Here is a 57,671-nt window from a genome sequence, read left to right as displayed (position 1 = left end):
TAATGCACAAATCGCATGGTTTGGCAATGTGCCGATTCGAAAAAAGGTTCATTTTCACGTAGAATACTGCTGTCGGTGAATCACGCTGACAATTTTTACGAATTTTTCAGGCAAAGTTGAATATGTATTGATATTCCTTTGACTGAGGTGCAACCAGCACCACTACTTTCAAAGTTTATTTAAGTAACCGGTTCGCTGAAATTAGGCCAAAAGCCTGATGATCAGAAACTCAATCCAAAGCAAGGGGCTATATATGGCTGGTGGAAAGTCAACAATCATTTACACACTGACCGACGAGGCGCCATTATTGGCGACTTACTCTCTACTGCCGATCATTGAGACCTTTACTAAGCCGGCGGGCGTTGAGATTGTTAAGACAGACATCTCTGTAGCCGCACGCGTACTTGCAGAATTCGCAGACTATCTAAGCGATGAGCAGAAAGTTTCAGATAACCTGGCAGAATTAGGTCGTCTTACTCAGGACCCAGATACTAATATCATTAAACTCCCTAATATTAGTGCGTCTGTTGCTCAGTTGACGTCATGCATTAAAGAACTTCAGTCTAAGGGCTATGCACTGCCTGATTATCCGGAAAACCCGACTACTGAAGAAGAAAAAGCAATTAAAGCGCGTTATAGCAAGTGCCTAGGTTCAGCAGTGAACCCAGTACTTCGTGAAGGTAACTCTGACCGTCGTGCGCCGACAGCAGTGAAAAACTACGCGAAAAAACACCCACATTCTATGGGTGAATGGAAACCTTGGTCACAAACTCACGTTTCTCACATGCAAGAAGGCGACTTCTACCATGGCGAAAAGTCTATGACTTTAGACCGTGCACGTAATGTGAAAATGGAACTGATCACCAAGTCTGGTGAAACTATCGTTCTTAAGCCAAAAGTTGCGCTTCAAGACGGCGAAATCATCGACTCAATGTTCATGAGCAAAAAAGCCCTTTGCGACTTCTATGAAAAAGAATTAGAAGATTGTAAAGAAGCTGGCATCCTGTTCTCTTTACACGTTAAAGCGACCATGATGAAAGTATCACACCCGATCGTATTCGGTCACTGTGTGCGTATTTACTACAAAGATGCGTTTGAGAAACACGGTAAATTATTCGACGAGCTCGGCATTAACGTAAACAACGGTATGGCTGGTCTTTACGAAAAAATCGAATCTTTACCGACTTCTTTACGTGAAGAAATCATTGAAGATCTTCATGCATGTCAAGAACACCGTCCAGCACTTGCGATGGTTGATTCTGCAAAAGGTATTACCAACTTCCATTCTCCAAACGACGTGATTGTAGATGCTTCTATGCCTGCAATGATCCGTACTGGCGGTAAAATGTGGGGTGCTGACGGTAAACCTTACGACTGTAAAGCAGTTATGCCTGAATCTACATTCGCACGTATTTATCAGGAAATGATCAACTTCTGTAAATGGAATGGTAACTTCGACCCACGTACTATGGGTACAGTTCCTAACGTTGGTCTGATGGCTCAAAAAGCTGAAGAATACGGTTCTCACGACAAGACTTTCGAAATTCCAGAAGCGGGTGTTGCGAACATCACTGACCTTGAAACTGGTGAAGTGTTGATGTCTCAAAACGTGGAAGAAGGTGATATCTGGCGTATGTGCCAGGTGAAAGACGCACCGATCCGCGACTGGGTGAAACTGGCTGTAACTCGTGCACGTAACTCTGGCATGCCAGCAATCTTCTGGCTTGACCCGTACCGTCCACACGAAAACGAACTGATCAAAAAAGTTCAAACTTACCTGAAAGATCACGATACTGAAGGCTTGGACATCCAAATCATGTCTCAGGTACGTGCGATGCGTTATACACTTGAACGTGTTGCTCGTGGCCTAGATACCATTTCAGTAACAGGTAACATCCTGCGTGACTACCTGACTGACCTGTTCCCAATCATGGAGCTTGGTACTTCTGCGAAAATGCTGTCTATCGTGCCTCTAATGGCAGGTGGCGGTATGTACGAAACTGGTGCTGGTGGTTCTGCGCCTAAACACGTACAACAATTGGTAGAAGAAAACCACTTACGTTGGGATTCTCTAGGTGAGTTCTTGGCATTGGCTGTTTCTCTGGAAGAAATGGGCATTAAAGAAAACAATGCACGTGCGAAACTGCTCGCGAAAACACTGGATGCTGCGACTGGTAAATTGCTTGACAATGACAAGTCTCCATCACGTCGTACTGGCGAGCTAGACAACCGTGGCAGCCACTTCTACCTGGCTAAATTCTGGGCTGAAGAACTTGTAGCGCAAGACGAAGATGCAGAATTGAAAGCGAAATTTGCACCGATCGCTCAGTCTCTTGCTGAAAATGAAGAGAAGATCGTAAGCGAATTGAATGCAGTTCAAGGCCAATCTGTAGATATCGGTGGTTACTATGCGGTTGATCCTGCAAAAGTAAATGCTGTAATGCGTCCAAGTGCTACATTGAACCAAATCATTGAGTCACTAAACGCTTAATCAGGCTGTATTAGCTTTAAAGCTCGTAAAGTTAATAAAACCGGTGCTTAGGCGCCGGTTTTTTATTGTTTTTAGATATACATTTAAATAATAAATGAAGGAAATAGGATACGAGTTAAGTTTCTGATCTATCATCATTTGATTAAATGATCGAGATGATTAAAAAATAATTCTGAACTTGTTATATTGATTTAAAGTATAAGCGCTATATTAAAAAAAGGTTTTATTGAACTGGGTAGGGTAGAGCCATGAGTAATCAGATATTCATACAGCAGACTTTCGATGGTCCGGTGGATATTGTTGGCGATATTCATGGTGAGATCGACGCGCTACAACAATTATTAAAAGTATTGGGCTACGATCTGCAAGGTCGTCATTCTGAACAGCGTAAACTGATTTTTGTCGGGGATCTGTGTGATCGTGGACCAGACAGTATCGCTGTCATCAGACAGGTTAAAACCTTAATAGAAAATGGCAATGCGCAATGCATTCTGGGTAATCATGAAATCAACTTGTTAACCGATACGCTACGGGAAGGCAATGGCTGGTTTTTTGGTTCACCGCATCAGGATGATCTCAAAACTTTTGATTCAGTTCAGGCTTCAATTCAGGATCGTGCATGGATTCTAGAATTTCTAAACAGCCTGCCTTTGGCTCTAGATGCACCCCATTTAAGAATTGTGCATGCTTGCTGGGATACGCAGGCAATTCAACAATTGAAATCTGTTCCTTTTAATTCAATCAGACAGGCTTATGATTATTTTGTCCTGAAAAATGAGCTTGAGTTACAGACTTTAGGCTTTGATGAATATATCCAGAGTGAACAGCAGCAATATCAGGGACAATTCAAGGATCCAGCAGCCAGTATTCCCTTATTAAAATATATCGCTGAAAAAGAGTTACGCGACCAGATGCAAAATCCGATTCGTACCTTAAGCTCAGGCGCAGAAAAAATTGCACAACGTCCAGTCTATGCAGGGGGGCGCTGGCGTATGATTGATCGTTTGCCATGGTGGGAGCGTTATACAGATAGGATACCTGTGGTGATTGGCCATTATTGGAGAAACTTTAAAACCACCGAAGAAAAATCCGGTCTGTTTAAGCATATTGATGCCCTGCAATGGTTTGGTCAGCAGCAGAATGTATTTTGTGTCGACTATTCAGTGGGCAGGCGTTATCGCGATCGTCAGCAACAGGCTGAGTTTGCCCATCATCTCGGGGCTTTAAGATGGCCTGAAAATCTGGTGATTTTTGAAGATGGCCAGCAGTATTTCACTCAAAAAATGACGTAAAAAAAGCAGCCACGAAGACTGCTTTTTTAATGAAATTAGCGGATTATTCCACTTCTACAATTTCAAAATCGTGAGTAATTTCGACCCCACCGTCAGATAGCATTTTACTGGCAGAACAGTATTTCTCAGCAGAAAGCTCTACCGCTTTAGCGACTTGTTTCTCTTTGATGCCCTTACCGCTGACCACAAAGTGTAGATGGATTTTGGTAAATACCGCAGGAATTGTATCGGCACGTTCTGCTTTTAATTCACAGCGTACATCAGTAATCTCCTGACGTGCTTTCTTTAAAATTGTCACAATGTCAAAAGAAGCACAACCGCCCAGACCGGTTAAAATCAGTTCCATTGGGCGAGGACCACGGTTTTCACCGCCATATTCAGGTGAACCATCCATGATGATACTGTGACCACTTTGAGTTTTTGCTTCAAAAGCAACATTCTCTAGCCAATGAACACTCGTTTGCATTGCAACTACCTAAAAAAAGCTATAAATTTACGAAGTAACTGTACACTAACATAAATTGGGTTGATAAGGAATTTCAATCCCACTGTGTGACAAGTTCACATTAGGTCTTGTGCGATCTATAAATTATCCATATTCGGAACTGTAAGCATGACTTCAAACTTTTCACAATTAAGCACAGACGCACTTTCGCCAGGGCAACTACCTGAATCAGTGAAGGCGTTATTAAAACGTGCATATATCAATCGCTATCCAAAACGTACCACGATCGTGGATGCAGGATCAGAATCTAAATCGCTGTATTTAATTCTGAAGGGGTCTGTATCTATCATTCTTCGTGAAGATGATGAACGTGAGATTGTGGTAGCTTATTTAAATGCGGGAGACTTCTTTGGGGAAATGGGTCTTTTCGAAGCAAATCCACAGCGTACTGCAGAAGTGCGTACTCGTGATGTCTGTGAAATTGCTGAAATTACCTATGAAAACTTTCATGAAATTAGCAAACAATATCCAGATCTAAGCTATGCAGTTTTTGCTCAGCTGGTTCGCCGTCTGAAAAATACCACACGTAAAGTGACTGACCTGGCATTTATTGATGTATCTGGTCGTATCGCACGTTGTCTGATTGACCTGTCATCTCAGCCAGAAGCGATGATCTTGCCAAATGGTCGTCAGATCCGTATTACCCGTCAGGAAATTGGCCGTATTGTTGGGTGTTCACGTGAAATGGTCGGTCGTGTTCTAAAAACTCTAGAAGAACAGGGCATGATTGAAACCGATGGTAAGGCGATTCTGATTTTTGATGCATCGCTGGAAGAACCTGAAGCAGTGGGTGCTGGCGAGTTCGAAGACGAATAAGCCAAAAGCACGATAAAAAGCAAATCTTCGGGTTTGCTTTTTTTATTCCTGTTTAAAAATTTCAGCCTGATTCAGAACATAACAAATTGGCACAAGCTTGTTAGAAAAGATGATTTAAGTCCGTCTTATAATTCCGATAGGCTATAGCACACTTGCTCTTGATAAATAACAGATAAACTTAAAGGATATTTTTATGCAATTCAGACCATTGGCGGATACTGGGATTTTATTGCCAGAAATCTGTTTGGGCACCATGACTTTTGGTGAGCAAAATACTCAGGAAGAGGCTTTTCAGCAATTAGACTATGCTTTGGATCAAGGTTTATATTTCTGGGATACCGCAGAAATGTATCCGGTGCCACCCAAGCCGGAAACCCAAGGTGCAACTGAACGCATCATTGGTAACTGGATTGCTTCACGGGGTGGTCGTGACAAACTGTTTTTAGCTTCGAAAATTGCGGGTCCGTCACAAGGTGGGAGCCATATCCGTGATGGTCAGACCCGGTTTGTGGCAGATGAGATTGCATCAGCAATTGATAATTCATTGTCACGTTTGCAAACTGATTATATCGACCTGTACCAATTGCACTGGCCTCAGCGCGCAACCAATTTCTTTGGCAAGCTGGGTTATGGCAATGCAGAAGCTGCAGATGATCGTGCTGTCACGAATCTGGAAGAAACCCTGACTGCTTTGCATGACGAAATTAAGAAAGGTCGTATCCGTTATATTGGCCTGTCCAATGAAACCCCTTGGGGTACCATGAAGTTCCTGCATCTGGCAGAGAAACTGGGACTATCTAAATTTGTTAGCGTGCAAAATCCGTATAGCTTGCTGAATCGGACTTATGAAATTGGTATGTCGGAAATTGCCAAATACGAAGGTGTAGGTTTGCTGGCTTATTCTCCACTGGCATTCGGTTATCTGACTGGTAAATTCCGCAATGGTGCACGTCCAGCCAATGCACGTGTGACTTTATTTTCACGTTTTAGCCGTTATAGCAATCCGGAAAGCGAGTGGGCCGTCGAGCAGTATGCACAACTGGCTGAGCAGCATGGCCTGACCTTAACCCAGTTGTCGCTGGCTTTCATTAAACAGCAGTTCTTCGTGACCAGTACTATTATTGGTGCGACCAACTTGGATCAGCTCAAGGAAAACATTCAGGCGTTTGACGTGAATCTGTCTGAAGAAGTCTTGCAGGGTATTGAAGCCATACACCGTCAGCAACCCAATCCGGCACCATAATTGTTCAAGTGTTCTCTTTAAATGCCCTTCAAGTGAGGGCATTTTTGTTTCAATAAAGGATCAAATTTAATGATAAACAACATAGCGAGAAAAGGATAAAGGCAGCATAATCAAAACAAGATTCATCAATAGGATTTAATAAAAATGAATAATGAAACGGATATTTCTAAATCCCAAGTATTAGCCAAAGCTATATTCAACTTAGCTGAACAGTTGCAATTGCAAGAATCCGAGCTTGCATTAGTTCTGGATCTATCTGAAGCAGAATTATCGTCAATCATAAATCAAAAAGAATTAGAACCAGATACTACCGCAGGCAAAAGAGCGATAACTTTAATCAATATCTATCAAGCGTTATTTGGTCTGAATGGTGGAGACTTGGGTTGGATGCGCCAGTTTATCAATTCACCTAACAAGCTTTTGGATCAGCAAATACCAAGATCCTTGATGCAAACAGAACATGGTTTGAGTGCAGTATTGCGATTACTAGGACGCTTGCAACCGCACTAAAGGTCTTTCTCTATTTTCTACCCATCCGAAAAATAGCAGAGTAAATTAAATCAGATATTCATTATTGATCTTCACTTTAAAAATTCTACTTTCGCTCACTTGAAATATTTTCATTGAATACCAATATTAATACTGATAACTCTGTCTTTTATTTAATTAAATTTTTGAAAAATATATAAAAAATTATTTGAAATTTTATTTCCAGCACCCATATATCCATCAAGTAGAAAATTTGTTGTGAGGAATAACAAGAATGCGTTTTGAGAAATTTACCAATCGCTTACAGCAAACCCTTTCCGATGCGCAATCTCTGGCAATGAGCAAGGATCATGCTGCCATTGAAGGGATTCACATCTTGTCCACCTTGATGGAAGAAGCATCGAATGTGAGCTTGCTGCAACAGGCAGGAGCGAACCTGCGTGACCTGCAAAGCAAAGTACAAACTGCGCTGAACAATGTAGCTACGCTCGGTAATCCCTCTGCCGATATCAATATCAGTCAGGAAGCAGCCAAAGCCCTGCATCTGGCGGACAGTTATGCACAAAAAGCAGGAGATGAGTTCCTGTCCACTGACTGGGTATTACTGGCACTTGCAGAAACGGGTGCCACCAAAACCTTATTAAATAGTGTTGGCGTAAAAACTGAAACTTTACGACAGGTCATTAATCAAATTCGAGGCGATGAAAAAGTCATGAGCAATAATCATGAAGATCAACGGGACTCACTGAATAAATATACGATTGATTTAACTGAACGTGCCATGGCTGGCAAACTGGACCCGGTGATTGGTCGTGATGATGAAATCCGTCGTACAATTCAGGTGCTGTCACGCCGTACCAAAAACAACCCGGTACTGATCGGTGAGCCAGGTGTCGGTAAAACTGCGATTGTCGAAGGTCTGGCACAGCGTATTGTTAACGGTGAAGTTCCTGAAGGCTTGAAAGGCAAACGTGTATTGTCTCTAGACTTAGGTTCTCTGTTGGCAGGGGCTAAATACCGTGGTGAGTTCGAAGAACGTCTGAAAGCCGTTCTGAAAGATCTGGCTAAACATGAAGGCGAAATCATCCTGTTCATTGACGAGCTGCATACATTGGTCGGTGCCGGTAAAGGCGATGGCGCCATGGATGCGGGTAACATGCTGAAACCTGCATTAGCGCGCGGTGAACTACGCTGTGTCGGTGCAACAACTTTGGATGAATATCGTCAGTACATTGAAAAAGATGCAGCTTTAGAGCGTCGTTTCCAGAAAGTGCTGGTGGATGAACCAAGCGTGGAAGATACCATTGCGATTCTGCGTGGTCTGAAAGATCGTTACGCGACTCACCATGGTGTGCAGATTCTGGATTCTGCAATCATTGCTGCGGCGAAAATGTCACACCGTTACATCACAGATCGTCAATTGCCGGATAAAGCCATTGACCTGATTGATGAAGCAGCATCTCGTATCAAAATGGAGCTGGATTCTAAACCTGAAGCACTGGATAAACTCGAACGTCGTCTGATTCAGCTGAAGATGCAGCTTGAAGCGGTGAAAAAAGATGCAGACTCTGGTGCACAAGGCGAAGTGAAACATCTGGAAGAGCAGATTGCCACTGTAGAGAAAGAGTACAGCGAACTGGAAGAAATCTGGCGTGCCGATAAAGCGCTGGTAGCAGGCAACAAAGATATTCAGGTGAAACTGGATCAGGCTCGCATTGCGCTGGAAAAAGCCCAGCGTGAAGGTGATCTGGCTGAAGCAGCACGTTATCAATACGGTGTGATTCCTGAACTGCAAAAACAGTTGGAACGTATTGAAGCGGCTGAAGAAAGTGAAGCACCAAAACTGCTACGTGACAAAGTCACTGACAATGAGATCGCTGAAGTAGTCAGTGCTGCGACCGGTATTCCTGTAGCGAAAATGCTGCAAGGTGAGCGTGACAAACTGCTGCATATGGAAGACTTCCTGCATAACCGTGTTGTTGGTCAGGAAGAAGCCGTAGTAGCTGTATCTAATGCTGTACGTCGTTCACGTGCCGGCTTGTCAGATCCAAACCGTCCAAGTGGTTCATTCCTGTTCTTGGGCCCAACAGGTGTAGGTAAAACAGAATTGACCAAAGCCTTGGCGAACTTCCTGTTCGACAGTGACGATGCCATGATCCGAATCGACATGTCCGAATTTATGGAAAAACATTCGGTGAGCCGCTTGGTCGGTGCACCTCCGGGCTATGTCGGTTATGAAGAAGGTGGTGTGCTGACTGAAGCGGTGCGCCGTAAACCATATAGCGTGGTGTTATTCGATGAGGTCGAAAAAGCGCATCCGGATGTATTTAACATTCTGCTGCAAGTGCTGGACGATGGTCGTCTGACTGACTCGCAAGGCCGTGTGGTGGACTTTAAAAATACCGTGATTGTGATGACTTCGAACCTGGGTTCACAGGATGTTCGTGAACTGGGCGATAAAGCAACTCGTGAAGAAGTCCGTACAGTGGTGATGAATGCGGTATCGGAACATTTCCGTCCAGAGTTTATCAACCGTATTGATGAGCTAGTGGTGTTCCATGCACTGGAAAAAGACCAGATCCGTGGTATTGCCGATATTCAGTTGAACCGCTTGCGTCAACGTCTGGCAGAACGCGATATGCGTCTGTCTGTGGATGACAGTGCTTTCGATCAGTTAATCGAAGCTGGTTTCGATCCGTTGTATGGTGCGCGTCCATTAAAACGTGCGATCCAGCAACGTATTGAAAATGGTTTGGCACAAAGCATCCTGGCAGGTGAGTTTGGCCCTGGTGATACCATCGTCGTTCGTGGTGAAAGTGGCGAGCTGGTCTTTGAAAAAATGAAACTCAGCTAATAGAAGTTCTCCTCGCAACAAAAAAACCCAGCCTAGGCTGGGTTTTTCTTTATCTTATATTCACACCTTACATTTTTGGATGAGTAATTTTCCAGGCACGGTGAATTTTCTGGTTACGCTTGAAGTCTGGACCAATGGTTTCATGCGTGATTTCTTCCACGTCATATAAACCTTCAATCATTTCATCCATTTCGAAACCACGGTAGTTGTTCGAGAAATACAACGTACCGTCAGTGGTTAAACGGTTCATGGCACGTTTCAATAAAGAGACGTGGTCACGCTGAACGTCGAAAGTCCCGTAGAATTTTTTCGAGTTAGAGAATGTCGGTGGATCGATAAAGATCAGGTCATATTGTTCATGACCTTCTTTCAGCCATTCAAAACAGTCAGATGCAAAGAATTGATGTTGTTGATCGGCATGGTCTACAGTCAGGCCGTTCAGAACAAAGTTCTCTTTTGACCAGTTCAAATAAGTATTAGATAAATCGACACTGGTGGTACTCGCTGCACCACCTAAAGCTGCATGTAAGCTCGCCGTAGAAGTATAACTGTACAGATTCAGAAAGTGTTTACCTTTGGCTTCTTTGGCAATACGCAGACGCATCTGACGGTGATCCAGGAATAGACCGGTATCCAGATAATCGGTCAGGTTGACCAGAATCTTGGCTTGGCCTTCCTGGACGATAAAACGTTTAGACGCTGTACTTTGTTTGGTGTACTGGTTCTTACCTTCCTGACGGGCACGAGTTTTAATAAAGATGGCATCACGGCCTAGACCAGTCACAGCACGAATCGCTTGCAATGCCAGGTTAAAACGCTTTTTGGCTTTTTCTGGATCAATTTTCTTCGGAGGCGCATATTCCTGCACATGCAGACGTTCGCCATACAGGTCGACTGCTACGTTAAAGTCTGGTAAGTCGGCATCATACAAACGCAGGCAGTGAATATTTTCTTTTACCGCCCATTTTTTCAGGGTTTGCATATTCTTGGTCAGGCGGTTAGCAAATTCCATCGCACCTTCGATCGGCTCGAATTGTTGCGGCTGCCAGCTTTCCAGGAAAGGACGTGTGACTGCTGCCGGTTTTACTGTACCAAAACGGATATAGATTGGCAGTTTACCGTTCATCAAACGCAGAATTTGCGGGTCATTGAACGCCAAGACATCGGCCTGTTCCACCTGAGCAGCAATGACTGCCGCTTTCTGATTCGGGAAATTCTTTTGTAGCAGATTAGACAAACCCAGATACAAGGCACGGTTAGATGCCTTATCGCCCAGACGCTCACCATATGGTGGATTCGTCACAAAGAAGACTTTCTTGCCTTCAGCCTGGAAATCTGGCCAGTCATTTAAAGTACGCTCTTCGATCTTGATCTGATCAAGGGCTGATTCAAAACCTGCAGCAATAATGTTCTGTTTAGTGGCTTTCACCGCTTCCCAGTCGGCATCAAAGGCATAGAATTTGGGTAATGGGTTTTCTAGCGCAGCTTTATGACGTTCAGCTGCTTCAGCTTTAATACCCATCCATAATTCATGGTCATGACCATTCCAGCCATTAAATCCGAAACGACGCACCAGACCCGGGGCACGATCAGTCAGAATCATCAGTGATTCAATAATAAATGTCCCTGAACCACACATTGGATCAACCACAATATCCGGGTTGATATCTTTCAGGCCACCTTTTTGCAGGATCGCAGCCGCCAGATTTTCCTTGATTGGTGCTTCAGTCATAAAGCGGCGATAGCCACGTTTATGCAGGGAATCACCGGATAAGTCTAAACAATAAGTATGTTCTTTTTTACCGGCCAGAATGTACATGGTGATTTCTGGCTGTTTGGTATCAATACTTGGACGCTTGCCCACAGCTTCCATAAAGGAATCGACGACGCCATCTTTGGCACGAAGGGTCGCAAACTGGGTATTAACCTTAATATCACGTTCAACGTGCAGACGAATTGCGAAGGTGCTTTGTGGTGCAAAAATCAGTGACCAGTCGAAGCTCATCGCACCTTCATAAAGCTCTTCTGCAACATCACGCGCATCGTGGGAGAATTCGATTTCATGCGTGTGAATTGGCATCAGGACACGAGAAGCCAGACGAGACCACATACAGATGCGGTAAGCATTTTCAAGCGTGCCTTTGAAGGTCAGACGACCTGGGAAACGTTCAATATCCTGAACACCTAAACCTTTGATTTCTTCTTCTAATAAGGTTTCCAGACCATCGGCACAGGTGACCCAATAATTGCTTAAACGTGAAGAGGTATTCATAAAATAGAGAGACCGGAAAAGAATAAATAAAAAACTGCGCTCAGTTTAGCGTATTTTGCCTGTTAAAGCTTTGGAAATTTTTTAAATTCGAGCATATACAGCCTAGTTTTACTCATCATAAAAAGCGCTAAATGTTGACTTAAAAAGCAAACTGAAAATTTACGAGATATGTAGAACTAAACAGTGACAGTAAGGCAAATTTATTGAGTAAATCTTTTTATTTTACAGATGGGTATGTGATGATTATTAAACTAATTCGCAATCTAGATCTTCAATTGCAGCCATGTTGTATGTGTGATTTAAAAAATAAATAATCGGGTTATTGATGTGATGGATCTGATGCCGGATCGTTTATATGCACCATATGGCATCAACATTACTCTAAAAGTAAAAGCTAAAATTTGGTCACTCATGTCAAGTGATCGAGACTAAGAATTGATTAGCCAGACGAGGAGTGAATCTAAAACAAAAAAGACACTGATCTACGATTCCTCGAGGTAGAACAATTTTCATTCATATCAATTTATAACTCACATAACTTATTTATTAATTTTGGTACGTTTATTGCTCTATCTAATATCAATGAAGCTGTAATGCTGAGGGGAATCATTACAGCTTCATCTTTATTCTTAATTATTATTTCGGAGGGGCTTAGATGTTGGATCTTCAATTACGCAGGAATGAGGCATTTTCAATCGCTACCTTGATTTATGCACGTTTAAGACGAGTAACTGGGCGAGTAATTGATGCCATGTATCTTGCAGAAAATATCCACTATGCAAAGCATGTGATTGGGCTGGCAGAGCAGACTGAAGATCCTGAGCTTTTACATCTGGTCAACCGCTTAAAAACCACTCTGGATTTATTGTCATTTTCAGAACTGCAGGCTGAAGAACAGGCGGAAAAGGAACTGATTTCTGTGGAACCAAGCGAAGAAGATATCTATCGCGCTCAGGTTTCACATCATTATATTGGCGCATTGCGCTAATTGGGGGATTGGGTGTGGATGCTCCAGACTGAAGCACTCATGTTTAAATGAAAAACAAGCATATAGATAAACAGGTTAAATTATCTTATTGAAAAAATACATGGGAATTTAAATTTCCATTCTTATTACCGAGATGGTTTTTGTACAACCGAGCTCTTTATCAACTATAAAGATTCGCTAATCTCTGTATAATACGTTGACTTAACGTATAAGGAATCTCTCATGCACTTGGCGGCATTGCATACACCGAGCCAGATTCAACTCAACAAAGCAGGTAATCTTAAACATTTCCTGACCATCGAAGGTCTTTCTAAAGAAACTCTTACAAAAATACTGGACACTGCGTTGTCCTTTTTTAATGACCAAAATCAGCTGATCACCAATAATTTGCTCGAAGGCAAAACGGTGATGAACCTATTTTTTGAAAATTCTACCCGAACGCGTACTACATTTGAGGCAGCGGCCAAACGTCTGTCTGCCAACGTGCTGAATATCGATATTGCCCGTTCAAGTACCTCTAAAGGTGAAACTTTACGTGATACCTTGTGGAATCTTGAAGCCATGGCGGCAGATATCTTCGTAGTACGTCATTCATCTTCAGGTGCAGCACACTTTATTGCCAAAGATGTTTGTCCGAATGTCGCTATTATTAATGCAGGGGATGGTCGTCATGCCCATCCAACTCAAGCGATGCTGGATATGCTGACCATTCGCCGCGAGACCAATAAAAAATTCGAAGATATGTCGATTGCGATTATTGGCGATATCAAGCATTCGCGTGTAGCACGTTCAGATGTGGCGGCACTGCAAACCTTAGGCTGTAAAGATATTCGCGTGATTGCACCGAATACGTTATTGCCATACGGTTTTGATGACTACAGTGAAGATGTACGCCTGTTCAATAATATGGAAGAGGGCATCAAAGACTGTGATGTGATCATTACCTTGCGTATTCAAAACGAGCGTATTGATTCGCCAGCGCTGTCTTCTCAGGCTGAATTCTATAAAATGTATGGCCTGAATAAAGAACGTCTCGCCCTGGCCAAGCCGGATTGTATCGTGATGCATCCAGGACCAATGAACCGCGGTGTGGAAATTGATTCCAGCATTGCAGACGGTCCACAATCCGTGATTCTGAAACAGGTCACTAACGGGATTGCTGTACGTATGGCGGTACTGGCACTGGCGATGCAGGGGCAGTTACAGGAACAGGGTTTGATTGAAGCGATTGCGGTATAAGGAATAAGTCATGACTATTGTAAAAATTGAAAATGTCCGTGTTCTTGACCCAATCCAAAACACTGATTCAGTCGAAACGGTTTATCTGGAAAATGGTAAACGTGTTGCAGAGACTGCTAACGTCTCTGAAACCATTGATGGACAGGGCAAATGGCTGATGCCAACCATGGTGGACCTGTGTGCACGTTTAAGAGAACCGGGCCAGCAGCAACACGGAACTTTAAAGTCTGAAGGTAAGGCTGCACGTGAAAACGGGATTCTGCATGTCTTTACCCCGCCAGATTCCAAACCGATTGTGCAGGATAATGGTGCGCTGATTCATGGTCTGGTTGAAAAAGCCATGCTGGATGGTGGCATTTATTTGCAAGTGATCGGTGCGCAAACTCAAGGTTTGCAAGGTCAGCAACCAGCCAATATGGCAGGTTTAAAAAAGGGTGGTTGTACTGCGGTTTCTAATGCCAGCGCGCCGTTTGCCAATGATGATGTGGTATTGCGTACACTTGAATATGCAGCGGGCTTGGACCTGACTGTAGTGTTCTATGCAGAAGAGCCGCAAATTGCCAAAGATGGTTGTGTGCATGAAGGCTTTATTGCTTCACGCCAAGGCTTGCCAATGATTCCATCGCTAGCGGAAACTGTGGCCATTGCCAAATACCTGCTCATGATTGAAGCAACTAAAGTACGTGCTCATTTTGGCTTGTTATCTTGTGGTGCATCAGTAGAACTGATTCGTATTGCTAAAGAAAAAGGCTTGCCAGTAACTTGTGATGTCGCTATGCACCAATTGCATCTGACTGACCATCTGATTGATGGCTTTAACTCTCTTGCACACGTGCGTCCACCATTACGTTCTGAATCTGACAAAGAATTACTGCGTCAGGGCGTAAAATCTGGTGTGATTGATGCGATCTGTACCCATCATGAACCCCTGAGCAGCTCTGCCAAAATGGCACCCTTTGCGGAAACACAGCCTGGCTTTACCGCGTTTGATACCTACGTACCGTTCGGTATCCAACTAGTGAATGAAGGCTTCTTTACGCCGTTGGAATGGGTGGAGAAAGTCACAGTTGCTCCTGCGAAAGTCGCCAGTATGTTTGAGCGTTGGAAAGCGGAAGCAGGCTGGGTACTGGTTGATCCAGAACAGGAGTGGACATTAAGCAAAGAAACGATCGTTTCTCAAGGTAAAAATACACCACTGCTCAATCAAAAAGTGAAAGGTAAAGTGCTGCAAACTTTTATTGCAGCATAACACTTACATTTCGCGTTTACAAAAAGTCAGCTTCGGCTGACTTTTTTATATCTTAATTAAAATACTAGAAAAGTTAGCCTTACATAAACAGTGAAACTTTATGATATCAGTACAATTATTAACATTCCAAAGAGGGTGGGTCGCTACACTGATTAAATATTAAACATTATAAATCAGAATAATGGTGATCTTGATGAATACAGATTTAATTGAACGTTTAAAGAGTGATGTGACCGCCATTGTGCTGCAAGGTGAAACAGAACATCTATTTGCCAAGGATCAGGCCTTAGCCCAATTCTATCCTGTATTGTTAAGTATTCTTCGTGCAAGACCGGCCTGGATTGAAAGTCTGGGTCAGCAACTTAATCCCAAGATTGATGAATTATTTAATAATAATCCGACCCTAAAACAACAATTCCTGGCTCAGTTAGATTCAACTGCACCTCAAGATGAAATTGAACAGACCCTGAACCGGGCAATTGTTCCAACCATGAACTTCTTGCAAGCAGAAGCGGGTGCACCCACTGCTGAAGCAGTAGGCCATTTGTTAGATACCCATGCAGACTCGATTCAACGGGCATTACCAGTCTGGGCTGGCCCCATACTGGCATCTCTAGGCGTATCTCCGCTGGCGGGACAAAATCTGAACCGCGCACCGGGTCTGGCTTCCGAACCGGAAGCAGAACCAGTACTGACTGAAGAGAAAAAGGCAGTGGTGTTCTGGCCTTTTATTCTCCTCGTGATTATTGCTGCGATTATCTTATTCTTCTTCCGTGGATGCCTGCGTGATGATGATCCGGATGAATTACGAAATGCTCAGGCGGTAAGCGAAGCTGCTGCAACAAACCCTGCAATTCTCAAAATCAGCACCGGTAGTCAGGGTGAAATCGTCAACTGTCAGGTACATATGAATGATCCGAAATATATGCAAATTCTGCAAAATGAAATTAAGCAGATCTTTAATTACAGTATTGGCTGTGGTGCAGTAGCCAATGAAAATTACCACTCAGAATTTATTGATCAGGATACAATTCCATCCGTATTGAAATTACTGCAAGGCATGTCAAATGTGACTTTGACTTGGGCAGGTAATCAGGTATCTGTGCAGGCAGCGAACAGTGCAGATGCACAGCGTTTGGCAGGTCAAATTCGTGGCTTAGCTAAAAATGTAGAAGTCGTGACCCAAAAACCAGTGGATATGGATGAGGCGATCAATACAGCCAATACCGAGGCTAAAAAAGCTTTAGACGAACTTCAGATGGAGAATATTGAGGCATTGGATGTTGCAACTGCCTTAAACCTGCAACTTATTCATTTTGCGACAGGTTCTACAGAAATTCCTGAAGTGAATAAAAGCTTGCTGGATCAGACCGCAGCTTTATTGCAATATGCCAAAGATGTACGTCTAACCGTAATAGGCCATACTGATACGGAAGGCAGCAGCACTCAAAATCAGGAGCTATCTTTAAAACGTGCTCAAGCCATTGTGAATTATCTGGTACAGAAAGGGGTGAATCCGGCACAATTACAACCTGTAGGTATGGCGGCGAATCAGCCTGCTCAACCGAATGCAACCTCGAACGGTCAGTATCAAAATCGTCGTGTAACTTTTGAAGTTATGAGTACCGAAGATGGTCGTGTACATACTGTAGATAATGAAGGCGTAGTTGAAAAGAAAGCCAGCTAAATAATTCTTTCATCATAAAAAAGGACGAATGATTCGTCCTTTTTTATTTGTTATGAATTAAGAGAAGACAGGTGGGGTATAAGTCAGGGTTCTTCCTAGGAACCAGAGCAAGAATAGTACCAATGGAAGATGAAAGACCAGTTGGGTCACTGTAAAACCAATCACATCTTTGGCTTTTAATTTTAAGATACCCAGCATAGGGAGCATAAAGAAAGGATTGATCAGATTGGGCAAGGCTTCGGCCGCATTGTAAATCTGGACAGACCAGCCCAGATGCACTTTCAGGTCATGTGCAGCCTGCATCACATAAGGCGCTTCAATAATCCATTTTCCTCCACCAGAAGGAATGAAGAAGCCTAGAATCGCTGAATAAATTCCCATCACCACTGCAAAGGTTTCCTGCGAGGCAATCGAAACGAAGAACTCGGCGATATAGTGCGATAGGGACAGGTCAGCAGAATTCAGGGCATTGGTCATCATAAAGGCGATGCTGCCATAAAGCGGAAACTGGATCAGCACCCCTGAAATGGCCGGCACAGCTTTGGACACAGCATTGAGAAAATTACGTGGTGTACCATGTAAAGCTACACCCAAAATCAGAAAGATAAAGTTATAGGTGTTTAAGCTGGAGATTGCCAGAATAGGATTACTTTTGGAAAACTCGTTAAACATCCAGACCAGACCCAGAACCACAATCAGAATACTTAAGATTGGCGAGTTTTCAAGCCAGTCACCCGGCCGTTTATGGGTCACGGTTTCAGTCTTTTCTTCTTCAATCTGGATCGGGAAGTGATCAATAGTTTTAATATGATTGCCTTTGGGCGCAGACCAGTAGGCAATGGCAATCGAAGCAATAATCAAGACTGCTGTCATGATCATGGATTGCGGCAGGAAAATCGTTTCAGTAAATGGAATCACACCAGTCAGATTATAAAGTGGTTCTGGTAGACTGGATTTGTTGGCTTGTAATTGCGCTGCTGAAGAGCTGATACCCAGTGCCCAGGTTGCGCCCATCCCGATAATCGCTGCTGCGGCAGCCGCACGGTAATCCATATTCAGTTCTTTACGCTGCGCTAGCGCAATCACCAGAAGTGCGGTTAGAACTGTACTCATCGCCCAGTTAATCAGGGAAATCAGTAGACTAACAGTGGCGACGAGAACGATGGCTCCACGTCCAGAATGAGGAATGCGCGCCATTTTCTGAATCAGTAATTGCATCGGTTTGGAAACTGAAACTACATAACCGACCACGATCAACATGCACATCTGTAAGGTAAAGGGAATCAGACTCCAGAATCCGTCACCAAATGAAATCGCGACATCTTGTGCCGGCGCACCAATGCCAATCGCGGCAATCGCAACGATGATGACACCGAGTAGGGCAAAGATATAAGAGTCCGGAAACCATTTTTCAGACCAGTCGCTGACGCGCATGGCAAAGCGCTGCAAGATATTTTGTTGAGTTTGCATGATTAAAATCCATTTATTCTGCATTTGTTATTAAGAAGCGGCTTTCTTCAGCCAAAAAGAAACCCTTAAAATTTTTCATTTTAAGGGCTGGGAAAAATCAGGCTGCTTTACGGAGTAAAGGTACGCCGGTGACTTTCTGAATTTCATCAAAACTGACATCGGGTGCCAGTTCTACAAGTTGAATACCTTCAGGTGTGACATCCAATACACCTAAGTCAGTAATAATCCGGTTCACTACGGCCTGGCCAGTAAGCGGAAGACTACATTGTGAGACAATTTTAGGCGTACCATCTTTAGCGCAGTGTTCCATCAGCACCACAACTTTTTGCACACCTGCGACCAGATCCATGGCACCACCCATGCCTTTGACTTTCTTGCCTGGAATCATCCAGTTGGCTAGATCACCATTTTCTGAGACTTCCATAGCCCCCAGAATGGCGATATTGACATGACCGCCACGGATCATGGCAAAGGAGTCAGCACTGGAAAAGAAAGAAGCACCTTTGCGGGCAGTTACCGTCTGTTTGCCAGCATTGATCAGGTCTGCATCCACAGTATCGGCCGTTGGAAATTCTCCAATACCCAACAGACCATTCTCAGACTGTAGCCAGACATTAATATTCTCTGGAATATAGTTAGCGACTAAGGTTGGCAGGCCAATACCCAGATTCACATAGAAACCGTCTTCAAGTTCCTGTGCGGCGCGCTGCGCCATTTCATTACGTGTCCAAGCCATGATCAAGCCTCCGCCTTTAAAGTCATCTGTTCAATCCGTTTTTCTGGTTGGGTATTCAGTACAATCCGGTTCACATAAATACCGGGAAGATGAATTTCATCTGGATCAAGGGCACCGATCTCGACAATTTCTTCAACTTCAGCAATGGTCACTTTGCCAGCCATGGCACAGACCGGATTGAAGTTCTGGGCAGTTTTACGGAAAATCAGGTTACCGGCTTTATCGGCCTTATAAGCTTTCACCAAAGCCACATCCGCAGTTAAGGATTCTTCCAGAATATAAGACTTGCCATTGAATTCGCGGACATCTTTACCTTCAGCAATGACGGTTCCAACACCGGTCGCGGTATAGAAAGCGGGAATACCTGCACCACCGGCACGTAATTTTTCTGCCAACGTGCCTTGTGGAGTCAGTTCAACTTCGAGTTCGCCGCTTAAGTATTGGCGTTCAAATTCCTTATTCTCGCCCACATACGAAGAGATCATCTTTTTAATCTGTTTGGTTTCCAGCAATAGCCCCAAGCCAAAGCCATCCACACCGGCATTATTAGAAATACAGGTCAGATTTTTGGCACCAGTTTCCTTTAAAGCTACAATGAGGGCTTCTGGAATACCACAGAGTCCAAAACCGCCTACCGCCAGAGTATGTCCATCCTGGACCACGCCGTCTAAAGCGGCTTTTGCACTGTCATACACTTTATTTGACATTTTTACCTCGATTTATTCTTCTCTTGCAGATCTCTTTCATCTAAAGATCTGCTGATTTCTATCCATGAGGACTTATAGAGTGTCCGGCTATTTTAAGTTTTTAAGCACAGGCTTTTTGCCAATAGGCATTGGCATAATTGGATGGATTATTGCGTTGTAATACCTCGCTGATATTACGGCTGGCCTGCATCAAAGCATCCAGTTGAATACCGGTTTCAAAGCCCATCTTGGAGAGCAGGTAATACAGGTCTTCAGTTGAAACATTGCCGGAAGCACCTTTGGCATAAGGACAGCCACCGAGACCGGCAATAGAGGAGTCAAATACCCGAATCCCTTGCAGCAATGACTGGTAAATATTAGCGATGGCCATACCATAGGTATTATGAAAATGACCGGCTAGCACTTTACTATCAAGTTCTGAAAGACAAGCATCCCAGACGTTCTTCAAGCGATCTGGAGTTGCCGTACCAATGGTTTCACCTAATGACACTTCATAGCAGCCCATATCCAGCAAGCGCTGCGTGACTTTCACGACCTGCTTCGGATCAATTGCACCTTCATAAGGGCAGTCCACCATACAAGAGACATAGCCACGCACCTTGACATCATTTGCTTTGGCAGCTGCCATCACATCTGCAAACTTCTCAAAGCTTTCATCAATCGAGCAGTTGATATTCTTGTGGGTAAAGCTTTCAGAAGCTGCGGTAAATACCGCAACTTCTTTACAATCCACAGCCAGCGCTGATTCAAAACCTTTCATGTTTGGCGTCAGCAAACTGAACTGGATATTCGGATCTTTAGGCAAGCTGGCAAATAGCGTATCGCTATATGCCATCTGTGGAACCCATTTGGCTGAAACACAGGAGCCGACCTCAATCGCCTGCAAACCTGTTTTCATCAGGTCCAGAATCAGATTTTTACGGTCATCTAGTGTTAAAGGTGTTTTTTCGTTTTGCAGGCCATCGCGTGGCCCGACTTCTACGATTTTAACGAAATCTGTCATGCAACTTCCTCCGCTAGAGGCTGAAACTCAACCAGTTCATCACCGGCTTTAACCTGATCACCTTTCTGGAAGTATGAGTTTGCGATAATGCCATCATGCGGAGCGCGAATGGTATATTCGATCTTCATTGCTTCCAAGGTCAGCAGTACATCGTCTTTTTTCACTTTGTCATTTGCCGCGACCAGAACCTGAGTAATCACGCCAGGCATTGGCGCAGTCAAGTTATTTTCAGTCCCTTGTTCATCCTGGTTATTAAAGTCATTTTTCAAATAATTGAACTTGTAGCTTTGACCATTCTGGAACAGGGTAATGCCATGCTCAGTCTGGCTAAATGCCAGTTTCTGCTGCTGACCCGCAAGATTTAACTGGAGTAGGTGTTGATCAAGCAGCTCACCCTGGATGGTAAGTGTCTGGCCTTCATAATTTGCCAGGAAACTATTTTCTAGCGCTTTAAAGCTCACCACACGTAAAACGTCATTACATTGTAATTTAATTGTGTAGCTATTTTGCTGATTCAGACGCCAAAATGCCTTTTGCTGCCAGACGGGATTATTGCTAGTCGGGTTTTGAGCCAGACGCGATAACAGTTCAACCAAGGCTGCAGTGACCACTAATTCTGCACTGATATCAGCAGATGGTTTGAGTAGGAACTCTTCTTCACGTTGAATCAGGCCAGTATCGAGATGGGCATTTTTAAATGAATCACATAATACTAAGCGATCAAGAAAAGCGATGTTATTGCCAAGACCATCGACATGAAACTGACCCAAGGCATGATGCATCTGAGTTAAAGCAGCTTCACGGTTTTTGCCCCAAACAATAAGTTTGGCAATCATCGGATCATAATAGGTGCTGATTTCATCACCTTCGACAATGCCACTATCCACACGCACGCTGTCATTTTGTTCTGGATAGTGCAAATAGCTGATCTGACCGATGGCAGGAATAAAACCTTTTTCTGGTTCTTCGGCATAAACACGGGCTTCCAGTGCATGACCGTGTATCTGTAATTCATGCTGCTGTTTCGGTAAAGGTTCACCGAACGCTACACGTAACTGCCATTCCACCAGATCCTGACCGGTGATCATTTCAGTGACTGGATGCTCAACCTGCAGACGGGTGTTCATTTCCATGAAGTAAGCAGTACCGTCTTGCTCAACGATGAACTCGACTGTACCGGCACCGACATAATTTACAGCACGTGCAGCATCAATTGCGGCTTGGCGCATCGCCTCAAGTTTGTCTTCTGGCATTTTAGGTGCAGGTGCTTCTTCCAGAACTTTCTGGTGACGACGCTGCACGGAACAATCACGTTCAAACAGATGCACATAATTGCCATGTGTATCACCAAAGACCTGAACTTCAATATGGCGTGGCTGCACGACATAGCGTTCAATCAGCACATCTTCATTGCCGAAGCTGGAACGTGCTTCGCTTTTACAGGAAGCGAGTGAACTCAGGAAATCTTCACTACGCTCGACCAGTCGCATGCCTTTACCGCCACCGCCAGCACTAGCCTTGATCAGTACTGGATAGCCAATACTGTCAGCTTGTTGTTTCAAGAAATCGGCATCCTGATTGGTACCATGATAGCCGGGGGTTAAAGGTACACCAGCTTTTTCCATTAAGGCTTTAGAGGTCGCTTTCAGACCCATTGCTAAGATCGCATCCACTGGCGGACCAATAAAGACAATGTTGTTATCCTGACAGGCCAGGGCAAACTGGTCATTTTCAGACAGGAAACCATAACCTGGATGAATGGCCTGAGCACCGGTAGTTTTTGCTGCCTGAATAATACGTTCAATCTGTAAATAACTTTGTGCAGCAGGCGATTCACCAATATGGATGGCTTCATCTGCCAGTTTGACATGCTGTGCCTGTGCATCGGCATCGGAATATACGGCAACGGTGGCAATCCCTAACTTTTTCGCTGTACGAATCACACGGCAGGCAATTTCACCACGATTGGCAATTAAAATCTTTTCAAACATCCTACGATCCTTCTTGTTGTTATGCCGTGGTCTTAATCCAGGCCGGGCTTTGTTTGTTTAAAAATGCATTCAGTCCATTTTTCGCCTCATCTCCCTGGCGAACATGGGCAATATGCTGTGCGGTTTTAAGCAGCAGATCTTCAGTCAGGACCTGTTGATCGACCAGTTGAATCAGCTGTTTTGAGGCGTTTTGCGCTGCTGGTCCACCGAGTAAGAGCGCTTCCACAATCTCATCAATTTTGCTGTCGAGCTGTTCTGGTGCAGTCACTTCATGTGCCAGACCAATGGTTTTCGCCTGTTCAGCTGAGATTCGCTCAGCAGTCAGGAAATAACGTGACGCCTGACGGGCGCCAATCGCACGAATCACATACGGACTAATGGTCGAAGGGGCTAATCCTAAACGTACTTCAGACGTTGCAAACTTGGCATCAGTGCTGGCGATACAGATATCACAAGCGGATGCCAGTCCCATACCGCCGCCAAAAGCAATTCCATGGACACGGGCAATCGTCGGTTGTTTTAATGTCGCCAGACTTTGCAACATTTTTGCCAGTTTGAGAGCATCGGCTTCATTGTCTGCCTGTGAGGCCTGACCGGCCTGTTTCATCCAGTTCAGATCTGCACCCGCAGAGAAGCTTTTGCCTCGGCCTGCCAGAATCACCACGCGTACGTCATCACGCTGATTTAAAGACTGGAAACAGGCATGTAGCTCTTCAATGACCTGGGTATTAAACGCATTATGCAGTTCAGCCCGGTTAATCCAGACCGTTGCCACCTGATTCTGCTGTTCGAGCTGTAAAAATTGATAGTCCATTTTTGTCACCTCTTACATGCGGAACACGCCGAATTTGGTTGGCTGGATTGGTGCATTCATCGCTGCAGCCAGACTTAGGGCCAGGACTTCACGCGATTGCGCTGGATCAATGACACCGTCATCCCATAAACGCGCAGAAGCATAATAAGGATGGCCTTGGCGTTCATATTGGTCACGAATTGGCTGTTTAAACTGGTCTTCTTCTTCAGCTGACCAGGTTCCACCTTTTTGCTCAATCTGATCGCGTTTCAAAGTCGACAATACGCTAGAGGCCTGTTCACCGCCCATCACTGAAATACGCGAGTTTGGCCAGGTCCACATAAAGCGTGGCGAGTAAGCACGGCCACACATGCCATAGTTACCGGCACCAAAAGAACCGCCAATCACCAGAGTCAGTTTAGGCACATTGGCTGTCGCGACGGCCATCACCAGCTTGGCACCATTTTTAGCAATACCTTCATTTTCATACTGACGACCCACCATAAAGCCGGTGATGTTTTGCAGGAAGATCAGCGGAATATTGCGCTGGGTACATAGTTCAATAAAATGCGCGCCTTTTTGTGCAGACTCAGAAAATAAAATTCCATTGTTGGCAATAATTCCAACTGGCATTCCATAGAGCTTGGCAAAGCCAGTGACCAGGGTAGTCCCAAAGCGTGCCTTGAATTCGTCAAAGCGTGAACCGTCGACAATACGCGCAATCACTTCACGGATATCAAACGGTTTACGTGCATCGCTTGGCACAATGCCATACAGCTCTGAACTGTCAAAACGCGGTGCTTCAATTTCATCTGCAGTTTTATTTGGCTTTTTATTCAGGTTCGCCACAATGTTGCGGGCAATGGCAATTGCGTGTTCATCATTTTCTGCCAGATGATCGGCAACCCCAGATAAACGGGTATGTACATCACCACCACCTAAGTCTTCACTAGAAACCACTTCACCGGTTGCCGCTTTCACCAGAGGAGGGCCGCCGAGGAAAATCGTACCTTGATTACGCACAATAATGGTTTCATCTGACATCGCTGGCACATAAGCACCACCTGCCGTACAGCTACCCATTACCACTGCAATCTGGGCAATACCCAGACTCGACATACGTGCCTGATTGTAAAAGATACGACCGAAGTGATCACGATCCGGGAAGACTTCATCCTGTAAAGGTAAATAAGCACCGCCAGAATCGACCAGATAAATACATGGCAAATGATTCTGTTCGGCAATTTCCTGGGCACGTAAATGCTTTTTCACCGTAAGGGGATAATAAGTCCCGCCTTTGACTGTGGCATCATTGGCCACGATCATGCAGGTCACACCATTGACCTGACCCACACCAGCAACTACACCTGCTGCAGGAACATCATCCTGATAAACCTGATAGGCAGCCAGTTGACCGATTTCCAGAAAAGCCGTGCCTGGATCAATTAAATGATTAATCCGTTCACGCGGCAGTAATTTGCCGCGATCCAGATGTTTCTGGCGGGCATTTTCTCCGCCACCCAAGGCAATTTTTTCTACTTTCTGTTTAAGGTCATTCACCAGTTGCAGCATGGCAGCCTGGTTGGTCTTAAACTCTTCACTACGTATATTGATTTTGCTCTGTAACTGATTCATGACGAACATCCTTGTTTTATTCTAAGTGTTAATGTTTAGGCTGTTTCGTTGAAGAGCTCACGGCCAATGAGCATGCGGCGGATTTCGGAAGTTCCGGCGCCAATTTCATAGAGTTTGGCATCGCGCCATAAACGGCCTGCAGCAAATTCATTGATATAACCGTTCCCACCTAGGGTCTGAATGGTTTCACCCGCCATCCAGGTGGCTTTTTCAGCGGCATATAAAATGGCACTGGCAGCATCTTTACGCAGGCTACGGCTATGATCGGCCTTGTCACATTCAGCACCAACGGCATACACCAGGGCCTTACATGCCAGCCAGGTAGAGTACATGTCAGCAATTTTGCCTTGCATCAACTGGAATTCGCCCAGTGCCTGACCAAATTGTTTACGGTCATGAATATAAGGAATCACGGTATCCATGCAGGCATCCATAATGCCCAGTGGGCCAGCACTCAGAACCGCACGTTCATAGTCCAGACCACTCATCAGCACTTTAGTCCCATTGCCGACACCGCCAAGCACGTTTTCTTTCGGAACTTCGACATTGTCAAAAAATAGGGGATAAGTATTGGAACCGCGCATACCCAGTTTATCTAAATGGGTGCCGTGGCTAAAACCTGGCATATTTTTCTCAACCAGAAAAGCAGTCATGCCTTTGGCACCAGCTTGTAAATCGGTTTTGGCATAGACCACAAGTACATCAGCATCGCCGCCGTTGGTGATCCACATCTTGGAACCGTTGAGTAGATAATGATCACCTTTATCTTCAGCTTTCAGTTTCATGCTGACCACATCTGATCCGGCATTCGGCTCAGACATTGCTAATGCACCGACATATTCACCAGAAATCAGTTTTGGCAGATAACGCTGCTTTTGTTCTTCATTACCATTTCGCTTAATTTGGTTTACACATAGGTTAGAATGGGCGCCATAGGACAAACCAATGGATGCTGAAGCACGGGAAATTTCTTGCATGGCAATAATATGGGCCAGATACCCCAGATTGGTACCGCCATATTCCTCACTGACCGTTAAACCAAGTAGACCCATATCACCAAATTTTTTCCAGAGGTGAGCCGGGAATTCATTGTCACGGTCAACTTGCTGGGCAATTGGGGCAATTTCCTTGGCGCAAAATGCGGCCACTGAATCACGAAGCGCAATAAGAGTTTCATCCAAACCGAAATCTAAGCTTTGTAAATTCATTCTTCATCCATCCTGAGATTATATTTGTTGTGTCCAAAAGCATTTTTGTTGTGCTTGTTTTTTTAACATACAACGAAAAATTAAAAAAGTGAACCTATATTCACAAAATGATTTACAATTCATTTTATCTGGTTGAGAATAAGATTATGAGTTATAAAAGATCATCACTGATGCAGGAACGAATGGAACAAAATCGTTTGTCGATTTTACAGTCTGCTCGTGAACTGATTACTCAAGGGGGCTTTAAAGAGGCGTCGATTCAGGCGATTGCAGAACGCGCAGGCGTTTCTACAGGGCTGGTATATCGATATTTTGAAAACAAAAGCCAGATTTTGATTGAGGTTTTGTCGGCAGCGATTCAGCACGAAGTTGGAATTCTTGTTTCCATTGCCGGGTCGGATTTGTCGCCAAAACTGAAATTGCAAAAATCTGTTACAACTTTTGTGAAACGTGCCATGAATAGCCCCCAGTTGGCGTATTCACTTATGTTTGAACCGGTTGATCCGGAAATGGAACATGAGCGTTTTCGCAGTAAACAGCTGCTTAAACAAAGCATTAAGGAAATCCTGGCCGAAGGAAAGGTGAATGGAGAGTTCGAGTTTGAAGATTTAAATACGGCAGCTTTGGGCGTGGTTGGTGCCATGACCTTTGTCGTGATTGAACCTTTGAATCCGTCCCGTAATGTGATGTTTGATCAGAACTACAAGGATCACTTTGTCAAACAGATTGCCGATTTTTGTGTTAACGCAGTACATCGACAGGAGGGAAATTCAGCAGCATAGACACACAAAAACAGGCACATAGACAAGGTCGTCGTAGTCATAAAACAATTAGTAAAGTTGAAAATCAGAATTACAAAGAATCAAGGAGATCGATTCAATGACACAAGTACGGTTAAGCTATGCCTATGGAACCAGCAGCCAGCCTTTATTGGGCATGACGATTGGTGAAAAATTTGATCAAGCTTGCGAGCAGTATGCAGATCGCGATGCAGTTGTCAGCATGCATCAGAACATACGCCTGAGTTATCGGCAGCTACAGGATCAGGTCAATGCCTTTGCCTGTCAGCTGCTGAAATTGGGTATGCAAAAAGGTGACCGTCTGGCGATCTGGTCGCCGAACTGTGTGGAATGGACTATTACCCAGTTCGCAGCTTTCAAGGCAGGCATTATTCTGGTTAACCTGAATCCGGCCTATAAAAGCAATGAGCTGGAATATGTCCTGAATAAAGTGTCCTGTAAGGGACTGGTCATTGCATCGCAGTTTAAAACCACGGACTATCAGGAAATCCTGACCAAAATTGCGCCTGAATTAAAACAGGCTGAAAATAAATTACTGAATGCAGAGCGTCTCCCACATTTAAAGCATGTCATTAAAATTGATGAGCAGCAGCATACTGGCATTCATCGTTTTCAGGATTTAATGCCTACACCAAGTGCTCAAGAGCTGGAACAGCTGCAACAGATCTCCACTGATTTGCAGTTCGATGAAACCATTAATATCCAGTTTACGTCAGGCACTACAGGGAATCCTAAGGGTACAATGCTGACCCATAACAATATTTTAAATAATGGTTACTTTGTCGGTGAGGCGATTCACTTAAGTCCAGAAGACCGTGTCTGTATTTCTGTTCCGCTATTTCACTGCTTTGGCATGGTAATGGGCAATCTGGCCTGTATTACCCATGGTTCAGCCATGATTTATCCGTCTGCCGTATTTAATCCGCTGGAAACTCTAAAAGCCATTCAGCAGGAAAAATGTACGGCAGCTTATGGCGTACCGACCATGTTTATTGCTGTGCTGGAACATGAGCAGTTTGACGAGTTTGATCTATCCAGCCTACGTACCGGTATTATGGCGGGTAGCCCATGTCCGCAGGAAATTATGCAGCGTGTAATTGAACGCATGCATATGTCCGAAATTACCATTTGTTATGGCATGACTGAAACAGCACCAGTAAGTGCACAAAGTTCTACAGAAGACAGTGTTGAACGTCGTGTCAGTACAGTTGGCCGTGTCCATCCACATCTGGAAGTGAAAATTGTCGATGAAAATGGTAAGGTGGTGCCGCGCGGTCAATTGGGTGAACTGTGTGTGCGTGGTTATTCCGTGATGCTCGGTTATTGGGAAGATCAGGACAAGACTCAGGAAGTGATTGATGCAGCACGCTGGATGCATACCGGTGATATTGCTGAAATGGATGATGAAGGTTTTGTCAAAATCAAGGGTCGTATCAAGGATGTGGTCATTCGTGGCGGTGAAAACCTGTTCCCGAAAGAAATTGAAGATTTCCTTTACACCCATCCAGCGGTGTCAGATGTGCAGGTGATTGGCGTGCCAGACCATAAATATGGTGAAGAGCTTTGTGCCTGCATTATCCTGCATGAAAATGACCCATGTACCGAAGAAGCCATCCGTCAATATTGTGCTGAGCATATTTCTCACAATAAAGTGCCACGTTATGTGCGTTTTTTCCATGAATTCCCGATGACAGCTTCAGGTAAGGCACAGAAGTTCAAGTTGCGTGAATTTATGCGTGAAGAATTAAATTTAAAAGAGATTGCTTAAATTAATTAAAGCTAAGTTTAAATGGTAATTGATCAAATGACCTGGCGGCATGGATGCCGCCGTTTCATTGTATGGCAAGGATGCCATATCAATGAAACAGAGGGGTTTGGTTACTTTGCCCAGTCAAAGTAACGAAGAACCTGCACAATGGAAGAAGAATCCATCTTGCAAATTGAGGTCATGTATTTAGCAATTTCTTTAAATAGATAAAAATCTATTTCTATATAAATCAGAGTAAACAGATGGCAAAAAACTTTCACAGTGAAGTGGTGGTCGCCAGTTATGATGATCATATCCGTAAACTGATTCCTGGCTATGAACTGGTGCATCAACAGATTGAAGCAATACTCAGTACTGAGCTTCCAGAAACTGCACATATCTTAGTAGTAGGTTGCGGAACTGGTTATGAGCTATCTTATTTATTGCAGCAGCATCCCAACTGGACATTTACAGCAATTGATCCTTCCGCTGCGATGCTTGAGCAGGCAAGGAAGCATCTGGCTTCTATTGGAGCTGAACAACGAGTTCAGTTTATACAGTGCACCACTCAGGAACTGAATCAGCAGGATACTTTCGATGCTGCACTCGCTATTTTAGTCACCCATTTTATTCCTGAACCTCAGAAATTTGATTTTTTTCAGGCTATCTATCAGAGCCTTAAAGCTGGCGGGATCGCGTTGACCTATGACCTGATGCAGCCAGAAGGTGAGAATGAATTAAAGGTGATGCAAAAAATGGCACAGCAAACCGGACTTAGTGTGCAGCAAAGCGAAAATATGCTGGCCAGATTGCAGCAGGACTTTTTTCTGATTTCAGCGGAAGATTCAAATGAACTTTTAACAAAAGTCGGATTTAAACAGCACAAAATTTATAGTCAAATCATGAATTATTATGGTTTTTTACTTAGAAAATAAAGATCATGAAACTTTATATGAATTTTAAAGTTTAAGAGAATAATCAAGGAAGTTTAAGAAGAATGTCAGCATATTATAGTTTGATCCAGCGCGAGCAGCATACAGATGGCAGTACTACTGCCTATTATCGTTCCAATATTCATGCTCAAGGTGCGTGGAATCCTCATGAACAGCACATGGCGCCAGCAACCGGTATTCTATGTGTTGAACTAGAACAGTTTCAGCCTAGATCAGAAATGCGCATTGGCCGGGTTGGACTGGATATTTTTGGGCTGATTGCATTTGGTGAATTTTCTATTACTACACGCATGATCCGTCCTGGCAAAACTATTGAACTGATTGAGGCGGAAATGTGTGCCAATGGAAAAACCTGTATCGTTGCTCGTGCCTGGAGGATGCTGACTTCGGATAGCCGGGCCATTGCAGGTATCGAAGATTTTCCGATTGAAAGCCCTGAGTTTTTACCGGTTTGGGAGGGTATGAGTTGCTGGCCGGGCGGTTATATTCAAAGTATTGAAACCCGTGCACATCCTGATCATCGTGCAGGCAAAGGCATTGTCTGGCTCAGAAATTCATTGGATATGGTAGAAGGACAACCGACTACAGATTTTAGTCGTTTACTCGGTATGGTCGATACCGCGAATGGCATTGTGCCACGTCAGGACCCGAATGCGGGCTGGGGATTCCCGAATCTAGATTTACAGATTCATATGTACCGTCTGCCGCAAGGTGAATGGCTGGGGCTGGAAGTGGTGCAACAGTATGGTGAAGATGGGATTGGTCTCACCAGCGGTGTGCTGCATGATATTCACGGGCCTTTCGGTCGCAGTGAACAGATTCTGACCTTACGAAAATTCTAAAACTGATTTAAAAGCAAAAGGATGAATTGATTCATCCTTTTTTTATTGGCATGCTGTGCGCAATGGTTCAGGAATATTGATGAATGCGGATTAGTATTATTGGGGCAGGGCGTGTGGCTTATCATCTTGCCCATGCATTGTCAGCACAACATGAAATTGTACAGATCTACAGCCGGACTCTGGATAAAGCACAGCAACTGGCTGATCAATTTAAAGCGCAAGCCATCGCTCAACCTGAAAATCTGAATCAGGATATAGACTTGATGATCATTGCCGTGAGTGATCAATCAATTGCTGAGGTCATCAGACAAGTCTATTTTTACTTGCAAGATGTGCTGATTGTCCATACTTCAGGCAGTTCTCACCTGAATGTTCTAGCAGATGTACATGCAAAGTCTGGCGTCTTTTATCCATTGCAAACCTTTAGTCTGGAACGTGAAATTGACTGGGAAAATACGCCTTTATTTATTGAAGCGTCTGAGCCAGAAGATCAAGAAATCTTAACTCATTTAGCAAATAGCCTAAGCAAACGAGTTTATCAATATAGTTCAGACCAACGTTTGAGCTTACATCTGGCTGCAGTGTTTGCCTGCAATTTTAGCAACTACTGTTATGACATGGCCAAGCAGATTGTGGATGCACAGCAGGTAGACTTTAGCCTGCTTTATCCATTGATTCTGGAAACAGCCAATAAAGCGACGAAAAATGATCCTCGTCAGGGGCAGACTGGACCTGCGATGCGTGGTGATCAGAATATTCTGAATATGCATCAGCAGATGCTAGAGCAATCTGAACGACAAGACTTGGCAGATGTATATAAATTATTCAGTCAGCAGATTTTAGAACGCCATAAGAGCTAATAAAAAAGCGCTGAATAATCAGCGCTTTTTAGACTTATAGATATTAAGAAATTTTCTTAAAGATAAAGTCATTAATCTTGTGGCCAGCTTCGATTCCGCGACGCTCAAACTTGGTTTGTGGACGCCATTCAGGGCGAGGGTAGCTGTTGCCTTTACCCGCCAGATTTTCTAAACGTGGACGTTCTTCCAGAACTTCCAGCATCCACTCAGCATACGGTTCCCAGTCTGTTGCAGCATGGAAAGTACCGCCAAGTTCCAGCTTTTGCTCAACCAATGGCATGCGGTCATGAGATACAAAACGGCGTTTAAAGTGACGTTTTTTCTGCCATGGGTCAGGGAAGTACAACTGAACGGTGTTGATGCTATTGTCCGGCATTTCACGAAGTACCTGAATCGCATCAGCATCCAGTACACGTAAGTTCGTCACGCCAGCCATACCTGCTTCATACACGCACTGCGCAATACCCGGTACATGCACTTCGATTCCGACAAAGTTACGCTCTGGATTCGCTTTCGCCATGAGAACCAGAGAGCGGCCCATACCAAAACCGATTTCGACAGTCAGCGGACGTTCAGGGTGTTCAAAATGCTGACGCAAATCACCTACCGGATATTCCAAAATTAAGTGACCATATTGTTCAAGCGCAGTACGTTGAGAGGTATTTAATGGCGCTGAGCGGCGCATAAACGTCACAATTTCACGGTGCTCGCTTAAATTGTCCAGCTCCACGACTTGCTGGTCTAATTGATCGTTCGACATAATTTTGGCAAATCTAAAAATTCAGAATGCGGTATTTTAAGTCCTGAGCGGTGCAAGTCAAACTTTTCTCGGTATTTCTCCATAAAATCGAGCCAGAGATCTCAGACAAAATAAAAGAGCCAGCCGGCTCTTTTATAAATCGGGCTTGATATCAGGTACTAAAACGGTCGATCAAAGTACTGCTGGCTTCGTTTAAGCCAATCACAGTCACGTCTATGCCTTGGGCTTTAAACTTCTGGATGACGTTATTGAGCATATTTACTGAAGTCACATCCCAGATATGTGCATGTGTCAGATCCAGCTCAACATGATCCAGTTTTTCTTTAAAATCAAAAAATTGGTAGAACTTTTCTGTACTACTGAAAAAGATCTGACCAGAAATTATATAGCTACGTGAATTAGGCTTATGCAAATAAGTCGAGACATGTACAGTTCTTTCCAGCTTATTAATAAAGAACAGAGCAGAGAGCAATACACCGACAAATACACCGAGCGCCAGATTATGAGTAGCAAGCACGACAATTATCACAGCAATCATCACGGTATTAAATTCTAGCGGATGCTTGCCGAATTGTTTGATTGCACCCCACTGGAAGGTGGTAAATGACACCATAATCATAATGGCTACCAGCGCCGCCATAGGAATATAAGCCAGCCAGTCTTTCAGGAAGACCACCAGACACAGCAAAAACACCCCAGCCACCAAAGTGGATAAACGGGTACGTGCACCTGAAGAGACATTGATAATTGATTGGCCAATCATGGCACAACCGGCCATACCACCCATAAAACCGCTGACAATATTGGCCATACCCTGACCACGACATTCCTGATGCCGGTCGCCTTCAGTTCCAGTCACTTCATCAATCACTGTAGTGGTCATCATGCTTTCAAGCAGACCCACAGTGGCCAAAGTAAAGGAATAAGGTAGGATAATCTGCAAAGTTTCCAGATTCAGTGGAATTTCTGGAAGAAGAAAGACGGGTAAGGTATCTGGAAACTGTCCCAGATCGCTCACAGTACGCATATCTGCACCAAGCACTAACGCAAGTGCGCTCAGCACGACGATACAGATCAGAGGCGATGGAATCGCTTTACCAATTTTAGGGATATAAGGAAACAGATAAATAATTGCCAGACCAATCGCAATAAACAGATAACCGGTGCTATCCATCCGGTTAATTTCCGGGATTTGTGCCACAAAAATTAGGATCGCGAGAGCATTCAAGAAACCATATACCACAGCCTGCGACACAAAACGCATCAGCTTGGCAACTTTAAAAAAGCCCGCAATCACCTGAATAATCCCGGTCAGAATTGTGGCTGCAAGCAGGTATTGCAAGCCATGATCCTTGACCAGCGTAATCATCAATAGTGCCATTGCACCTGTAGCCGCAGAAATCATGGCAGGACGACCACCGAAAAAGGCAATGGACACGGCAATACAGAAAGAGGCATATAAGCCGACTTGCGGATCGACACCGGCAATCGCAGAAAAGGCAATAGATTCAGGAATCAGGGCGAGTCCAACCACCAAACCTGCCAGTACATCAGTCCGGATATTGGAAAACCATTCTTCTTTTTTCAGGTTAATCACGAAATATCATCTAAATTTTGAGAAACTGCGTATCTTAAACAGATACAGATAAAAATCTACACAAGATTGACTTGCAAAAGCCTGTAAATTCCTCAATATTGAATATGTAACTGTGCTGAATCACAGTTACGCTTTTTTGCAATTTACAGGTTTGATCACTTGAAAGTTTGTCAGAAGCGATTTAAAACATTGAGAAGTGTATAACAAGGATCAGAAATGAAGCTTTACTATTCGCCAGGCGCGTGCTCTTTGGCAGCTCATATTATTTTAAATGAAATTAATGTCGATTTTGATTTGGAACGTGTTGACTTAAAAACCCATAAAACAGAAAAAGGTGCAGATTATTACGAAATTAACCCAAAGGGTTATGTACCAGCATTAGAAATTAATCCGGGTTTAATTCTTACAGAAAATGTTGCAATTTTACCGTTTCTTGCTCAACACGATCCAAAACAAGATCTGATTCCACCTTCTGGCATGGGACGTGCCAAAGTGCTGGAGTGGTTAGGTTATCTCAACTCAGAGTTACATGATGCTTATGCTGTATTCTTCACTGGAAAATTATCAGATGAAGCCAAAGAAAAAGCATATGCAGAAATTGACCGTTTATTGAGTTATATCGATAAGGCGATTGGTGAATCGGACAATGATTATCTGGTCGATGATAATTTCGGTCCGGCAGATGCTTACCTGTTTGTTCTCACCAACTGGTCGAACCAGATTGAACATGATCTGAGTCCATATAAAAATATTATTCATATCCGTAATAAGGTTGCAGAACGTCAGTCTGTACAGATTGCAATGCGTGATGAAGGTTTGATTCCTTAATCTCAAAATTTTGAAAAAGCGCCATAAGGCGCTTTTTTATTGCTTCCAAAGTGATTATTGATATTTAGTCAATAATGATTTGCAAAATCACTGCTTTTTAGCAATAAGCAGAGTCTATATAGTGCCTGCATAAATTTTTGGTTTCAGGTTCTTTCCATGAAAAATATTTTATTAATTAATGGCGCAAAAGCTTTTGCCCACTCAAGTGGTCAGTTAAATGATACTTTGGCCGAATTGGCTCAAGAAGTATTAACAAAGCTGGGGCATCAGGTTCAGGTAACTCGTGCTGACAATAAATATGATGCAAAAGCAGAAGTAGAAAAATACCTTTGGGCAGATACGGTCATTTACCAAATGCCAGGCTGGTGGATGGGTGCGCCGTGGCCAGTGAAAAAGTATATTGATGATGTTTTTACCGAAGGGCATGGCAGCCTGTATGCAAATGATGGTCGCTCACGTTCAGATGCTTCAAAAAAATATGGCTCAGGTGGCCTGATTCACGATAAAAACTATATGTTATCTCTTACCTGGAATGCACCGATGGATGCGTTTACAGATACCGAGCAGTTTTTTCATGGCGTGGGTGTAGATGGCGTTTACCTACCTTTTCATAAAGCCAACCAATTCCTGGGGATGCAGGCTTTACCGACATTTATTGTGAATGATGTAATTAAAGCCCCTGAAGTTGAAGCGTATATCGCACAGTATCGTGAACATTTAACTCAAATTTTTGCTTAATCAGGAGATATGACCATGCTAACCGTTATTGCTGAAATCATCTGTCATTCGGAACAAGATCTGAAAACAGTGCTGGATTCATTTAACAACATCCGCGCACAGGTATTACAAGAGCCAGGCTGTCATCTTTATGATGTCTATATTGATCATCCAGAGATTGAGAGCCGATTACAGACCAAAGTGCCTTTTTCAATCATGATGTTTGAAAAATGGGAAAGCATCCAGCATCTGGAAACCCACATGCATAGTGTAAATATGCAGCAGCATGCTAAGGCCACTAAAGGTGCGGTTGCGAGTGTAAAGATTCGAATTTTAGAAGCACTTTAAGCTGTAATTCTCAGTTTGAAAGAGTTTGTAATATTTAATTTTATTCGAACTCTTGTGGCTGATTAAATTGAACCTGTTCAAGTTTCAGTGCGTAGCGGTGTTTTAAGGTGGACCATTGAACTTTGGCAGGTTGCGTCTGTTCTGCAAATTCATTTTCATCTGTTGTAGTTTTTAGCTTGCCTGTTAAAAAGTTAATGCTTCGTGCTGTACTCTCACCCGAGGCACGGTGAAAATCATCTACATCATAGCCAATCAATTTAAAAGCATTATCTTGGTATCGAAAGGTATAAGTATAATTGGTGACATACCATGAACCACAGCTTAGCCAGTAGTGTAAATGAACCCGAAGTACACCTTTTTGAATGCTTAAGGCTTCGGATTCACCAAGTGGATCAGTGAGGCAAGGCGACTCTACATCACCTTCGGTTGGCAAAGTAGTATTGCTAGCTGCAAGCTGATAACCATTTGCCTGCTTGAATAAAATCAAAAGTTTTCGTTTGTTGGTATTTAGAACATGATTACCTACACCTGCATTTGCAACAAAGTTTTCGGGATTAGTATCTTCAATAATCAGGGCAATATCCGCTTGACCGTCCTGATTTAAATCGCCTTGCGCTTTTTCTAGAACTTTCCAGTTTTTCGGAATAAAAGATTGATAGCTTGATTTGGAAGAACTACCTGTCTGAGGTTTCGCACAAGCACTTTGTGTAAATGCTAGACACAGCAGGGTGCTAAATAGGAAAGGCAGTTTGATCTGATAAAGCATCGGTTTAAATTCCTTTTATTTATAATTTTATTGATGATCAAAGCTGAGTGATAAGTTTAGCAAAATAGGTTAACTCATCTCTTTGAATATTGGATAGATATTTATGGTGAACTTTAAAGCTTTTTTATAAATTCAACTATGGATTTGAAGTTCCTATTCGAATTAATCCGAACCAAGACGTGAACTTTTAATATTTAATTTTCAAAGTTGACCGGGGTATTGGGTATCTAAATTTAAAAGTCCAGGAGTTTGCTGGAAACTCCTGAACAGATCGACATGATTTAAATAATTTTTTGGGCCTCTAGCCTCGATTATTATTTAAAGAAATAACCGGTTTCAGGTGAGCTGGCATTGGCCATGCGTTTGCGTGGCATACGACCGGCCAGGAATGCTTCACGACCCGCTTCAACCGCCTTACGCATCGCAGAGGCCATCAAGACCGGATTTTGTGCAGCAGCAATCGCAGTATTCATCAGTACGCCGTCACAGCCGAGTTCCATGGCAATCGCTGCATCACTGGCAGTACCGACACCCGCATCAACCAGCACAGGCACTTTGGCATTTTCTTTAATAATCGAAATCGTGTGTGGATTCAGAATCCCCAGACCAGAACCGATCAGGCTACCCAAAGGCATGATTGCTACGCAGCCCATACTTTCCAGTTCTTGTGCCACGATCGGATCATCTGAGGTATAGACCATGATTTCAAAACCGTCATCAATCAGGGTACGCGCTGCTTTCAAAGTTTCGGTAATATTTGGATAAAGAGTCTTTTCATCACCCAGAACTTCCAGTTTTACCAGGTTATGACCATCCAGCAGTTCACGTGCCAGCATACAGGTGCGTATTGCGCTATTGGCATCAAAACAGCCCGCAGTATTTGGTAAAATGGTGTATTTTTCTGGTGGAACCACTGAAAGCAGGTTCGGTTGGTCTGGATGCTGACCAATATTCACCCGGCGAATAGCAACCGTTACAATTTCTGCACCACTGGCCTGAATGGCCTGATCTGTTTCATTTAAATCTTTATATTTGCCTGTGCCTACTAAAAGACGAGACTGGAATTGGCGTGAACCGATCTGTAATAAATCTTGCATAATTGTTCCAAGTGTTATTAGCCGCCACCGACTGCGTGAATAATTTCTATTTTGTCCGCTTCGCAAATGGGCGTTTCACCCAATCTGCTTTTAGAAATAATCATTTCATTGACCTCAACTGCAAAGCGCTTACCCTCAAGCGCCAGACTTTGAACCAGTTCCAGCAGGTTCTTGCATTGAGTTTCTTGTTGTTCGCCATTGATATACACCAGCATCTTGGCAACCCTCCATGATTATTGATTAAAGCATCAGACCTATTTGAGGTATTTTACGGCATTCCAGGCCAGAATTAACCAGCCAGCAATCATTAAGGCACCACCAATTGGTGTAATTGCACCTAAACCGCGCGGTAGACCCAGTGCCATGACATAGAGTGAGCCACAGAACAGGAAAATCCCCGCCTGGATCAGGAGAAAACTCCATTTGATTGGCAATTCAGGAATCACTCGGCTGATCACTGCCAGAATAAGTAAGCCAAGAGCATGGTAGAAGAAATAATCTGTGGCCGTTTGCCACCAGGTCAACTGTGCTTCAGTCGCTCGAGTCTTTAAACCATGGGCACCAAATGCGCCGAGCATGACTGCAAGCGCAAGATTCAGTGCTGAAATCGCAATCCACATTTGAATTGACCTTCCCAATAAAGTTTGCGCTTAACCTTAGCATAAAAGCTAAGGCTGAAACACGGCATTAAAAGACAAAAAAAGCCTTCATATATGAAGGCTTTTTCTTAAGATTAGTAGTCTATTAATTCAATACATCAGTTTGAAGACATTGCTACTTTAATCTTTTCCATTGCATTCTTTTCAAGCTGACGGATACGTTCGGCGGAAACATTATATTCAGCTGCCAGTTCATGCAAGGTTGATTTTTCATCATCCAGCCAGCGACGCTGCAAGATATTACGGGAACGGTCATCTAACTGTTCCATCGCTTCATGCAGGGCAGAGGTGCTTTGTTCCTCATAGTCTTCATTTTCAATCAGACGTGCCGGGTCATAACGGTTGTCTTCCAGATATAGTGCTGGAGCAACGTGAGTTGAATTTTCGTCATCATCGTCACCTGATGCTTCAAATGCTGCATCATAAGCCGTCAATCGGCCTTCCATTTCCAACACCTGTTCTGGTGTTACATTCAGGTCATTGGCAATCGACTGAGCTTCTTCAAGCGTTAACTTTTTAGAAGACTTTTTCAGACTACGTAAATTGAAGAACAGTTTACGCTGCGCTTTAGTGGTCGCAATTTTGACAATACGCCAGTTACGAATTACATATTCATGAATTTCAGCTTTGATCCAGTGCACCGCAAATGACACCAGACGTACGCCCATACTCGGGTCAAAACGCTTAACGGCTTTCATCAGGCCAAGGTTGCCTTCCTGGATCAAGTCACCTTGAGGCAGGCCATAACCTGCATAACTACGTGCAATATGTACCACGAAACGCAAATGAGACATGACCAGCATTTTTGCTGCGTCCAGGTCCTGGTCGTAGTAATAGCGTTCGGCCAACTCTTTTTCTTGTTCGGCCGTCAAAATAGGAATTTGATTGACAGTGCTAATATAAGCACCAAGATTGACACCTGGCGCCGATAATGACAGGGGCATCAATTGATTGCGGCTGTCACTCATGTGTTCTCCTTGAAGTGCGGGGGATTTAACCCTTAACTAGGTTTTATCTTAATCCAAACTCTCCTCAAATAATGGATATTTGGGTAGAGAAATGTAAACTTTTATACGAGTATGGAGAGCATCCAGTTTAATTGAAAATTTTTAAGATTCAATCAGGTAGTGATACTCGGTCGTAGAAATCTGTTGAGATTCGCATTTTAACTGATGCATTTGGCAATACCGTGTAACATCAGTTTGACTATATGGATCTGATGACTTTAACAAGAATGTTTTGCCCTGATCTGCTTTTAATGCACGCTTTAACATCAGGAGCGGCATCGGACAGGGTTTACCCATGGCATCAATAATATGCGCTTGACCGTGGTTATCACTCATTTCCGTTTTATTCATATCGCAAAAAAGGCTATAAATATTAGCAAATAGGATGCCAAAACCCAACTATTTAGCTAAAAAGTTACATGAAATAATATATATAATTTTTCTGATATATATTGTGAAAAAAATAACTAAATCAAAAGGAACAAAGCTAAAAAATATCTATTAATTGTCATAAACCCATGTTAAGCTCGTTGCGTATTTAGGATTTCAGATAAACAAATTGATTGTTTTTCGCCCTATACACAATGGATGTAACCGGGATTTTGTTAATAGTTTTACAGAATGATTACAAGCTTAAAAATAATATTTTCAAACTTGTTTGCTCTGCTGTTTGCAACACCGGGTGGTCCTTTTTTTAGTATCAATGAGGATTAACTTATGACAGCTGCTCGTGAACAAGGCGTAGTTAAATGGTTCAACGACACTAAAGGCTTCGGCTTTATTCAACGCAACGGCGGTGATGACGTATTCGTTCATTTCCGTGCAATCCAAGGCGAAGGCCACCGTTCACTTCGTGACGGCCAACGTGTTGAATTCAGTGTAGTTAAAGGCCAAAAAGGCTTCCAAGCTGAAGAAGTTCAACCATTAGACTAATCTTCGGATTAAGCTAATAAACGCCCCAATATAAATTGGGGCGTTTTTTGTTTATACTATTCCATCTTAGTGATTATCAAATTAGAGCAGCGCTTTATGTCATCTGGTTTTGAAACCTTAAATTTACATCCCCAACTGAAAAAGGCAATTGATGCTTTAGGCTTTACTTCCATGACGCCGATTCAGCAGAAGGTTTTAAAATTCACCTTGGCAGGACATGATGCTATTGGTCGTGCACAAACGGGTACGGGTAAAACAGCCGCATTCCTGATTAGCGTGATTAATGACTTGCTGAATAATCCGGTAAAAGAACAGCGTTATCGTGGTGAACCGCGTGCTCTGATTTTGGCACCGACTCGTGAGCTGGCATTACAGATTGAAAGCGATGCACATGAGCTGACCAAGTTTACTGACCTGAGTGTCGTAACACTTCTAGGTGGTGTAGATTTTGACAAGCAGAAAGCTCAATTGGATAAAGCGCCAGTGGATATCATGGTTGCTACTCCAGGGCGTCTGATTGATTTTGTCGAGCAAAAAGAAGTCTGGCTAGACCAGATTGAATTCCTGGTGATTGATGAAGCTGACCGTCTACTGGATATGGGTTTTATTCCATCAGTAAAACGTATTGTGCGTTTCTCGCCACGCAAAGAGCAGCGTCAGACGCTGATGTTCTCTGCAACTTTTAGCTATGATGTCTTGAATCTGGCACAGCAATGGTTATTTGAACCGGTCACTGTCGAAATTGAGCCAGAGAAAAAAACCAATGCCGACGTAGAACAGCGTGTGTATATGGTGGCGAAAGCAGACAAATATAAGTTGCTGCAAGACATTCTGCGTGATGAGCCGATTGAAAAGGTCATGATTTTCGCTAACCGTCGTGATCAGGTACGTAAGCTATATGATCATTTAAAACGTGATGGTTATAAGGTGGTAATGCTGTCAGGTGAAATTGCCCAAGACAAACGCTTAAAAATGTTAGACCAGTTCAAAAATGGTAAACATAACATCATGATTGCGACAGACGTTGCCGGTCGTGGTATTCATGTGGATGGCGTATCTCATGTGATTAACTTCACTTTACCTGAACAGTCCGATGATTATGTACACCGTATTGGTCGTACCGGTCGTGCGGGAACGCGTGGTGTAAGTATCAGTTTCCTGGCGGAAGATGATGCGTTCTATTTGCCAGAGATTGAAAAAGCGATTGGACAAAAATTACCGCTGACCCGTTTGGAAGGCTATTGCTAATCTAAACTGCAAAAAAACCGCTCTTAAAGAGCGGTTTTTTATTACTGCACATGTTGAAGCTTATTTTGCTTCACAGCGGAACGTTAAAACAGTCTGATAATCATCATTCTGGTTCAATCCGGTGTTGGTGCCGGCAATATTGCCTAATACAGTCGCAGCAGCCTGAATCATTTGTCCGGTCTGTTCATCGACTACACCTTTTAGTGCACCATTATAAGAAGTTTTTTCATCCAGAATAATCGCAGTTGCTTTGGAGCCACAGGTTTTGCTGGCGGCATTCACTGCATTATTTTTAGAGGTTAACTGGTTTTTACCTAATCCTGTTACTTCAAACTGATTATTTTCCTTTTGAACCGCCACTGAAGTCGGGTTAGATGCACAGGCAGTTAAAAGTAGAGCTGAAGCTGCTAATCCGCTGATCGCAATTGTTTTTTTCATCATAAAATCTCGCTTGAAAACAGAACTGGGAATATTGAAACACAGTAAAAAGCACAGAATTAGGAGCTGTTGTATAAGTTTGGCAATTTTTGATGTTGCTCTATGAGAGAAAAGTGAATGAAAGAGACCTTTTATTGATTCCATAGAAAATATTGTAATCTTCCTTAAATATTTTCAAGGTAGAGGTATTTGCAAGTTTCTAGAGTATTACTAGTGTAATATGCTAATCTTGACCGTAGTTTTTAAGTTATAGATCTATAAAGCAATGACGGAATCTGTGGTCGACATCGTTCATCAAAATATTCACCAACGTCAATCAATAGGACATTTGCTGGCACCTGCGCCGAATGCAGAACAGTTAGAAATGGCATTTAAAGCTGCTTTGACAGCACCGGATCATCACCGGTTAAAACCTACCACTTTTGTGATCATCCCGGATGCGCAACGTGAAGCATTTGGTGAACTGTTATCGCAAGCACTGATAGATCTGGGTCAAACTGAATCAGCTCAGATTGAACGGGTCAAGAATCATCCTTTTCGTGCACCTTTGCTGGTACTGGCATTAACCCGTTTGCAGGATCATCCGAAAGTGCCACATTTTGAGCAGATTTTGAGTTCAGGTGCCGCTATTCAAAACTTCTTGCTGTCTTTGCAGGCTCAAGGTTTTTCAACTATGTGGCGTAGTGGCGCAGTAGTAGAATCAAAATTTTTCAAGCAGTCGCTCGGCATTGGTAAGGATGATCTGGTTTCTGGCATTATCTATATCGGTACGGCGGCAAAAGCGATTGCACCACGTGCTGAAATCCAGACCCAGAATTATGTAAGTTATTGGAATCAAAACTAAGGCATTTCAAGACACAGGATATTAGAAAATAAGATGTCAGAATTAAATTTTACCGATTTGATTGAACCGATGGCGGTTAACCAGAATACGGCTTTAAGAATTACAGTTTTAGGCGGTGGTAGTTTTGGTACTGCGATGGCCAATACCGCGGTTCGAAATGGCTGCGATACCATGATCTGGATTCGTGATCCGGAAGTAGCTGAAGATATTAATGTAACACATATCAATAAACGCTATTTACCGGATTTTAAGCTGGAAGAAAATCTGCTTGCTGTGTCCGATCTGGAGAAGGCTGTTCGTGATCGCGATATTATTCTAGTCGCGATTCCAAGTCATTCTTTTCGTGATGTGTTGCAGCAGATCAAGCCTTTTATCACATCTCAAGCCGTGATTTCCCTGACAAAAGGGATTGAGGCCAATACCTTCAGCTTTATGAGTGACATCATTCGTGAAGAACTACCGGAAGTGCCTTATGGTGTGCTGTCTGGTCCAAACCTGGCCAAAGAAATTGTCGCAGGTCAGCCGGCAGGTACGGTGATTGCCAGTGAATCTGAACTGGTACGTTATGCAGTGCAACAGGCACTCCATAGTGCATTATTCCGTGTTTTTGCCAGTGATGATGTACATGGCGTAGAACTGGGCGGTGCGCTGAAAAATATTTATGCGGTCGCGATGGGGATGGCGGCTGCCTATAATGTTGGTGAGAATACCAAGAGTATGATTCTGACCCGTGCTCTAGCGGAAATGAGTCGGTTTGCAGTCAAGCTGGGTGCAAATCCGCTAACTTTCTTGGGGCTTTCTGGTGTAGGTGATCTATTTGCCACTTGTAACAGTCCGCTGAGTCGTAACTATCAGGTTGGTTATGCATTAGGTAAGGGTAAAACCCTAGAGCAGGCGACGACTGAACTGGGGCAGACGGCAGAAGGGATTAACACGATTGTGCAGGTAAAAGCACGCTCAGAAGAGCTGGATGTGTATATGCCGATTACAACTGCTTTGTATGAAGTGATCTTTGAAGGAGCGTCGCCGCTGACGATCGCTCTATCCTTGATGAAAAATGGTCATCGCAGTGATGTCGAATTTGTCTTGCCACATCATCAAGTCTGATCTATAACACAGGAAGCGCGATGATTATGATGCTGACTGATGATCGTAGTGACCAAATAAATAGGGAAATAAGATGCAACTGACTTTAGTGCGACATGGCGAAGCCGCGCCACCAGTGAATGGGAATGATACCAAGCGTCCCCTAACGGAGCGCGGGCATCAACAGGCGGAACAGACAGCACAGTATTTAAAGGACATCATTAAACCGGAAGTGTTTGTGGTCAGTCCTTTATTGCGTGCGCAGGAAACTCTGGCGCATTTACAGCACTATTTTAAAGATGTACCCGTGGTGATCTGTAATACTATCAAGCCTGATGATGATGCTAAAGTTGCAGTTGAATGGTTGTCACAACTGCCGTATGAGTCCATTGCGGTGGTTTGTCATATGAATGTTGTGGCGCATATTGCCTCTATTCTGTTGACTGAGTCTTTTCATCCATTCCATTTATCAGAAGCACGTATTTATGATCAGGCCGTGATTGCACCAGGTCTATCAACACAAGTTAAAAGCTTTATTCCAACAGTATAAAAACCAATTAAAACGGTAGAACACAATCGATGTTGTATTTATGGATGCCGGAAGCCAATGGGGTTTGGCAATGGTCAAAGGGGGAGTTCTGGAACACTGCTGCAACACTCGAGCAGCTGATTCAGGATATTCAGGCCTATCATGGTGAAGAGGCGACGGTCTTTTTTCCAAGTCGTCATGTGCAGATTTTGCAGCAGACCTTGCCTAAGAGCCAATACAAGAAAATGGGCAATGATGGCATCAAATATCTGTTAGAAGAATATGTGGTACTGCCTGTCGATACGATGAAAGTGCTGCATCATTTTCAGCAGCCTGACCAGATCAGTATTATGGGGATTGCAAATTCTACAGTTGAAACTTTGCAGCATGCCCTGAATCTGATTCCTGTTAAAGTCACTGCATTATTGCCAGACTTTCTGGTCTTACCAGTACCTGAACATGCGCAGCAGCGCGTTATTGCACAAATTGGTGGGCATCTGCTGGTACGTGAAGCTGAATATATTGGCCAGTCAGTGGATGATTTGAGCCTTTATCTGGATTTTCAGCCCAAAGATCTGGAATATCAGGTTAGCAATCTCAGCCCTGAACAAATGAGCAGTTTAGAAGCGGTAGCAACACGTGAACAATTAAACTCGTTCCAATATACGTTGCCAATGCTAAAAAAACCGAAACAGCATCCATTTAATATCCTGCCAAAGGGTAAATCGGATAATACTGTTTCCGGTTACTGGAAAGCCTGTGCGGCGGTTTTTCTTGGGATTTTAGTACTACAGTTTACTTATGATGCGGTGCGCTGGTATCAATATAAAAAAGTCGCCAATACCACTGCGATGCAGGCGATTGACCAGTTTAAATATTGGTTCGGACAAAATTATCCGGTCACTGAGCAGAATATTAAAAGTCAGTTTGAAGCCCAGCTTCGTCAAAGTCAGACTGCGGATACTCAGGCTTTGCAGCTCATTAGCCGAGTCGGGCCGGTGTTGATGCAAAACCAGATTGTGGCACAGCGTGTCAATTATGATCCGTCTGGATTGAGTCTGCAGTTACAGTCCAATTCATCTGAAAGTTTAAATACTTTGACCAAGCAACTGGGGCAGCAGGGCTTTAAAGTAGAATTGGGGAATATACAGGCGAATGGAACAGGCGCCGTAGGACTGGTGAAAATACAATAATGAAAGCTATTGAAACCTTACAGAACCGCATGGATCTGCAAATTGAAAAACTGACCGATTATCTGGATCGTTTGTCAGCACGTGAACGCATTCTGGTAATCTTTACCACAATCTTTGTGCTGGTGACCGCTGTTGCGAGTGCACTCTGGGCAATGCATCAGGCAGCAGATACCCAGCAGAAACGTTTAAATGATCTAAAAGATACGCTGGTCTGGATGCAAAGCAATGCTGTTACTATGAAGCCGGCAGGAGACTTGCAATTAGATGCAGCAGAAAAAGTGCAGCGTATTGCTCAGCAACAAGGGCTGTCGGTCGCATCACAGCAAATGGATGGAAAAATTCAGTTGATGCTGTCTCATGAAAATTATTCTGTGCTGGCCAACTTCCTGACACAGTTGGCACAAATGGGGCTAAGTATCGAGAAAATGGAACTAAATAATGAAGCAGGGCAGATTAAATTAACAGCGACTGTGCAATAACTGGTAAAAATAAAGATTTGCAAAGCATGGTTTTTTTGTCAGCCTATGCCTATAATATGCCGACTTAAAAAGCAGTAGACTTTTCTAGATATGTTGTATTCTCTAGCCCGCCCTTTGTTGTTTTCTTTAGCACCAGAGCGTGCACATGAGCTGACACTATCACTATTAAAATCATCCCATAAAATGGGCATGATGCGTCAAAATGTTGCTGTGAAACCTGTGACCTGTATGGGAATCGAATTTCCTAATCCGGTCGGTCTTGCAGCAGGGTTAGATAAAAATGGTGCCTATATTGATGCCTTGGCCAGTCAAGGCTTTGGTTTTATTGAAATTGGTACCATTACTCCACGCCCGCAACCTGGTAATCCTCATCCACGTTTATTCCGTCTTCCGAAAGCCAAAGCGATTATTAACCGTATGGGTTTTAATAATGATGGTGTGGACAAACTGATTGAAAACGTTAAAGCTGCAAAATTTAAAGGTGTACTGGGAATCAATATCGGTAAAAACGCTGATACTCCGGTAGAAAAAGCAGTAGATGATTACCTTATTTGTTTAGAAAAAGTCTATAATTATGCTTCCTATATCACCGTTAATATTTCTTCTCCAAATACCAAGAACCTGCGCAGTTTACAAAGTGGCGATGCACTGACTGAATTGCTGGAAACGCTAAAGAATCGTCAGCTGGAACTGGCTCAGGAACATCAGCATTACGTTCCTCTGGTATTAAAAGTTGCACCGGATCTTGAAGCTGAAGATATTGCCTTTATTGCCAAGCAGTTATTGCAATACAAGATTGATGGTCTGATCGTGACCAATACCACATTGTCACGTGAAGGTGTGGAAGGTCTGGAGCATGCAGAAGAAGCGGGCGGTTTATCAGGCGCGCCAGTCTTTGAGAAAAGCACGGCATGTCTGGCTGCATTTGCAGAGGAATTAAAGGGACAAATTCCATTGATTGGTGTGGGTGGTATTCTTTCAGGTGCGGATGCGCTGGCCAAGAAAAAAGCTGGTGCAAGCCTTGTACAAGTCTATAGTGGCCTCATATATACTGGGCCGGAACTGGTTAAAGACTGTGTAGCCGCGCTTTAAATCCTATGAATGCCATTGATATCTTTCTACTGATTATCTTGCTCATTGGAGGGCTCAACGGTTTGCGCCAAGGATTTATTAAAGCCTTTGCGAACTTAGTGGGATGGATTTTTGCCTTGATTATTGCGGCGAAATATTCAACACTACTTGCGCCCTCAATGGTTGCTCTCAGTACAGATCCAGTGGTACAGAAGATTGCAGCCTTTGCCTTTATCGTTCTGATGATTGTGGTACTCACCTGGATTGTCACCTTTCTGCTCAACCGCATTTTAAAAACCCTGAAACTTGGTCCGCTGAATCGTCTTGCGGGGGGTGTTTTCGGCAGCCTGAAAGGTTTGCTGATTGTTCTGATTACCATGCAGGGGATTGGCCCTTGGGTGGAAAGTTCGCCGCACTGGAAGCAGTCCAAATTTATACAGGTCTTATTGCCATATGCGCCTTGGGCAACAGAGCTCTCCAAAGAAGCCGCAAATGGCGCCCTGCAACATATCAAGTCTGAAGGGGCACAGAAACCTTCAGATTCCTCATCTGAACCGGCATCCAAGGCCAAGAGTTCAGATGCGTCAACGAATAATCCTTTTTATTAATCCTAGCTTGTCTGCGAGGTTGCTATGTGTGGAGTAGTTGGTATAGCTGGTAAATCACCTGTTAACCAAATGTTGTTTGATGCATTAACGATGTTACAACATCGTGGACAAGATGCAGCTGGGATTGTGACTTGTCAGGAAGGCCGCCTGTTCCTGCGTAAAGATGTCGGTATGGTCCGTGATGTATTCCATACCCGTCATATGCGTGCTTTACAGGGTAATTATGGTATTGGTCATGTGCGTTACCCAACGGCGGGTACTTCAAGCAGTGCCGAAGCGCAACCATTCTACGTAAACTCACCTTATGGGATTACGCTGGCGCATAACGGTAACCTGACCAATGCTGAAGAAATTCATGATGACCTGTTTAAAACTGATCTGCGTCACATGAATACTGATTCAGATTCAGAAGTGCTACTAAACGTACTGGCGCACGAATTACAAAAACGTGGCAAGCTGGTACCTACCTCTGAAGATATTTTTCAGGCTGTAACGCGTGTACATGAGCGTTGTAAAGGTGGATATGCCGTTGTTGCGATGATTACCGGTCAAGGTCTGGTAGGCTTCCGTGATCCAAACGGTATCCGTCCATTAATTTACGGTTCGCGCGAAACAGAAAATGGTATGGAATATATCATTGCTTCTGAATCTGTAGCGATTACGGCACTAGGCTTTAAGGTTGAACGTGATATCGAACCAGGTGAAGCAGTTTTCATTGATTCTGACGGTAACTTCTTTACCCAGCAATGTGCAGCGAATCCAGAATATCGTCCATGTATTTTTGAATATGTGTACTTTGCTCGTCCAGATGCAACTATTGATGGGATCTCTGTGTATAAAGCCCGTTTGAAAATGGGTGAGAAACTGGCACAAAAAATCCTGCGCGAGTGGGGCGATGAGCATGACATCGATGTGGTGATTCCAATTCCGGATACTTCGCGTACTTCGGCATTAGAATTAGCCAATATGCTAGGCGTGAAATTCCGTGAAGGTTTCATGAAAAACCGTTATATCGGTCGTACCTTCATTATGCCAGGTCAGCAACTGCGTAAAAAATCAGTACGTCAAAAACTGAACCCGGTTGAGCTCGAGTTCCAGGGCAAAAACGTTCTACTGGTCGATGACTCGATTGTGCGTGGTACGACTTGTAATGAAATTATTCAGATGGCACGTGATGCGGGTGCGAAAAAAGTATTCTTCGCTTCTGCGGCACCTATGGTGAAATATCCAAACGTATACGGTATTGATATGCCGGCGAAATCTGAACTGATCGCTTCTGAACGCAGTGTAGAAGAAATCCGTGAAATCATTGGTGCTGACCGTCTGATTTTCCAAGATCTGGAAGACCTGAAAGATGCAGTACGTACCAAAAAAGTTCCTCATTTGCGTGAATTTGACTGTTCTGTATTTGATGGTGTGTATGTCGCAGGTGGAATCAATGCTGAATACCTCGATCAATTAGAGCAAAAACGCAGTGATGGCGCCAAAAAAGGCGACAATTTTATTGATGTGAATATTGATGCAGCATCAGTTGACCTGACCGGTGTACGCGAAGTCTAAGCAATTAAAATCATGATGAAAAAGCGGGAATTTCCCGCTTTTTTGTTTTATGATGTGCCCAAGGAAAGACCAGATCAGTTAGGGTGGTAGATTGAAAAGCGTAGGATATGCTTTGGTCAAAAACAAGAATATGCTATTGCTAGCCAGCTTTTGTCTGATTGCGATACTATTAACAGTTCTGATTATCAATACAGTGGTTGGCCTGTTTGTTTTCTATGCTGATCCTGGCCAGTCGATATGGTGGCATGTCCTTAGTCCTTATCTGGTAGCACTGGTTTTGTTCTTGATGATTATTTCGGTCATCTATGAATTTTATACGTTTCGTGCCGGCGGCTATTCTTTAGCCCAGCAAATGGGCGCGCGTCGACTGAACCAGATGGAAAGTATCCCGGAAGAAAGTGCTGCACTACGGATCAATACTCAACTGGCAGATACGTTCCTGATTGAACCGCCAGCTATGTATGTCCTGCCGAATGAAGTCGGGGTCAATGCGTTAACAGCGGGTTTCAGTCCACGTGATACCGCTATTATTCTGACTTGGGGTGCATTACAGACTCTAGATGAAATTGAACTTTATGGCTTGCTTAGCCATGAATTTAACAAGATTCTATCTGGTGAAACAGCTGAAAATACCCGCCTGAAAATTCTATATAGTAGTCTGACCACTTTTAGCCAATGGGGCAGCAAGATTGCGAAGTTGGGGTTTTATCGAAATGATGTACCTCGCGAAAATAAGTTTGAAACTTTCTATGTTTCAATCGGAGCAGTCATCTGGTTGATTGGCAGCTTGGGTATTTTGATCACGCGTTTTATTAAATATATTTCATTGGGCGGACGTACCTATAAAAATGATCAGAAAACCCGACGCCTGATTCAGAATGATGCCAATATTCAGACTTTATTGCGCATTCATGTGCATCATTCAGGTTCACAGATTTATAGTGAATATGCCGAATCCATTTCGCATATGTGTTTTGCCAATTCTTTAAGTCCACAGAACTGGCTGAATATTCATCCAAATATTAATCAGCGTATTTATGAATTAAATCCTGCCTTGATTCAGGATTTGCAGCTTGAAAATCTGAAGAAATTAAAAAATCAGCCTTTGTTTAGTCTGTTCCGTTCACTCGAAGATGTCGTGCCTGAAAGCACAGCAGTCTGGGAATCCCCACAGCCTTTGCCTTTATTGCGTTTGTCCCCAATTAGCTTCGCCATTAAAGATGCCATCAAGCCATTGAATCCTGAACTACGTGCCAATATGTCGCGTCCGGAACTGATTGAGCGTGCTTTGCAAACTTCGACCGGTTCACGTGAGGTGATGGTCGCGATTCTGATGATCCGGCAATATCGTGAGTTTATTCCAACCGAGGCAGAAGTCAGTCGTGCGATTATTGATTCATTATTAAATCTGGATGGACGGGTACATATCTCGATTTTCCAGCAAGCCTGTAAAAATATTGGTGGAATGCCAACCACGGTGGCACGGCAGTTTTTAATGAAGCTGGCAAGGATTATTCAGGAAGATGGTGAAATCGGTTTGCTGGATGCCTTATTGCTAGAACGGGTGAAGTATGAACTGAATTTGCTGCCGATGCATACACCGACGTCTTTAGATGAAGTCAAACCACAGATTGTACGTCTGATTGATGCCTTGCTGCATGTGCAGCAGATTAACAGCGATAATCAGCTAGAGGTTCGGGAAAAGATTTTAAATCGTATTCTTAGCCCAAGAGAACTTGATCTGTATAGTGAAATCTCAGATGAGCCGATTGATTTGGCTGAGATTTTAAATGATATTGCAGGATTGTTATTGCGTGATCGTCTGAGCATGTTAGGAATTGCAGAAGTTTGCCTCTGGAGCGACCGGATCATGACTCAGGATGAGCTGGATGTGATGGAGCTTTTATACTGGCGCTTGGGCTTTGAATCCAATGAAATTACCCAGCAAATGCTTAAGAAAAACAGCTTGATGATTATCTAGTATTTTTAAATTAATAAGATGTATTTAAGTCCAGTCTTTCCAGAACTGATCTATAAACAAACTTGCAGTAGAAAAAAAGTAATCTTATAAACTGATTTCTATTTTGAGTTAAAATGACTCAAGATAGAGAGTGAAAAGCTGGAAATAGTTCGGCAAAGAAAAGCGAATCCCGTTAAAATGTTCAACCTGAAATAGGTGATGAAGAAAAGATGATTGGGCATCAGCGTGACATACTGGCAACATTAGGAATCGATATCTGGATTCCCAAGGGCGACGTATGTCAGCAGCATCAGGTTTCGATCTGGCGTGATCAGGCCCCAGCAGAATTACATAGCGAAATCATCCTGCCACAACCGACTCAGATTGCTCCGGTAGAAAAAGCTCCTTTAATTGCGCCTGAGCCTGTTACAGTTGAAGCAAAAGCTGAAGTTAAAAGTGAAGTACCAGTAATTGTTGCATCAATTCAGGAACAGCGGGAAATTCTGCATATTCCGCCATTCAACTTGCAGGCTTTAAGCTTGGAACATTGCACGATTGTCATCGATGCCACAGAAATGACCGAGCAAACCCAGCATTTATGGAGCAATATCCAGCGTGCTCTGCAAAGTGAATTTTATGAACTGAACTGGCCCTTTCCTTGGGTGAATCTGCAAGATGGCCGGGGTGTTGAATCTTATATTCAGGGTTTTCTGGACATGATGAGCCTGGAAAAAAATATCATTTCCCTTGGCTCTATTCCGCATGTGACACATAATAAAATGATTCAACTGGCATCTTTACAGGAAATGCTGGATCAGCCCATACTTAAAAAACGCTTATGGCAGTTTATGCAAAACAGGCCAGAGAACTCAGAATAATATTGATGTGGAATAGGGACATATGAAACAAAAAGTGATTGTATTTAGCCAGATCGATCAGGATGTCCAGAAAAAACTCGAACAAAATTTTAATGTAGTAACTTTACAGCCGAAACTGGGCAATGTACATGAACAGTTGCTGGAACATGTGCGCGATGCCGATGGCATGATTGGGGCAGGCCGACTGCTCAATTGCGATAATCTGGCACCAGCAACCCGACTTAAAATCATTTCTAGTGTCAGTGTAGGGTATGACAACTATGAAGTTGATTATCTGAATGAAAAAAATATCTATCTGACCAATACTCCACATGTCTTGACTGAAACCACGGCAGATCTGGGATTCACACTGTTAATGGCAGCTGCACGCAAAGTGGCTTATCTGGATCACTGGACCAAACAGGGACAATGGCACCGCACGACACGTGAAGCACAGTTTGGTATGGATATTTTCGGAAAAACGCTGGGGATAATCGGGCTAGGGCATATTGGGGCAGCAGTTGCACGCCGTGGATTTTACGGTTTCAATATGAATATCTTGTACCATAATCGCCATGAAAAACCGGAATTGGCTCAAGGCCTCAGTGCACAGTATTGCTCTCTGAATGAGCTTTTGCAGCGTTCAGATTTCGTGGTGGTTACCGTGGATTTAAATGCTGAATCAAAAGCTCTGATTGGAGCCGAACAACTGGCACAAATGCAGCCACATGCGGTGCTGGTGAATATCTCCCGTGGGCCTGTGATTGATGAGCAGGCTTTGATCGAAGCTTTAAAAGCCAACCAAATCTTTGCTGCGGGTCTGGATGTTTATGAGAAAGAGCCTTTAAAAGAATCAGAATTATTTGAACTGGATAATGTCATTACCTTGCCCCATGTCGGTTCGGCCACAGTGGCGACACGTCGAAAAATGGCTGAGCTGGCTTATCAGAATCTGGTTGATGTACTTGAAGGGCGGGTGCCACGCTATGTGGTGAATCCTCAAGTGATTGGTTCATCTAAGTAATATTAAATAACATTTTCCTGCATCAATGCTCATTTTTCGATGCTATATTCGAAACAGGTTGAAACTGAATTTTAGAGATTTTTCATTGAAACGTTTGGTATTGGCGTGCGGGTTAGGTCTGTGTGCAACGGCAGGACATAGTGATAATAATTATTTTAATCAGCCTGCTGCACAATTTTCTGTACCGGATATTGGTGCGGGCGTCGGATTGATCGATCAGCAAAAAGAACAAATGATCGGCGAAAAGGTCTATCGTCAAGTCCAGAAACAAATGCCTGTGATTCAGAATCCATGGCTTGAAGATCAGTTGCTTTCCGTATTTTCCCATATTCTCAGTCAGACCAAATTACAGCAACCGATTGGTTTAATGCTAATCAATGATCCGCAAATTAATGCTTTTGCAGTACCCGGTGGGTTATTTGCCCTAAATGCGGGTTTGATTAATTCTGCTCGAAATACGGATGAAGTGGCAGGGGTGATGGCACATGAAATTGCACATGTCACACAACGTCATTACAGTCGTTCGCAAGAAACCTTTAAAGGACAAGGACTGTTGGCCCTAGCAGGGATTCTGGTGGGTGCATTAGTCGCTTCACAGGCAGATGGTGATGCCGGTGCAGCAGTGATGATGGGTTCTCAGGCAGCACTACTGGATCAGCAATTAACTTATAGCCGTAATCAGGAACGTGAGGCGGACCGGATCGGAATGCAATATATGTATGCTGCCGGATACAGTCCGCACAGTATGGCGGATTTCTTTGAAGTGATGCATCGTTCCACTAGCCGTTTAAGCTTTATGCCTGATTTCTGGCTGACGCATCCTCTAACTACTGAGCGTATGAGTGAAGCACGTTTGCGCGCCAATCAGCTGCCTGCGGTTAAGCGTAATTTAAATGATCAGGATTTTGAAATCATTAAATGGTATACACGGGTACTGTCACGTCAGACTACTGAACAACAGCTCAACTTAATGGTGCAACGTAATGATTTTCCTGGTCAGCTGGCTTTAACGGCTTATCAGCTTCAACAGGGAGATTTTCAGGCGGCACAAACCGCACTGGATCAAGCCAAAAAGCACAATAAAATGCATCCTTTGCAGGTGTTATTTCAGACTGATATTTATCTGGGGCAAAATCAGCTGGATAATGCGCTAAAAAGCATTAGTTCAGCCGCACGGATCATGCCGGAAAACCGTGCTTTAAATTATAAATATGCTGAAACCCTGATTCGTGCTAAACAGCCTGATCAGGCCAGAACGATTGTGCAGCGCTTTTTAAATAGCAATACCCGTGATGTTAGTGGCTGGAGATTAATGCAACTGGCAGCGAATGCAGCACCTGATTCATCGATAAAAGCCGCGAATGTCTTGCGTTATCGGGCTGAAGTGGAGTACTGGTCAGGCTATGAAGAAACTGCGATTAAGTCCTTAATACATGCTCAACGCATCAGCAAAGGCAATCAGTCTTTATCGGCAACGATTGGCCAGCGTTTAAAACAGATGCAGCAAACGCGACAGTTTAAAATTTAAGTCTATTTTTCTAATGATTTTTAGCTTCAGTAGATATAGCCGAAGTTCACTAAATCACGCTACAATCCGGGCAAAGCTAAGTTGTCTATTTTAATTATTTTATGAAAAAAATATTATTGGGTTTATTGATATTGGGGTACGGCGGTAATGTATTGGCGGCTAGTGCAGCAGAATACGTACAGTCCGTTGAGCAGATTAATGCTGATTATCAAAAAGAATCACGCCAGTTTTTAAAAGGTTTAAATCCACAGCAGCAGGGTTTTAGCGCATCGCAGAATCAGCAGTTTTGCGCGATTGTGCAGCGCTATGTGGATCGTTTATATAAAGCGGCAGACCAGAACCGGGCTTATCTGGATCGTCAGTATCAAAATGTAGGCAAGCAGGATGTCATACTGCAGGTAAAATCTTCAAAAGAGATGCAGTTGCTGAAACGTTATAATGTGGATTGTAATTTACAGTAAGAATAAATAAGAAAATGCTGAGAACTGTCCGGAATGGAGGCAGTTCAACGCAGATTTAGATTTGAAATATAATGGGGGAATTAAGCAAGTTTTGCTTTAATTTTTGCTGAAACTTGTGCAGGATCGGCGCGCCCGGCTATGAGCGGACGCAGAGAATTCATCACCTTACCCATATCTTTCATGCTAGTAGCTTGTTGCGCTTCAATTATTTGCGCAATCAGGGAATCAAGTTCTTCCTCAGTCATAGCTTCTGGTAGAAATTGAGAGAGAACCTCAACTTCGGCTTGTTCCTTACTAGCTAAATCACCTCGACCAGCGCCTTCAAAGGCTTTGATCGATTCTTTACGTTGTTTAATTTGCTTTTCAATGACCGCAAGAACTTGAGCGTCGTCAAGTTCTTTACGCTCATCGACTTCGATTTGCTTAATTGCTGCTTGCAGACTACGAATGACCGTCAACTTTGACATATCTTTGGCACGCATGGTGGCTTTCAATACGTCAGTAATCTGGTTTTTTAAAGTAGTCATTATTTATTCCAAGCAGTCAATCACAAATTAATCTTAGTAAAGGCGAGTAGTACGTACTGATTCACGCGCCAATTTCTTTTGGTAGCGTTTAACAGCAGCAGCTTTTTTACGTTTACGTTCTTGAGTTGGTTTTTCGTAGAATTCACGTTTACGAACGTCAGCAAGAACACCCGCTTTTTCGCATGAACGTTTGAAACGACGGATAGCTACGTCTACTGGTTCGCCTTCTTTCAATTTAACTTGTGGCATGAAGAATCCTCATTAAGTTATGGATAAGATCAGGGCCGAATTGCCCTCGATCACAAGTGAAGGTCAGTATTTTACTCATTTACATCTCATATCACAAGTCTATAATAGTTGCTGCAATAGATTTGATACAGGTTATAGGCAGTTTAATGATCGTTTTAGGCTTGGAAACGTCGTGTGATGAAACAGGACTTGCGCTGTATGACAGCGAGTTGGGTTTGCGCGGACAGGTGCTGTACAGCCAGATTAAACTGCATGCTGAATATGGCGGCGTCGTACCAGAACTGGCTTCGCGCGACCATGTGCGTAAACTCATTCCCTTATTGAATGAACTGCTTGAACAAAGTGGCATAAAAAAAACTGAAATTGATGCGGTGGCTTATACCCGTGGTCCGGGCCTGATGGGCGCGTTAATGACTGGCGCACTGTTTGGTCGGACTTTGGCCTTTGCCTTAAATAAACCGGCAATTGGTGTGCACCATATGGAAGGTCATATGCTGGCACCATTACTTTCTAAAACGCCACCAGAATTTCCATTTGTGGCATTACTGGTGTCTGGTGGTCACTCACAGCTCATGGCCGCTTATGGCATTGGACAATATGAATTACTCGGTGAATCGATTGATGATGCGGCGGGTGAAGCATTTGATAAAGTTGCGAAAATGATGGGTCTGCCATATCCGGGCGGCCCGAATATTTCCAGACTAGCTGAGCAGGGCGATCCGAACGCCTTTGCTTTCCCACGTCCAATGCTGCATCAAGGTTTGGAGTTTTCATTCAGTGGTTTAAAAACTGCAGTTTCTGTTCAAATGAAGAAACTCGGTGAAGAAAGACGTGATGCAGATATCGCTGCGAGCTTCCAGGAAGCCATTGTCGATACACTGGTGAAAAAATCAGTGAAGGCATTGAAACAGACTGGCTTAAAACGTCTGGTGATTGCAGGTGGTGTAAGTGCCAACAAGCGTTTACGTGAACGCCTGGAAGCTGATTTGGCGAAAATCAAAGCCACCGTGTACTATGCAGAACCTGCACTGTGTACCGATAATGGTGCGATGATTGCCTTTGCGGGTTATCAACGTCTAAAAGCAGGACAACAAGATGGCTTGGCGGTGACCACAACTCCACGTTGGCCAATGACAGAATTGACGAATCCAGCCGAAGCTTGATTTAAAGATTCAGGATGAAGAAAAGGGGCCTTAAGCCCATTGCTGTCCCACAATTTTTCACAAGAGGAAGCTCAAATGAACTTCCTCTTGTTTTATGGGTATTTTATCGGGTGAAAATAAAGCTTTTAAAGTTCTTCTTTCAAACAAATTCACTTGAATTATTCTGAGTAAACGTTGAACTGTCCAACCTGTTTTTCCTAAATGTTGAGCGAAACTCACCAATAAATAGGCGATCATCGCAATCCAGATTTGTGTCTGAATTGC

General features: G+C 43.5%; 55 protein-coding genes and 1 pseudogene. 34 read left to right on the top strand and 22 right to left on the bottom strand.

The genetic code is table 11. The features are described from left to right. Nucleotides 1-253: 253 nt before the first annotated feature. Entirely contained in the window at nt 254-2,491 is a 2,238-nt protein-coding gene (locus FTU01_RS12050; RefSeq protein WP_034170011.1) for an NADP-dependent isocitrate dehydrogenase, read from the top strand. Nucleotides 2,492-2,739: 248 nt separating this feature from the next. Continuing rightward, nucleotides 2,740-3,783: a metallophosphoesterase gene (locus tag FTU01_RS12045; protein WP_180139288.1), complete on the top strand. Its 1,044-nt coding sequence runs from the start codon at nt 2,740-2,742 to the stop codon at nt 3,781-3,783. A 43-nt stretch (nt 3,784-3,826) separates the two neighbouring features. On the opposite strand, the gene FTU01_RS12040 is transcribed toward FTU01_RS12045, so the two are convergent. Further along, entirely contained in the window at nt 3,827-4,249 is a 423-nt protein-coding gene (locus tag FTU01_RS12040) for an OsmC family protein (protein WP_004782528.1), read from the bottom strand. A 147-nt stretch (nt 4,250-4,396) separates the two neighbouring features. Between FTU01_RS12040 and crp the strand changes: the two genes are divergently transcribed. The 4 genes from crp (at nt 4,397) to clpB (ending at nt 9,690) form a co-directional block, all read left to right on the top strand. Further along, entirely contained in the window at nt 4,397-5,104 is a 708-nt protein-coding gene (gene crp / locus FTU01_RS12035; RefSeq protein WP_004782527.1) for a cAMP-activated global transcriptional regulator CRP, read from the top strand. Between the two features lie 193 nt (nt 5,105-5,297). Beyond that, nucleotides 5,298-6,347 carry an NADP(H)-dependent aldo-keto reductase gene (locus FTU01_RS12030; RefSeq protein ID WP_159123982.1) on the top strand — a complete coding sequence of 350 codons (1,050 nt, stop codon included), beginning with the start codon at nt 5,298-5,300 and terminating at the stop codon, nt 6,345-6,347. A 144-nt stretch (nt 6,348-6,491) separates the two neighbouring features. Then, nucleotides 6,492-6,857 (top strand): antitoxin Xre/MbcA/ParS toxin-binding domain-containing protein, encoded by a 366-nt coding sequence (locus FTU01_RS12025; RefSeq protein WP_180139285.1) that lies wholly within the window; start codon nt 6,492-6,494, stop codon nt 6,855-6,857. Nucleotides 6,858-7,110: 253 nt separating this feature from the next. After that, a complete protein-coding gene (gene clpB, locus FTU01_RS12020) occupies nt 7,111-9,690 on the top strand; it encodes an ATP-dependent chaperone ClpB (protein ID WP_180139282.1) in 2,580 nt (859 codons plus the stop codon). Between the two features lie 67 nt (nt 9,691-9,757). Here clpB and rlmKL read toward each other — a convergent pair whose 3' ends face one another. Then, nucleotides 9,758-11,962 carry a bifunctional 23S rRNA (guanine(2069)-N(7))-methyltransferase RlmK/23S rRNA (guanine(2445)-N(2))-methyltransferase RlmL gene (rlmKL, locus tag FTU01_RS12015; protein ID WP_005235042.1) on the bottom strand — a complete coding sequence of 735 codons (2,205 nt, stop codon included), beginning with the start codon at nt 11,960-11,962 and terminating at the stop codon, nt 9,758-9,760. A gap of 655 nt (nt 11,963-12,617) precedes the next feature. Here rlmKL and FTU01_RS12010 point away from each other — a divergent pair. From FTU01_RS12010 to FTU01_RS11995, 4 genes are all read left to right on the top strand, one after another. Then, a complete protein-coding gene (locus FTU01_RS12010) occupies nt 12,618-12,950 on the top strand; it encodes a hypothetical protein (protein ID WP_180053562.1) in 333 nt (110 codons plus the stop codon). A gap of 222 nt (nt 12,951-13,172) precedes the next feature. Continuing rightward, complete coding sequence (locus FTU01_RS12005; protein WP_180139279.1) at nt 13,173-14,189, top strand: aspartate carbamoyltransferase catalytic subunit; 1,017 nt, start codon at nt 13,173-13,175, stop codon at nt 14,187-14,189. A gap of 10 nt (nt 14,190-14,199) precedes the next feature. Continuing rightward, entirely contained in the window at nt 14,200-15,438 is a 1,239-nt protein-coding gene (locus tag FTU01_RS12000; protein WP_180139276.1) for a dihydroorotase, read from the top strand. A gap of 193 nt (nt 15,439-15,631) precedes the next feature. Next, on the top strand, nt 15,632-17,125 hold the full coding sequence (locus tag FTU01_RS11995; RefSeq protein WP_180139273.1) for an OmpA family protein: 1,494 nt from the start codon (nt 15,632-15,634) through the stop codon (nt 17,123-17,125). A 57-nt stretch (nt 17,126-17,182) separates the two neighbouring features. Here FTU01_RS11995 and FTU01_RS11990 read toward each other — a convergent pair whose 3' ends face one another. The 8 genes from FTU01_RS11990 to FTU01_RS11955 all read right to left on the bottom strand — a co-directional run bounded on the left by FTU01_RS11990 (nt 17,183) and on the right by FTU01_RS11955 (nt 26,668). Beyond that, nucleotides 17,183-18,595 (bottom strand): short-chain fatty acid transporter, encoded by a 1,413-nt coding sequence (locus FTU01_RS11990; protein ID WP_004782496.1) that lies wholly within the window; start codon nt 18,593-18,595, stop codon nt 17,183-17,185. A 97-nt stretch (nt 18,596-18,692) separates the two neighbouring features. Next, complete coding sequence (locus FTU01_RS11985) at nt 18,693-19,331, bottom strand: CoA transferase subunit B (RefSeq protein ID WP_004782495.1); 639 nt, start codon at nt 19,329-19,331, stop codon at nt 18,693-18,695. A gap of 2 nt (nt 19,332-19,333) precedes the next feature. Next, a complete protein-coding gene (locus FTU01_RS11980) occupies nt 19,334-20,038 on the bottom strand; it encodes a CoA transferase subunit A (RefSeq protein WP_180033995.1) in 705 nt (234 codons plus the stop codon). Nucleotides 20,039-20,138: 100 nt separating this feature from the next. Beyond that, nucleotides 20,139-21,041, bottom strand: a complete 903-nt coding sequence (locus tag FTU01_RS11975; RefSeq protein WP_180139270.1) for a hydroxymethylglutaryl-CoA lyase — start codon at nt 21,039-21,041, stop codon at nt 20,139-20,141. Beyond that, the gene (locus FTU01_RS11970) at nt 21,038-23,032 is read right to left on the bottom strand and encodes an acetyl/propionyl/methylcrotonyl-CoA carboxylase subunit alpha (RefSeq protein WP_004782488.1); all 1,995 of its coding nucleotides are present in this window, start codon (nt 23,030-23,032) and stop codon (nt 21,038-21,040) included. Before FTU01_RS11970 ends, FTU01_RS11975 begins: the two co-directional genes overlap by 4 nt. A gap of 19 nt (nt 23,033-23,051) precedes the next feature. Further along, nucleotides 23,052-23,846 (bottom strand): enoyl-CoA hydratase/isomerase family protein, encoded by a 795-nt coding sequence (locus FTU01_RS11965; RefSeq protein ID WP_180139268.1) that lies wholly within the window; start codon nt 23,844-23,846, stop codon nt 23,052-23,054. A gap of 12 nt (nt 23,847-23,858) precedes the next feature. After that, entirely contained in the window at nt 23,859-25,460 is a 1,602-nt protein-coding gene (locus FTU01_RS11960; protein WP_180033997.1) for a carboxyl transferase domain-containing protein, read from the bottom strand. Between the two features lie 35 nt (nt 25,461-25,495). Further along, the gene (locus FTU01_RS11955; protein WP_004782484.1) at nt 25,496-26,668 is read right to left on the bottom strand and encodes an isovaleryl-CoA dehydrogenase; all 1,173 of its coding nucleotides are present in this window, start codon (nt 26,666-26,668) and stop codon (nt 25,496-25,498) included. A gap of 146 nt (nt 26,669-26,814) precedes the next feature. Between FTU01_RS11955 and FTU01_RS11950 the strand changes: the two genes are divergently transcribed. The 5 genes from FTU01_RS11950 to FTU01_RS11930 all read left to right on the top strand — a co-directional run bounded on the left by FTU01_RS11950 (nt 26,815) and on the right by FTU01_RS11930 (nt 31,870). Further along, complete coding sequence (locus tag FTU01_RS11950; RefSeq protein ID WP_004782481.1) at nt 26,815-27,450, top strand: TetR/AcrR family transcriptional regulator; 636 nt, start codon at nt 26,815-26,817, stop codon at nt 27,448-27,450. Nucleotides 27,451-27,547: 97 nt separating this feature from the next. Continuing rightward, entirely contained in the window at nt 27,548-29,236 is a 1,689-nt protein-coding gene (locus FTU01_RS11945; RefSeq protein ID WP_004782479.1) for an AMP-binding protein, read from the top strand. Nucleotides 29,237-29,478: 242 nt separating this feature from the next. After that, nucleotides 29,479-30,150: a class I SAM-dependent methyltransferase gene (locus FTU01_RS11940; RefSeq protein WP_180139264.1), complete on the top strand. Its 672-nt coding sequence runs from the start codon at nt 29,479-29,481 to the stop codon at nt 30,148-30,150. A 62-nt stretch (nt 30,151-30,212) separates the two neighbouring features. Beyond that, nucleotides 30,213-31,010 (top strand): thioesterase family protein, encoded by a 798-nt coding sequence (locus FTU01_RS11935; protein ID WP_004782476.1) that lies wholly within the window; start codon nt 30,213-30,215, stop codon nt 31,008-31,010. An 83-nt stretch (nt 31,011-31,093) separates the two neighbouring features. Further along, on the top strand, nt 31,094-31,870 hold the full coding sequence (locus tag FTU01_RS11930; protein WP_180139261.1) for a Rossmann-like and DUF2520 domain-containing protein: 777 nt from the start codon (nt 31,094-31,096) through the stop codon (nt 31,868-31,870). 43 nt (nt 31,871-31,913) lie between these two features. On the opposite strand, the gene trmB is transcribed toward FTU01_RS11930, so the two are convergent. Both trmB and FTU01_RS11920 read right to left on the bottom strand, forming a co-directional pair. Next, nucleotides 31,914-32,630: a tRNA (guanosine(46)-N7)-methyltransferase TrmB gene (gene trmB / locus FTU01_RS11925; protein ID WP_004782474.1), complete on the bottom strand. Its 717-nt coding sequence runs from the start codon at nt 32,628-32,630 to the stop codon at nt 31,914-31,916. Nucleotides 32,631-32,781: 151 nt separating this feature from the next. Beyond that, nucleotides 32,782-34,227 (bottom strand): SulP family inorganic anion transporter, encoded by a 1,446-nt coding sequence (locus FTU01_RS11920; RefSeq protein WP_180139258.1) that lies wholly within the window; start codon nt 34,225-34,227, stop codon nt 32,782-32,784. 216 nt (nt 34,228-34,443) lie between these two features. Between FTU01_RS11920 and FTU01_RS11915 the strand changes: the two genes are divergently transcribed. From FTU01_RS11915 to FTU01_RS11905, 3 genes are all read left to right on the top strand, one after another. After that, on the top strand, nt 34,444-35,055 hold the full coding sequence (locus FTU01_RS11915; protein ID WP_004782472.1) for a glutathione binding-like protein: 612 nt from the start codon (nt 34,444-34,446) through the stop codon (nt 35,053-35,055). Between the two features lie 156 nt (nt 35,056-35,211). Then, a complete protein-coding gene (locus FTU01_RS11910; protein WP_180139255.1) occupies nt 35,212-35,793 on the top strand; it encodes an NAD(P)H-dependent oxidoreductase in 582 nt (193 codons plus the stop codon). Between the two features lie 15 nt (nt 35,794-35,808). Then, entirely contained in the window at nt 35,809-36,120 is a 312-nt protein-coding gene (locus FTU01_RS11905; RefSeq protein ID WP_180139252.1) for a putative quinol monooxygenase, read from the top strand. 40 nt (nt 36,121-36,160) lie between these two features. Here the strand turns inward: FTU01_RS11905 and FTU01_RS11900 are convergent, their stop codons facing one another. The 6 genes from FTU01_RS11900 to FTU01_RS11875 form a co-directional block, all read right to left on the bottom strand. Further along, nucleotides 36,161-36,886, bottom strand: a complete 726-nt coding sequence (locus FTU01_RS11900) for a hypothetical protein (RefSeq protein WP_180139249.1) — start codon at nt 36,884-36,886, stop codon at nt 36,161-36,163. A 314-nt stretch (nt 36,887-37,200) separates the two neighbouring features. Then, complete coding sequence (locus tag FTU01_RS11895) at nt 37,201-37,983, bottom strand: thiazole synthase (RefSeq protein ID WP_180003681.1); 783 nt, start codon at nt 37,981-37,983, stop codon at nt 37,201-37,203. A gap of 17 nt (nt 37,984-38,000) precedes the next feature. Continuing rightward, nucleotides 38,001-38,198 carry a sulfur carrier protein ThiS gene (thiS, locus tag FTU01_RS11890; RefSeq protein WP_005235073.1) on the bottom strand — a complete coding sequence of 66 codons (198 nt, stop codon included), beginning with the start codon at nt 38,196-38,198 and terminating at the stop codon, nt 38,001-38,003. A gap of 39 nt (nt 38,199-38,237) precedes the next feature. Next, on the bottom strand, nt 38,238-38,603 hold the full coding sequence (locus FTU01_RS11885) for a DUF423 domain-containing protein (protein WP_004782466.1): 366 nt from the start codon (nt 38,601-38,603) through the stop codon (nt 38,238-38,240). A 137-nt stretch (nt 38,604-38,740) separates the two neighbouring features. Further along, entirely contained in the window at nt 38,741-39,610 is an 870-nt protein-coding gene (gene rpoH, locus FTU01_RS11880; protein WP_004782464.1) for an RNA polymerase sigma factor RpoH, read from the bottom strand. Between the two features lie 141 nt (nt 39,611-39,751). Then, nucleotides 39,752-39,985, bottom strand: a complete 234-nt coding sequence (locus FTU01_RS11875) for a sulfurtransferase TusA family protein (protein ID WP_180070270.1) — start codon at nt 39,983-39,985, stop codon at nt 39,752-39,754. 381 nt (nt 39,986-40,366) lie between these two features. Here FTU01_RS11875 and FTU01_RS11870 point away from each other — a divergent pair, with 381 nt between their 5' ends. Continuing rightward, nucleotides 40,367-40,582: a cold-shock protein gene (locus tag FTU01_RS11870; protein WP_004782461.1), complete on the top strand. Its 216-nt coding sequence runs from the start codon at nt 40,367-40,369 to the stop codon at nt 40,580-40,582. A 96-nt stretch (nt 40,583-40,678) separates the two neighbouring features. After that, nucleotides 40,679-41,830 (top strand): ATP-dependent RNA helicase RhlB, encoded by a 1,152-nt coding sequence (gene rhlB / locus FTU01_RS11865; RefSeq protein WP_004782458.1) that lies wholly within the window; start codon nt 40,679-40,681, stop codon nt 41,828-41,830. 60 nt (nt 41,831-41,890) lie between these two features. Here the strand turns inward: rhlB and FTU01_RS11860 are convergent, their stop codons facing one another. Continuing rightward, on the bottom strand, nt 41,891-42,268 hold the full coding sequence (locus FTU01_RS11860) for a hypothetical protein (protein ID WP_171505595.1): 378 nt from the start codon (nt 42,266-42,268) through the stop codon (nt 41,891-41,893). Nucleotides 42,269-42,533: 265 nt separating this feature from the next. Between FTU01_RS11860 and FTU01_RS11855 the strand changes: the two genes are divergently transcribed. The 13 genes from FTU01_RS11855 (at nt 42,534) to FTU01_RS11795 (ending at nt 55,468) form a co-directional block, all read left to right on the top strand. Continuing rightward, nucleotides 42,534-43,112 (top strand): nitroreductase family protein, encoded by a 579-nt coding sequence (locus FTU01_RS11855; RefSeq protein ID WP_034169994.1) that lies wholly within the window; start codon nt 42,534-42,536, stop codon nt 43,110-43,112. A 33-nt stretch (nt 43,113-43,145) separates the two neighbouring features. Beyond that, a complete protein-coding gene (locus tag FTU01_RS11850; RefSeq protein ID WP_180139246.1) occupies nt 43,146-44,219 on the top strand; it encodes an NAD(P)H-dependent glycerol-3-phosphate dehydrogenase in 1,074 nt (357 codons plus the stop codon). 73 nt (nt 44,220-44,292) lie between these two features. Next, complete coding sequence (sixA, locus tag FTU01_RS11845; RefSeq protein WP_004782452.1) at nt 44,293-44,748, top strand: phosphohistidine phosphatase SixA; 456 nt, start codon at nt 44,293-44,295, stop codon at nt 44,746-44,748. A gap of 29 nt (nt 44,749-44,777) precedes the next feature. Beyond that, nucleotides 44,778-45,920, top strand: a complete 1,143-nt coding sequence (gene gspL / locus FTU01_RS11840) for a type II secretion system protein GspL (protein WP_180139242.1) — start codon at nt 44,778-44,780, stop codon at nt 45,918-45,920. Next, nucleotides 45,920-46,399, top strand: coding sequence for a type II secretion system protein GspM (gene gspM / locus FTU01_RS11835; protein ID WP_004782448.1), 480 nt, complete (start codon nt 45,920-45,922; stop codon nt 46,397-46,399). Before gspL ends, gspM begins: the two co-directional genes overlap by 1 nt. A gap of 90 nt (nt 46,400-46,489) precedes the next feature. Next, nucleotides 46,490-47,491: a quinone-dependent dihydroorotate dehydrogenase gene (locus FTU01_RS11830; RefSeq protein ID WP_005235085.1), complete on the top strand. Its 1,002-nt coding sequence runs from the start codon at nt 46,490-46,492 to the stop codon at nt 47,489-47,491. A gap of 5 nt (nt 47,492-47,496) precedes the next feature. Beyond that, nucleotides 47,497-48,078 carry a CvpA family protein gene (locus FTU01_RS11825; protein ID WP_005235088.1) on the top strand — a complete coding sequence of 194 codons (582 nt, stop codon included), beginning with the start codon at nt 47,497-47,499 and terminating at the stop codon, nt 48,076-48,078. 24 nt (nt 48,079-48,102) lie between these two features. Beyond that, nucleotides 48,103-49,638 (top strand): amidophosphoribosyltransferase, encoded by a 1,536-nt coding sequence (purF, locus tag FTU01_RS11820; protein ID WP_004782444.1) that lies wholly within the window; start codon nt 48,103-48,105, stop codon nt 49,636-49,638. Between the two features lie 91 nt (nt 49,639-49,729). Then, a complete protein-coding gene (locus FTU01_RS11815; RefSeq protein ID WP_180139239.1) occupies nt 49,730-51,619 on the top strand; it encodes a M48 family metalloprotease in 1,890 nt (629 codons plus the stop codon). Nucleotides 51,620-51,828: 209 nt separating this feature from the next. Beyond that, nucleotides 51,829-52,476 (top strand): hypothetical protein, encoded by a 648-nt coding sequence (locus FTU01_RS11810; RefSeq protein ID WP_166138416.1) that lies wholly within the window; start codon nt 51,829-51,831, stop codon nt 52,474-52,476. 22 nt (nt 52,477-52,498) lie between these two features. Then, nucleotides 52,499-53,479: a D-glycerate dehydrogenase gene (locus FTU01_RS11805; RefSeq protein WP_180139236.1), complete on the top strand. Its 981-nt coding sequence runs from the start codon at nt 52,499-52,501 to the stop codon at nt 53,477-53,479. Between the two features lie 85 nt (nt 53,480-53,564). Further along, nucleotides 53,565-55,007, top strand: coding sequence for a M48 family metalloprotease (locus FTU01_RS11800; protein ID WP_180139233.1), 1,443 nt, complete (start codon nt 53,565-53,567; stop codon nt 55,005-55,007). 101 nt (nt 55,008-55,108) lie between these two features. Next, nucleotides 55,109-55,468, top strand: coding sequence for a hypothetical protein (locus tag FTU01_RS11795; RefSeq protein ID WP_004782434.1), 360 nt, complete (start codon nt 55,109-55,111; stop codon nt 55,466-55,468). Between the two features lie 80 nt (nt 55,469-55,548). Here FTU01_RS11795 and FTU01_RS11790 read toward each other — a convergent pair whose 3' ends face one another. Both FTU01_RS11790 and rpsU read right to left on the bottom strand, forming a co-directional pair. Beyond that, nucleotides 55,549-55,995 (bottom strand): GatB/YqeY domain-containing protein, encoded by a 447-nt coding sequence (locus tag FTU01_RS11790; RefSeq protein WP_180139230.1) that lies wholly within the window; start codon nt 55,993-55,995, stop codon nt 55,549-55,551. Between the two features lie 33 nt (nt 55,996-56,028). After that, nucleotides 56,029-56,244 (bottom strand): 30S ribosomal protein S21, encoded by a 216-nt coding sequence (gene rpsU, locus FTU01_RS11785; protein WP_001136722.1) that lies wholly within the window; start codon nt 56,242-56,244, stop codon nt 56,029-56,031. Between the two features lie 146 nt (nt 56,245-56,390). Here rpsU and tsaD point away from each other — a divergent pair, with 146 nt between their 5' ends. Continuing rightward, the gene (tsaD, locus tag FTU01_RS11780; RefSeq protein WP_159123897.1) at nt 56,391-57,407 is read left to right on the top strand and encodes a tRNA (adenosine(37)-N6)-threonylcarbamoyltransferase complex transferase subunit TsaD; all 1,017 of its coding nucleotides are present in this window, start codon (nt 56,391-56,393) and stop codon (nt 57,405-57,407) included. 57 nt (nt 57,408-57,464) lie between these two features. Here tsaD and FTU01_RS11775 read toward each other — a convergent pair. After that, nucleotides 57,465-57,671: pseudogene (locus FTU01_RS11775) on the bottom strand (IS4 family transposase); the annotation flags it as partial.

It is taken from the genome of Acinetobacter sp. YH12043 (genome assembly GCF_013419915.1).
GTDB lineage: Bacteria > Pseudomonadota > Gammaproteobacteria > Pseudomonadales > Moraxellaceae > Acinetobacter.
This window is presented reverse-complemented; position numbering and strand designations above follow the sequence as displayed.

What these genes read in the sequence shown, in the direction of transcription:
- FTU01_RS12050 (WP_034170011.1), top strand. Translation starts at nt 254, where the DNA reads ATGGCTGGTGGAAAGTCAACAATCATTTACACACTGACCGACGAGGCG.
- FTU01_RS12045 (WP_180139288.1), top strand. Translation starts at nt 2,740, where the DNA reads ATGAGTAATCAGATATTCATACAGCAGACTTTCGATGGTCCGGTGGAT.
- FTU01_RS12040 (WP_004782528.1), bottom strand. Translation starts at nt 4,249, where the DNA reads ATGCAAACGAGTGTTCATTGGCTAGAGAATGTTGCTTTTGAAGCAAAA.
- crp (WP_004782527.1), top strand. Translation starts at nt 4,397, where the DNA reads ATGACTTCAAACTTTTCACAATTAAGCACAGACGCACTTTCGCCAGGG.
- FTU01_RS12030 (WP_159123982.1), top strand. Translation starts at nt 5,298, where the DNA reads ATGCAATTCAGACCATTGGCGGATACTGGGATTTTATTGCCAGAAATC.
- FTU01_RS12025 (WP_180139285.1), top strand. Translation starts at nt 6,492, where the DNA reads ATGAATAATGAAACGGATATTTCTAAATCCCAAGTATTAGCCAAAGCT.
- clpB (WP_180139282.1), top strand. Translation starts at nt 7,111, where the DNA reads ATGCGTTTTGAGAAATTTACCAATCGCTTACAGCAAACCCTTTCCGAT.
- rlmKL (WP_005235042.1), bottom strand. Translation starts at nt 11,962, where the DNA reads ATGAATACCTCTTCACGTTTAAGCAATTATTGGGTCACCTGTGCCGAT.
- FTU01_RS12010 (WP_180053562.1), top strand. Translation starts at nt 12,618, where the DNA reads ATGTTGGATCTTCAATTACGCAGGAATGAGGCATTTTCAATCGCTACC.
- FTU01_RS12005 (WP_180139279.1), top strand. Translation starts at nt 13,173, where the DNA reads ATGCACTTGGCGGCATTGCATACACCGAGCCAGATTCAACTCAACAAA.
- FTU01_RS12000 (WP_180139276.1), top strand. Translation starts at nt 14,200, where the DNA reads ATGACTATTGTAAAAATTGAAAATGTCCGTGTTCTTGACCCAATCCAA.
- FTU01_RS11995 (WP_180139273.1), top strand. Translation starts at nt 15,632, where the DNA reads ATGAATACAGATTTAATTGAACGTTTAAAGAGTGATGTGACCGCCATT.
- FTU01_RS11990 (WP_004782496.1), bottom strand. Translation starts at nt 18,595, where the DNA reads ATGCAAACTCAACAAAATATCTTGCAGCGCTTTGCCATGCGCGTCAGC.
- FTU01_RS11985 (WP_004782495.1), bottom strand. Translation starts at nt 19,331, where the DNA reads ATGGCTTGGACACGTAATGAAATGGCGCAGCGCGCCGCACAGGAACTT.
- FTU01_RS11980 (WP_180033995.1), bottom strand. Translation starts at nt 20,038, where the DNA reads ATGTCAAATAAAGTGTATGACAGTGCAAAAGCCGCTTTAGACGGCGTG.
- FTU01_RS11975 (WP_180139270.1), bottom strand. Translation starts at nt 21,041, where the DNA reads ATGACAGATTTCGTTAAAATCGTAGAAGTCGGGCCACGCGATGGCCTG.
- FTU01_RS11970 (WP_004782488.1), bottom strand. Translation starts at nt 23,032, where the DNA reads ATGTTTGAAAAGATTTTAATTGCCAATCGTGGTGAAATTGCCTGCCGT.
- FTU01_RS11965 (WP_180139268.1), bottom strand. Translation starts at nt 23,846, where the DNA reads ATGGACTATCAATTTTTACAGCTCGAACAGCAGAATCAGGTGGCAACG.
- FTU01_RS11960 (WP_180033997.1), bottom strand. Translation starts at nt 25,460, where the DNA reads ATGAATCAGTTACAGAGCAAAATCAATATACGTAGTGAAGAGTTTAAG.
- FTU01_RS11955 (WP_004782484.1), bottom strand. Translation starts at nt 26,668, where the DNA reads ATGAATTTACAAAGCTTAGATTTCGGTTTGGATGAAACTCTTATTGCG.
- FTU01_RS11950 (WP_004782481.1), top strand. Translation starts at nt 26,815, where the DNA reads ATGAGTTATAAAAGATCATCACTGATGCAGGAACGAATGGAACAAAAT.
- FTU01_RS11945 (WP_004782479.1), top strand. Translation starts at nt 27,548, where the DNA reads ATGACACAAGTACGGTTAAGCTATGCCTATGGAACCAGCAGCCAGCCT.
- FTU01_RS11940 (WP_180139264.1), top strand. Translation starts at nt 29,479, where the DNA reads ATGGCAAAAAACTTTCACAGTGAAGTGGTGGTCGCCAGTTATGATGAT.
- FTU01_RS11935 (WP_004782476.1), top strand. Translation starts at nt 30,213, where the DNA reads ATGTCAGCATATTATAGTTTGATCCAGCGCGAGCAGCATACAGATGGC.
- FTU01_RS11930 (WP_180139261.1), top strand. Translation starts at nt 31,094, where the DNA reads ATGCGGATTAGTATTATTGGGGCAGGGCGTGTGGCTTATCATCTTGCC.
- trmB (WP_004782474.1), bottom strand. Translation starts at nt 32,630, where the DNA reads ATGTCGAACGATCAATTAGACCAGCAAGTCGTGGAGCTGGACAATTTA.
- FTU01_RS11915 (WP_004782472.1), top strand. Translation starts at nt 34,444, where the DNA reads ATGAAGCTTTACTATTCGCCAGGCGCGTGCTCTTTGGCAGCTCATATT.
- FTU01_RS11910 (WP_180139255.1), top strand. Translation starts at nt 35,212, where the DNA reads ATGAAAAATATTTTATTAATTAATGGCGCAAAAGCTTTTGCCCACTCA.
- FTU01_RS11905 (WP_180139252.1), top strand. Translation starts at nt 35,809, where the DNA reads ATGCTAACCGTTATTGCTGAAATCATCTGTCATTCGGAACAAGATCTG.
- FTU01_RS11900 (WP_180139249.1), bottom strand. Translation starts at nt 36,886, where the DNA reads ATGCTTTATCAGATCAAACTGCCTTTCCTATTTAGCACCCTGCTGTGT.
- FTU01_RS11895 (WP_180003681.1), bottom strand. Translation starts at nt 37,983, where the DNA reads ATGCAAGATTTATTACAGATCGGTTCACGCCAATTCCAGTCTCGTCTT.
- thiS (WP_005235073.1), bottom strand. Translation starts at nt 38,198, where the DNA reads ATGCTGGTGTATATCAATGGCGAACAACAAGAAACTCAATGCAAGAAC.
- FTU01_RS11885 (WP_004782466.1), bottom strand. Translation starts at nt 38,603, where the DNA reads ATGTGGATTGCGATTTCAGCACTGAATCTTGCGCTTGCAGTCATGCTC.
- rpoH (WP_004782464.1), bottom strand. Translation starts at nt 39,610, where the DNA reads ATGAGTGACAGCCGCAATCAATTGATGCCCCTGTCATTATCGGCGCCA.
- FTU01_RS11875 (WP_180070270.1), bottom strand. Translation starts at nt 39,985, where the DNA reads ATGAGTGATAACCACGGTCAAGCGCATATTATTGATGCCATGGGTAAA.
- FTU01_RS11870 (WP_004782461.1), top strand. Translation starts at nt 40,367, where the DNA reads ATGACAGCTGCTCGTGAACAAGGCGTAGTTAAATGGTTCAACGACACT.
- rhlB (WP_004782458.1), top strand. Translation starts at nt 40,679, where the DNA reads ATGTCATCTGGTTTTGAAACCTTAAATTTACATCCCCAACTGAAAAAG.
- FTU01_RS11860 (WP_171505595.1), bottom strand. Translation starts at nt 42,268, where the DNA reads ATGAAAAAAACAATTGCGATCAGCGGATTAGCAGCTTCAGCTCTACTT.
- FTU01_RS11855 (WP_034169994.1), top strand. Translation starts at nt 42,534, where the DNA reads ATGACGGAATCTGTGGTCGACATCGTTCATCAAAATATTCACCAACGT.
- FTU01_RS11850 (WP_180139246.1), top strand. Translation starts at nt 43,146, where the DNA reads ATGTCAGAATTAAATTTTACCGATTTGATTGAACCGATGGCGGTTAAC.
- sixA (WP_004782452.1), top strand. Translation starts at nt 44,293, where the DNA reads ATGCAACTGACTTTAGTGCGACATGGCGAAGCCGCGCCACCAGTGAAT.
- gspL (WP_180139242.1), top strand. Translation starts at nt 44,778, where the DNA reads ATGTTGTATTTATGGATGCCGGAAGCCAATGGGGTTTGGCAATGGTCA.
- gspM (WP_004782448.1), top strand. Translation starts at nt 45,920, where the DNA reads ATGAAAGCTATTGAAACCTTACAGAACCGCATGGATCTGCAAATTGAA.
- FTU01_RS11830 (WP_005235085.1), top strand. Translation starts at nt 46,490, where the DNA reads ATGTTGTATTCTCTAGCCCGCCCTTTGTTGTTTTCTTTAGCACCAGAG.
- FTU01_RS11825 (WP_005235088.1), top strand. Translation starts at nt 47,497, where the DNA reads ATGAATGCCATTGATATCTTTCTACTGATTATCTTGCTCATTGGAGGG.
- purF (WP_004782444.1), top strand. Translation starts at nt 48,103, where the DNA reads ATGTGTGGAGTAGTTGGTATAGCTGGTAAATCACCTGTTAACCAAATG.
- FTU01_RS11810 (WP_166138416.1), top strand. Translation starts at nt 51,829, where the DNA reads ATGATTGGGCATCAGCGTGACATACTGGCAACATTAGGAATCGATATC.
- FTU01_RS11805 (WP_180139236.1), top strand. Translation starts at nt 52,499, where the DNA reads ATGAAACAAAAAGTGATTGTATTTAGCCAGATCGATCAGGATGTCCAG.
- FTU01_RS11795 (WP_004782434.1), top strand. Translation starts at nt 55,109, where the DNA reads ATGAAAAAAATATTATTGGGTTTATTGATATTGGGGTACGGCGGTAAT.
- FTU01_RS11790 (WP_180139230.1), bottom strand. Translation starts at nt 55,995, where the DNA reads ATGACTACTTTAAAAAACCAGATTACTGACGTATTGAAAGCCACCATG.
- rpsU (WP_001136722.1), bottom strand. Translation starts at nt 56,244, where the DNA reads ATGCCACAAGTTAAATTGAAAGAAGGCGAACCAGTAGACGTAGCTATC.
- tsaD (WP_159123897.1), top strand. Translation starts at nt 56,391, where the DNA reads ATGATCGTTTTAGGCTTGGAAACGTCGTGTGATGAAACAGGACTTGCG.